The organism is Scytonema sp. PCC 10023 (genome assembly GCF_963920835.1).
Taxonomy (GTDB): Bacteria; Cyanobacteriota; Cyanobacteriia; order Cyanobacteriales; family Nostocaceae; genus Kalymmatonema.
This window is the reverse complement of record NZ_CAWUDP010000043.1, coordinates 1-57,671: the sequence shown is the minus strand read 5'-3', so window position 1 is coordinate 57,671 and position 57,671 is coordinate 1. Positions and strand designations below refer to the sequence as shown.

Below are 57,671 nucleotides of genomic sequence, written 5' to 3'. Positions count from 1 at the left end.
GACCTAATTCCTGCTTCAAAACCGAGAACAGAAAGGGTAATTCCCAACCCCTTCATTCCCCAGCATGGCAGAAAAGACCTAATTCCTGCTTCAAAACCGAGAACAGAAAGGGCAATTCCCAATCCCTTCATTCCCCAGCATGGCAGAGTAGAAGATACACAACGGTTCTTTGGACGAGAAAGGGAAATGCAGCGGGTGTTTGAGGTGCTTAACAGTGGAAGTAGTGTTGCTTTGATAGGAGAAGAAGGTATTGGCAAATCCTCATTACTGTGGGCAATTTGCCAACAAGCGAAAAATCGCCTGCAACCGTTGCCTCAGTCAGTTTTTCTAGATTTGAATTATATAGATAATGAAGAAGACTTTTACAGCGCGTTGTGTCACGAGGTGGGTATCGCGCAAAGCACAGGGTATATCTTAACCCGGAATTTGCGACAGCATAAAAATAAAGTGCTGCTGGCTTTAGACAATGTGGGGAAAATGACTTGGCAGGGATTTACCCGTGGAGTCAGGGATAGGTTGCGCAGTTTAGCTGAGGGAAACAATGCGCCGCTAAAGTTGATTTTAGCTGCGACTGAACCACTCAACTATTTGTTTAATGTTGGTGTTAACAGTTGTGACACCGCTGGTGTTTAGTTGGCTTCTTCAACAACCAGGCGTTCATGTTAATTGCTTAGGTGTGGCGTTAGGCGTGGCGTTAGGGGTGGCGTTTGGCGTGGCGGGCGGCGTGGCGGGCGGCGTGGCGTTAGGGGTGGCGTTTGGCGTGGCGAGCGGCGTGCTGTTTAGCGTGCTGTTTAGCGTGCTGTTTAGCGTGCTGTTAGGCGTGGCGAGCGGCGTGCTGTTAGGCGTGGCGAGCGGCATGGTGCCGGGGGGCGCCGCGCTGTTAGGCGTGGCGTTAGGCGTGCTGTTTGGCGTGCTGTTTGGCGTGCTGTTTGGCGTGCTGTTTGGCGTGCAGTTTGGCGTGCAGTTTGGCGTGCTGTTAGGCGTGGCGTTAGGCGTGGGGATACTCCGTCCGGAAAATTGGCTTTTGGGTTTACCTCTTGTTGTGCGGTTCCCCCACAATAGACAATGGCAAATTCCCCGTGTTACCACACTCCCCCTTTACTCCCTGTCTTCTCGGTTGAAAAATTGGCTGCGTCAAGACTGGGAGACTGGTTTGCACAATGCCAACCAACTGGTGGCTTACACTCTTCAGGGACTTCCCGTGATTCAAGCTGTTAATCTGGTGCTGGCGGAAATCCCTCCAGAGCAAGTTGTCTTTCGTATCGTTCAGCTAGCTGAAGATCCTTTTGATTGGCAACTCGTGCGTTTTTCCTCAGCTTCTTTAAATGAAACGCTCAAGTTAAGGTTTGTCAAAAGTTTCTTCTCTTTCCGGTGGTTCTTTTTCTTGTCTCGTCCTTGGACAGAAGAATTCCAAGCTCGTTTAGAAGAATTCCAAGCTCGTTTGTTCACAGACACTCGCTTAGACACTCCCGCCCGTGCTACTGCGGCTGGTTTTTGGTATCTGCACGAAAAACAACCAGCGAAAGCTGAGGAGGCTTTTGCAGTCGTGCGTTCTCTCCTCTACGGTGAGGAAATGTTCACCCTCGCCCGAACTCTAGCAGCCTTTAACAAAGCAAAGGAACCAGACACGATCGCTGCTGTTGAAATTCCTCCCTTTCCACAAGAACCTCTGCTGCGTCCAGTCACCTGGCAAACTCTCACATCTCTACGTTCTGTCGTTGAAAGTGCCAAGATTATACAGCGTAGTCAGTCTGCTTATCAACGTTCCTTAGCCCTCAACCGCGCTTTAGGGGAACTCACAGAAATTCTAGATAATCCTGATACTCTACCGCAAGCAGAACGCGGGTTAATTGTGGACATTGCCCAGACTTGGAGAAAAGCCTTCGAGGGGATAGCCAAGGAAGTCGGGAAAATTTCCATCACCAAGCTTGTCCTTAACCCTTATGTTGTCGGTCCTCCAGTAGAAGCAGAACTGTTTGTTGGGCGAGAAGATGTGATGAGACAGCTAGAGGAGTTGTGGGTGAGAAGTTCTCAACTCCAGTCTGTCGTTATCTACGGTCACAGGCGGATGGGCAAAACCTCTATTCTGCGGAATGTCGCCAGTTTTGTAGAAGCAGGTGTACAAGTAGCGTATGTCAACCTCTTAGAAGTTGCAGATGCTCCCCAAGGAGTTGTAGAAGTGCTGATGGCGATTTGTGATGCCATTTCTGAAGTGATGCAAATTCCACCTCCAAGCAATGAGGATTTGCTGAGTCTTCCGCAACCAACGTTTAGAAGATACTTGACACAGGTGGAGGGAGAACTAGGGACTAAGGGTTTGATTATTGCCTTAGACGAGTTCGAGAAAATTGAGGAACTGATTTCGGCGGGAAAAATCCCTGTAGATTTTATGGGGTATCTCCGGGGGTTGACGCAGAAAAGCTCTAAAATCGCCTTTGTTCTGGCAGGTTTACACACCTTGGAGGAGATGACAGCAGATTACTTTCAACCTTTCTACGCCAGTGTCATCACAATCAAAGTTGGTTTTATGGAAGCTGGGGCTACTCACCAGATTCTTGCAAATCCAGCTATTGAAGACTTTCCCCTCGACTACACGCCGGATGCTTTAGATAAAATCTACGAACTCACCCACGGACAACCTTATTTAGTACAGCTTGTTGGTTTCCAACTCGTCCGCCATTACAATGACGAGGTTTTTAACACAGGACGCGCCCGAGATCATATCTTTAAAATAGAGGAGGTCGAGGCTGTTGTCAACGACTCTGAGTTTTTCCAGCGGGGACGCTACTATTTTGATGGCGTTTGGGGTCAGGCGGCGCGGGGTGCTGTTGGTCAACAAGCGATACTTAGGGCTTTAGCACCATCACCAGAAGGGCTAACTATTGAAGCGTTATCTCAAAGTACAAATATAGAAATTGTCGCTTTACAAGAAGCGCTCAATACTCTAAAGCGTCATGATGTCGTTGAAGAAATTGAGGGACGCTGGCACATTATTGTAGAACTCTTTCGCCGCTGGGTCTTACAAGAAATAAGCTGAAAGCCCCGCGCTTTTAAGCCGGGGATGAAAGCTATGACGCAGGCATAAGAGCTGCCGTAGTACAATTAATTTGTGCTATCCAGTAGGAATAACCGCAGGCACAAAGAACTGACCTAGTACGGAGAAATCCCGGCATATAAGAAACAACGGTCTTTAAGACGACAGTATGACTACATCACTGCAAGCAATGGCAGGTCAGGGAGTGTTCCACAATTTTTGGCAAGTGCGGACTCGCGAAGCGAAGCGGTTCCTTTTAGGAACTACAAGGCACGAAAATCGAAACAAAAGTAGAGCCACAGGTAGTTTCATCTATCCAAGGGTCGTAGGGTGGATTTGACCCCACCACTCGAAAGAGACAAAACTAAAAAGTGGAAAGACACGGATGGGTGCCTGTCTTGAAACAACAGTTTGAATCTCCGTGTCTTTAGACCGGAGAGAGGTCAAAATTGTAGAATATTTTTTCTCTAAAAGTGATATTTTTCAGGGACAAAATAGACTCGAAGTGTATTATTGATGGCAGAAGATCCATGACATGGACACCTCTAAGAAAACGGATTAATCAGCTGCCACTTGTTCTCGCTGGACCAATTCTCAGACGCGCTGACAAGAATGTCGTAACTGTATGGGTAGCTTTGAAAGAAAGCCGTACTGTTACTCTAGAAATATTTGATACTAACAAAAGAAGACTATTTAGTGGTAGTAGACAAACAACTCAATTTGGTACTTACTTGCACATAGTTGCTGTCACTGCTAAAACTTCATCAAATATACTTTTGCATGGCGAAAATTATCTTTACAATTTGTATTTTGGTCATGGAGAAACCCTGAGTCAGCCTGGTGTATTAACTCCAGAAGGGTCAATGAAAGACATTACATATCCTCAATACGACTTCCCAAGTTTTGCACTGGTGCCAAGGCGTTTAAATGATTTGCGTCTCATTCACGGTTCTTGTCGCAAGACTCACGGTGAAAGTCTTGATGCACTTGTGACAGTGGACAAAATGATTAGGGAAGCATTAGAACAAGACCCGAAAAAACGACCGCATCAACTCTTCCTTACAGGCGACCAAATCTATGTAGATGATGTGGCTGATGCTTTACTTTTCATGTTAATGGATGCCAGTCAGACACTTTTGGGATGGTCGGAAACATTACCAGATGTCAAAAATCCTGAAGAGTTAAATCCTGGAAAACGTAATATTTTAGCAACACAGACCGCTGGGTTGACAGCAAGCTTTACCAAAATTAACACGCTCTGCTGCCTTGCCAAAAGTCATTTATTCACATTAGGTGAATTTTTGGCAATGTATTTATTTGCTTGGAGTGATGTGCTGTGGACTAAACCCGAAGATTTTCCAACATATGAAGATGTTCATCCCGATGCACCACGATTTGGAAAGGATCGAACTTCATTTAAAGAAGAAATTGGCTATTTACAAGATTTTCAGACAACCCTGAAGGATGTCAGGCGTGCTTTGGCAAATATTCCCACGTACATGATATTTGATGACCATGAAATTACAGATGACTGGTTTTTGAATATGGCGTGGTGCGATCGCGTCCTCAATAAACCTCTTGGTAGACGCGTACTGCAAAATGGTTTACTTGCTTATGCTGTGTGCCAAGCTTGGGGAAACACACCAGAACAGTTTGAACACGGAAAACCAGGAGATGCATTGCTGAAAGCGGTTGAGGCGTGGTCAGCTTCCTTAGGTACAAACGCACAGCAGGAACAAGAAATTACCCTACGCGTTGGTTTGCCATGCGTGGCAGATATTAGAAAAAGTCAGCCCAAGCAAGTCACTCATACAGAAGGTTCTCTGAAATGGCACTACACTGTAACTGGTCCAGAATATGAAGTTTTAGTTCTCGATACGCGCACTTGGCGGGAATTTCCAGGCAAGGACTTTGATTTTCCCGCACTTTTAAGCGCTGAAGGTTGCGATGAACAAATATCAAAAGTCGTTCGCCCACAAAATGCACGGGTGACTTTCGTGATAGCGCCCAGTCCAGTCGTTGGCTTACCGTTTTTAGAAGCTTTACAAAACACAGCTAAAAGTGTTGCAGAACAACTGAATGCTGCGGCTTGGGGTTTTGACCCTGAAGCTTGGGGTTTGGAAGAAACAGCATTTGAAAGGCTGTTTGCCAGACTCGCACTACGGGCATTACCTGCAGGGCAAAGTCGTGTCATTATTCTATCTGGTGATGTTCACTACAGTTTTGCAGCTCGCTTGCAATACTCGGCAATATGTCCTTTCCAAAGTTCTCACTATGTAGAGACGTTGCATCCGAGAGTTCTACAATTGGTTGTTGCCCAGTTTACTAGCAGTTCGCTTAAGAATGAAGCCAAGGGGCTAGGTGGGAGTCATTCATTACATACAAAGGGTTTTGTTCCTTTTAGGATTATCAAATATATACCAACAGTAGAGGTTTTAGGGTGGGAAAACAAAGGAGGAAAGGAACTAGAAATAGGTGTTTCTTATACTTTTGTAGACAACACAGTTCAACATCTTCCTTGGAGGCTCAAAGGTAGTCCGGCGAAAGTAAATTTAGTGCAAGAACGCGATTGCTTTAGAGCATTACAAATTACAAAAAAACCTGAATGGTGGTATCGCATTGATTTTTTATCAGGTAAGCCAGAAGAAATTAAGAAACCGCAACGCTACCATTTTGAGCAATCAAATTCTATCAAAGCACCCTTACCAGGGCAAGACCGCAAGCAGCCTTTACAACAATATCTATCAATGGCAAGAAACTATCGTGATTACCTAGGTAAAAACGGAAAAGGCAAAGAAGTTGTGGGATTAAATAACATCGGTGAGATCACTTTTGAGTTTCTTGATGGTAAAGAGATAGCTGTACAAACTCTGTGGTGGCGATTGGAAAGCTGGGAAAAGGGCAAGCTTTTGCAACCTTTCCCGTTAACGAGATGTGAAGTATCGCTAGTATTTGATGACCAAGATTATCCAATGGATGAAGTCCTGAAGGAAATTAAACCGTGAGTCGTGAAATGTTTTGGAAAAATCCAATTTAAGAGTATTTGGAACCTTAGATGCACGCAGACAAATGCAGAAAAATTCTCTGTGTACATCTCTTGTTTATCTGTGATTTCATTTTAAAAAATGAACTTTTGAAAGAGGTCTAATCCAATACCGTTCAGATAAGACCAGAATCCTTATCAGAAACACAATGTAGAACTCTCGGATGGCGCGTCTCTACACACGTGATTTTTTACACATCAACCTTAACTGAACCGTATTGAGGTCTACTCCACATTTTAGATATTTAGGCATCAGTTTGTAACCAATTCTCTAAACTTAACCCTTCTACTCTCTGCAAATCAGAATCATTAGAAACTAAAATTAAACCACGTGTAATTGCTGTAGCAGCTATCAATATATCAGCATCTTGTATTGGTCTGCCTTTTACTTTTAAATCAGCATGAATTTTGCAGGCTTGTTCAATAATTTCTATATCGTCTAAAAATAAAACTTCATATTTTCGCAAGAAAATATTAAAGTCAGCTAGTTGTTTTGTAGCATTTACAGCAACTAAACCTCTTTTTATCTCGTAGTAAGTTATGCAACTAATAAAAACTTATTCTCCTAGACTAGTACAGAGCGGCGTAAATAGGGCAACCATTTAAAATCCCTAAAAAGTTCAATTTCATAGCCGGGGGATTTCGAGTCATTAGTCATTAGTTATTAGTCCTTAGTATATTTTTTACAAAAATGGTGCTTAATTATACTAATGACTATTGACCAATGACTAAGGCGGCAAGGCGGCAATTCCTCCCCGCTCTAGAAGAGACGGGGAAGAATTGCCGTCTTTTGATAAATTTTCATCTGTCCTGCTGAAGCAGCGCTGCAGGAGGAGCCAGCACTGCAGGCGGGTTTCCCGCCGTAGGTGACTGGCGTTGGTTTCCCGACAGCAGGCGACTGCTGTGCCTCCTGTCTCCTTCGGAGACGCTGCGCGAACGGAGGAGCTGAGTGCCAAAGGCACACGCTTCGCGAACGCTAACGCGTAGCGTCTCCGCAGGAGATACCCGAAGGGTGTACGCAGTTCATGAGGGGTACTTATTGCGTTAACTCTAAATAAATATGCTCTAACCGCACTGGCTGACGAGCAATCGAATCGAGAGGAATGCCATCAAAACGAGATATAATTTCCTTTAATTCTAGTTGTTCTGGCACCCAAAAAGCCAAATCGTGACCATAACGTCGAGGCGTGAAACCATGTTCAATTGCCCGGGCGATCGCCTGTTCCTCTTCTGAAGTCTGGACTATCACAATTTCTTTTGCTGCAATGTTTTTTCTGAGTTCTGCTAGACTCCCCTCAGCCAAAATACGACCACTTTTTAAAATACCAATTTTGTGACAAAGACGTTCAGCTTCATCTAATAAATGAGTCGTCAGCAAAATCGTAATTCCCTGATTTTTCAGTTGTCGAATCAACTCCCAAATTTCATATCGCGCTTCAATATCCAAACCTGTAGTCGGTTCATCCAGAATCACTAACTTTGGCTGATGTACCAATGCAACTGCAATATTCAAGCGCCGCTGCATCCCACCGCTGAGAGTTTCTACCGGGCTTTTTGCTCTATCTAACAGATTCACAGCCTCCAAAGTTGCTTTTACTTGTTGACGACGAGTTTTGGCGTCTAATCCGTAGATTTGAGCAAAAAAATTAAGATTTTCCTCACAAGATAAAGTTTTATATAGTAAATTTTCTTGAGGTGCAATTCCAATGAGTTTTTTTGTTTCTTCTGAAACTGGCTGATTAGAGATTGTAATATATCCACTGTCAGCTTTCAGCAAATTACAAATAATATTAATTGTTGTTGTTTTTCCGGCTCCATTTGCACCCAAGAGACCATAAATTTCCCCATGTTCAATGTACATGGTCAAATCTTGAAGAACTTTTCTTTTCCCGTAAGCCTTATTCAAATTTTTGATTCTTAGCATAGGTTCAAGGATAACTAGAGAGTAGGAAGATAGAGAAAACAGTTATCAGTTACAGCCATACTAAATAGTTTATGAACAAATCTCTTAATTTTTTCTGTTGGCGTCCTTGGCGTCTTGGCGGTTCATACAAAAACCATAATGTTCACGTTTTATCTGGAATTGCTGTATTAGTTTCAGTTATCAATTATCACTGTTGACTGCTTAGTGATAACTAGTTACTGGTTACTGTTAATATCGACTTTTCATAGTCTTTTCTCTACCATCAACATCCGTCGATAAGATAACCATCCACCTACAATCATTAGCAGTGAAAATATTGATAAAAATTGAAAGTGAGAGGCGATATCTGATACTGAATCATCTTGAGCAGATACTCCCAAAAGAGCTTAATTCATGTGATAAATTGGATTAAAATTTGCGATATTTAGTAGTGTTTTAGGAAACAATGAAGTAGGCAAGAATACCCCACCGAGAATTAACAAAGGAACCCCAAAAGCTGCTACCAGAGCGTTAACATCTTCTGTACGACGAGCCAATTGTGTACCCAGAATAAATCCTAACCCTACATAAGCAACTATACTCAGAGAAATAATTATCAGTCCTAAGAAAATAGAACCTTTGAAGGTAGCACCCCAAAATCCAGCAACAGTATAAACGAGCAGTGTTTGCCCAAAGCCAATGCAGCTATGAGCAAGAAAAATTCCTAGAAAATAGGATGTACCACTCAGTGGGGAAATAAAAAGGCGTTTGAGCGTTTGCTGTTCTCGTTCTGCGACTACAGTTGCGACACTACCACCCAAACAGCTAAAAAACAGTGCTGCACCTACCAAAGTTGAAGGCGCAGCATTCTCAAAAGCACGATCCATTGACAATTTTGCCCGTTCTGCCAAAATCATTGCGTTGAGAATTAATATTGAGATTGGAAAAATACTCCAAAAAATCAAGCTGCGTCTTCTTCGTAATAATTCAATTAAAATGCGTTGAGTCACAGCCATTGTTTCACGCCAGTACTTCATATCAAAACCGCTGACCAGTGGTAATTTCAAATCTTATATCTCCCTGGTCGTTAATCCCCAAGTCACCCCGAATTAGCCCAAACGGTGACTTGACTCGCAGTCCTAACCCGTAACCAAACCCACTCCCAGGTTTGCCTCGCAGTACACCCGGTTCCCCTAGCACCGTTTTGCCAGATCCAAAATCCGAGCCGAAGTCAGCAAACACAACTCCTCCGACTGACTGAAGAATCGGGAAACGATATTCCACAGAAACCAAGCCATAACTACGTCCACTGGCGACTTTACCACCTCCGTAGCCTCGTACAGAATTCTGTCCACCCAAATCAAACGCTTCTGCTGGTGGAAACTCCCCAATATTTGTACCAGCTTGCAAATTAAAAGCTAACATTTCTGGATTTTCAGTTGACCGACCATTACCTATCCAGGTGACTGGCACATATAAAATATAGTTTGCCCGCAGTCGGTTGCTGGAAATCTTACCCAGTCCAATCGGAATTGCCTGTTCAGTGCTGAGGGTGAGAAGCGATCCTTGAGTTGGATTGTCACGGCGATCGCGCTGATCTTTACTTATAGCGAACGACACCGTAACCAAATCATCTATGCCAGTACCGCTAACTGAGAGAGGGCTTCCTAATCTATCCACTCGTGCAAGATTATAATCGCGATCGCGAAGGCTAATCCTGGTGTAGTTAAGACCAAAAGCTGTATCCCAGTCATTGAAAGATTTTAAAACTGCTACAGAACCGCCAAATCGTCCTTCCCGCGCTGTGCTACCGTTGGAAAGCTTGATATCATCGTTGAAGGTTCGAGATAAATCTCGTTCACGAAAAACTCTGAAGCTGTAGCCTAGGCGGTTTGGTTGTCCACGACGATAAGGACTCGTGAATTGGCTATCAAACTGAACATCTTTACCACTTACCTGAATGCTGGTATCTATCTGTTCATTAAGACCGTTAATATTTGCATCTTCATAACCCACTTGACCATAAAGCCCAACATCACCGTTATCACCACCGCCGAAGCTTAGAGAAGGGAAGTGACGCTCCTTAATGTCGTAGATGATATTAACACCAGTGTCATCTTCTTGTAGGGAAACATTGACTTCATCTAATGAGTTTAATCTCCGCAGTCGTTGCAAGTCTTTTTGAAGTAAATCCTCACGGAATACTTGACCTGGCTTTAGTTTCAGATTGTCGATGATAAAATCTTTCTGAGTCCGTCCCTCAATCGGTTGACCCTTATCATCGACAAACTTGCCTTTATCATTGAGAAAACGGATCTGGATATCTTTGACAACTCTCTGGGCAACCTCATCAGTCTGGACACTTTTCCCTCTGAGTTTTTCTAGTAAAGGAGGGGTTGACGATGGGGTCAAACTATCTGTTTGCAAGACAGTAGATTCAGAGTTTGCCAGCGCTTGCTGATTTTCCTGGAACACCACCAGCCCCACAATGAAAATGACAACTATTTGAATACGCATAACTAAAACTTTGTCATTACCCACATTTTGGTAACAGTCAAATTCTCACATTACGACAGATCGCCAGGGATTTAAATCGCTCTGGGTTTCATATTATTCTCCGGTAGGATGGCAACAAAGCAATGCTGTTGCGTTTACTTCAGCCTAAAAAGTTCAGCAATTGAATTTGAATGTTGGTCTGTGGACCGGCAACTAGAACCGCACAATCGCCAAACTTGGGCGGACCTGTGAGAATTTTGGGGTTTTGAGAAAAGCCAAACTGTTCAGTGGGGATACCCAATAGATTGCGATTGAGGGTGCCGTCGTTGTTGGCATCATGATAGGCGGCGATCGCATAATTTCCTGATTTTAAGTTTTCAAATTTAACTGTCAGCGGAGCATTTTCTAGTTTGACGCAACGGGCAGCCACCGCGCGATCGCTACTGGTAGGAAATCCTCGCCCACCAGAAAACAGGGTCAGGCAAACTTGCCCACGCTGGTTTTTCAAGCCGTTAATGGTGACGGTGAGGCTACTGTTAGACACTGCTTTTGCACTGGGTAACGCTGTCAAATTTATGACAGCGGTTAAAAGTAAAAAGCTCCATAAAGAACGTTGCATCGTCATTGACTCCTATGTAAAACACTACAAACTATTTACGCAATGGTTTTGTTAAAACAGTGAACAGTACCAGCCGCCGTGGACAGTGGACAGTGAACTGTTAATTGTTAATTGTTAATTCTCAACTGACAACTGACAACTGGTAACTGATAACTGATAACTGATAACTGATAACTGATAACTGGTAACTGTTAAAGCCAGCCCAATTCACTCAACACAATCGCAGTCGCAAATGTGACCCATAGGACAACTGGCATAATCAAAAACGCTGCCGTCTTCGAGATAGCCCATAGGCGAGCGACGGTGAACGAGGCGATCGCTATGGTTCCAAGATTTCCCAAAAACCCACCAATCAAGCTGCCGATAGCCAGCGAATAGAACGCCCAAAGCAGGCAGAATATGATGAGGAGCGTGACCAAAGCTCGCGCTCGTGATGCACCCGTTCCACTACGGGAATTCAACAGCCAACGCGCCGTAGCCATGAGTGCGAAAAGACCTTCCCACACTAGTCCCACTACGTAGCCGGGTGGTTCAAAAGACGGCTTTGTTGCATAGTCAGTGGATCGATTCCAGCCCAACCCAAATATCAACCCGTTCATGACTAAAGCCGCACCGACAGCCAGAAGAACATTGAGAACCAGCGACAGAGCGCCAGGTTTGTTCAATGATGCAAACATGTTGAATTCTCTACATTAATTTGATTGCAATACGGTGACATTTGTTGCTCAAAACGTGCTTGTATGTTGCGATATTCAATAGACCTGTTGCAAAAATGCTTGAATTGTCATGTTTACCGAGTGAGAACATCAGTTATTGACGTTCATAAGACCTCGTGGGAAGTATGGAAACGAGCGCGTCTATGCCTGCGGCACGCTGCGCGAACAGACCTGAGAGGAAATACGACTCGTGCGACTTTAGTCGCTTTGTTCCATTACCGCCTTGGGGTTACTTGAATCGGTGTACTTTTGTAATGTACTTTCGATGGGACAATTACCATCTCAACTCGTTCACCCCTTCGGGTTCGCCAGTTCCCTACGGCGGGAAACCCGCCTTCAGGACTGGACTCACCTGTACGCGTAACGGTTTTGCACTCGATGTGCCTTCCCGAAAGGGAGTAATGTTAGCCTCTCCCAAGGGGAGACGCTGAGCCCTGCGGGCACGCTGCGCGAACGCGAACGACAATGTTAACGGTCGGTAACTATACCAAAGACACTGGCTTAACCCAATAAACTTGTTTAATCCCTGGTTTCTAGAGCTTGGAACTGGCTATGCCTAACGGCACGCTGCGCGAACGCATTGTCCTCGGTAGGAACTTGAACACTTACCGTTAACGTAGTACTCAAGGTACGCGCGTCTGGTCAACTATGGTCAAGTCTTAGGCTAGAAGCCCAGTGTCTTTAGACCTGGGTTGTTGACGTAGTTTCCCTCGTCTGGATTTGCCTACCTATCATTCGTTAGGTATATACAGTATAACCAATAAATCCTTTTTGTCTACCTATCATTCGTTAGGTAAAAACTAAAAAAATTATTCTGGTTCTCACGCTCTGCACTCTAGTGGTTTATCGCATTAATTATGATGGTTGTATGATTTTGTAGTAAGGACTTTAGTCCTAGACTCCAAAAGCGCTCTTTGCGCTCAGGTGCATTCCTATCAAAAAAGACTGCGGTTAACCACTAGTCCGTTTCTACTTGAGGTTTTATTCCATCCAGCAAAACGGAAATTATTTCATTCACTATCACTTCACTCTTAGCAGTATCAGGAAAGTTGCTGACGTAGGGAACGCTCTCAATACAAGACAAAAAGAACCCAGCTAGCATTTTCGGACGAGCGTTATCCCGGATCTCCCCTCGCTCTTGCGCCTCGGCAAAGATCTGTCGAATTGGCTCAAAGATACATTGTTGGGCGCAAGCCGACAGTTTTTTGAGATTGTCCTCGCCTAAAGAGGGCATATCAGTGTGGAACATACTCAAGAAATGGACGGGAGGCTGAGAGAGAAACCACCTAGCAGATGCATGAAGTTGCGATCGCAAGTCACCTCCTGCATCGTGAATTGCCTGCTGTAAACCTGTTCGATGGCGCTCAAACATTCGCTCAGTGACAGCCACAAAAAGTTGCTCCTTGCTGGGAAAGTGATAGTACAACGATGCCTGACGAATTCCCACCTCACGAGCAATATCCCTCATGGTCACTGCATTGTAGCCTCGCGTGCGAAATAGCCGTTCTGCCTCATCGAGAATGCGTGAGCGTCCACTATGAGAGACTTCTTTTGGAGAGGGGGGGTTGTCTGGCAATTTCAAACCTACCTAACGTTTAGTAGTCAATAATCAAATATTATATTAAACTGGCAAATAATCTTTTAGTTTGTTGACTCAATTCTTGTAATTTTCTGTTCCTTCGGCTAGAAACTCGTTGGGTACTAAATTTGATGGTGCAGTATTCTCAATAACTGTAGTTGTTGAGAATTTTGCCCATTATGTCAAAATTATTCCGTTGAAAATTCATCCTGATATTGGAAAAATACTCCAAAATATTAGGCTGTATTTGTGTTGCAACAACTCTATTTAAATGCGTTGAGTTATTGTTTTACGCCAGTACTTCATTGTGAGGAGTTAATTGAGTAACGCATGAGTCAAGTATTTAATTCACCAGAATCATATACCATCTCCCGTCGCGCATTACTGAAATTATTTGGTGTGGGTGCTGCGACAGGAGTCTTGGGATACTCTCGGTTTACTAAGCCAAAACCAACAGTTTTTCAACAAGATACCCTAAACTTGCCACGAATATTAAATCAAAATAAAAGTGTTGTGGTTGTTGGTGCTGGACTTGCAGGTTTGGCTTGTGCTTATGAACTGAGTCAGAGAGGGTTTGCAGTCACATTGTTGGAGAAATCTCCCCAGCTTGGTGGCAAAATTGCCAGTTGGCAAATTGAAGTCAAGGGTGACACTTTCAGGATGGAGCATGGCTTTCATGGCTTTTTTCCTCAGTACTATAATTTGAATAATTTAGTTGCAGAACTTGGTATTTCTGAGAATTTCAAGTCATTAAATTCCTACTCTGTTGTTTACCGCAACAATAAGTATAAACCAGAGGTATTTCGTCCCAGTCATTCCGCTTTCCCTTGGAACATTGTGGATTTAGCTATAGCCTCTCCCAACCGCTTTCAATGGGGCATTAATCTGACAAAATTCAAACACTTGCAAGTCTTCCAAGCGATTGGTGGTTTTGAACGGGAAAAGAATTATCGGCGGTTTGATAATATATCAGTTGCTGATTGGGTAGAGGAAGAATTTCCTAGAGGTTTATACGACTTGTATTTTCTGCCTTTTGCCAAATCTAGTTTGAATGCACCAGACACGATGAGTGTTGCCGAACTTATGCAGTTCTTCCACTTTTATTTTTTTGGCAACCCTGAAGGACTCGCTTTTAATGGCACTAAAGACGATATGGGAACTAGTTTGGTGCAACCTATAGCTAAGGCAGTTGAAAGTAAGGGGGGCAAAATTATTACAGGGGTAGCGGTGAGTGAAATTCAAGCTACACAAGGCAAGATTGATTCACTCAGCTATCAAGTTGGTAATAATACAAACAACGTTCCTTTTTGGGTAAAAGAGAATGCTGATGTAGAACTCTCGGATGGCGCGTCTTTACAATATTTTGGGGCTGCTGATGAAGTATTTGCCCTGCCAAATGGTAGCCAAGAAGCAATTTCTCTCACCTGCACTCACCAAGGTTGTACCGTGAAAATGGCAGAAGATGGCAAGTTTCATTGCCCTTGTCATGGAGCGGTTTTCGCGGCTGATGGTAAAGTGTTGAAAGGTCCGGCACAACGGGATTTAGCAAAATATCAAGTCGTACAGCGCCAAGATGATGGTTTGCAATTGGTAGCAGCAAATCTTGATTCACCATCACCAGAGATAATTACAGCAGATTACTATGTCTTCGCTACTGATGTACCAGGTGTACAGCAGCTGTTTCGGCAAATGAATGGTGATGTTGATCAGGTAGTGCGATCGCGATCGCAAGTGGAAAAATTGAGCCTTGCCGATCCATTCGCTGTATGTCGTTTCTGGTTCGACCGCGATTTTGAGTGGGAACACAGTTATTTTACTTCTTTATCTGGCTATCAGCTCACTGACAGCATCACTCTCTATCATCGTATTCAACAACAATTTATTGAGTGGGCAGAACGCACTAGTGGTAGTGTTGTAGAGTTACACGCTTACTGCTACAAAGAAAAACAATTCCCCACTCAAGAAGCATTGTTGACGACTTTTGAGCAGGAACTTTATGAAATTGTTCCTGAGTTAAAGCAAGCAAAGATGCTGCATCGGGAATTGGTGAATCAAAAGAACTTTTCTGGATATCCCCCGAATAGTTACGCCGAACGCCCAGAAACTAGCACCAATATTCCTAACTTGCTTTTTGCAGGCGATTGGGTAAAAATGCCATTTCCCTGCGGCTTAATGGAACGGGCGGTAAGCAGTGGCTTAGTCGCAGCCAATGAAATTTTACATCGGGAGGGTTTGCAAAGGCGATCGCTGTTGTCAGTCAATCCAGAGGGGCTATTGCAGATTTAAAGCGGAACAAAGAAAAAAGCCCAGGTGGCAAACCTGGGCTTGATTACTAGCTATCTGGCATGAATCAGGGATCGTACAAACTTGCAATGAACAATTAGGTTGTGCAAAAACCTAATTTAAGATTTCAAGAATTCAATTTGTGAATGGGTTTGAATGATTCCTACACGTTAGTGTATCAAAACCATAAATTGCACGATATTCAGTTCTTGCTGAAAATATCTTAAGCTTGCGAAAAGTTCCTCAAGGTCAGATTTTACACCGTTGGTAGCTCAAGATTAGGGCGGGCCGGACAGCCCACCCCACAAAAACTGTAAACAAATTATTTTATCCGAACCGTATTGACACTCCCACGGAAAGACGCGCCGATGGGATTCTTGCTTCATAGGGGACTGGAGTTTTACAACTTCCGGGTTGAAGTCTAACCCGAAGCCGCGCATTCACCGACTGCCCGACGGCGATTGATAGCTGTTTCGCGAAACTCTTGCAACGACTCCCAGTTTGTGCAAGATGCGCGGATTTTTACTACCTTTCTTTGCGGATCAGGAGTTGTCCACTTGACCGTTCGGCTGAGCTCACGGCGAAGCCTACTTCGTTTTTTATTGCGCTTTACTGCTATACATCTACAGTCGCACAATTTAGGTGTTGTGTTCCCAGATATTTGGACTGGGACTCGCACTCCCACGAGTTGTTTTTCATACCACCCTTAAAACAGTGAACAGCTACCTACGCAGTGACGCTTTCTCGGGCTGGTGTGGTTGTACTGACACCAACGCTTTCTGTGCACAGGAGTGTGGTGTTTCCCCCGGAGGATGAAACTGATAACTGATAACTGATAACTGATAACTGGTAACTGTTAAAAGACTTGACATACTCCCCGCACTTTTAGGGCGGGGATTCTAGGCTCAAACAACGATTGCAGGCATTGCCCGTCTTACCGAGTCTAACCCAACAGTTGATGCCCCAACTGCACAAATATTCGCGCGCTGCATTCTCGTCCCTGCCATTTACCGACTGACAGGACGGGCAACGCCACTCTCTGATTGACAAATCCAGTTTTTCTAGAACGTGTCCACAATTAGAGCAAGTTTTACTGGATGGATACCACTGGGAGACGAATATGAGTTGTTTACCTTTCTTCTTAGCAACCCATTCCAGAATTTGCAGGAATTCCCCAAAGGCTAGGTCTGAGATTTTTCGTCCCCAAAGACGTTGCATTGCTTTGAGGTTTAAAGTTTCAAAACAAAGTACATCAAACCTATTAGTTAGGTCGTGAGCTAACTTCCACTCACCTGTCACGCCTAGCATTAGAAATATCCTCATACTTGCGTACTAGATTCTTTCTAGCCCGTTCTCGGTTGGACGAGCCTTTCAACTTTTTGGAGTGCTGTTTACTCGCTTTTTTGATGGCGTTGAGAGACTGTTTAAAGAATTGGGGCGATTCAATTAATGAGCCATTTGAGCAAGTGAGAAATGTCTTGAGTCCGAAGTCAAATCCCGCAATTCTACCAGTCCGTACCTGCATTCAGATTCAGGACAATTGTCAACCACGACAACCATAAACAATTCACCCAAAGGCGTGCGTTTAATGGTTAAAGTTTTGACTATTCCCTCGATTTCCCTAGATTTCCAAAATTGATAAACTCGGTTTCCAATTCGTACCCTATTCCCACCAAGAAACTTATATCCTGCTTGTTTGAGGGTGAACGATTTGTATTTCTTAACCTTCTTGAATCCTGGTGGTCTAACTCCTTTTTTGTTGTATTTAAAAAACAATTGGTATGCGTTTTCGATACGTTGACAGATATCCTGTACTGCCTGAGAACCTACTGATTGCCAGAACGGGTTATGCTTCCGCAACTTGGCTATATGAGATTGAAGTTTTGTGCAACAAAGAGTGTTTACCCCACATCTTGTAGTACCGACTCGGAAGGGCAATGCAATGGTTATACATTACCCCTGCGGCATTAATTGACCGCTTGAGGTATCTATTGCGCTTGTGTGAGTACAACTTAAACTTCAATGTTTTCATGCTACTATTATACACAATAATGCTGTACAATAGTATGAAGAAACGATTAGATTTTAGAGTAGAAGAGTACGAACTTAAAATCCTTGAAGACTACTGCTCCGAAGTTGGCAGAACAAAAACTGATGTACTTAGAGAACTCATCAGAAGTCTAAAGACAAAGAGAAAGCCGTCCTAGAAGGACGGGGCTTTAAACCCGAATTTTCGGTAACACTTTGAAATTCTACATAATTTCAGCGTGTTGCTGGTGGGCTTTCAAACTTCCCGCATTCTTTTGTAAGCAGCTAGAGCTGATCTCTATATGCTTTTGGTGTCATTGACGTGAACTTGCGAAACAATGCGATGAAGTGGCTTGGGCTGCGAAAGCCAACATATTCACAAATCTCGGCAATTGACAATTTTTTCTCTGCCAACAGCATCTTTGCTCGCTCGATTCTGGAATTGATCAGATATTGATGAGGAGTAAAACCCGTTGACTGCTTAAACAAGCGGGCAAAGTGATAAGGACTCATTTCCACCACGCTTGCAAGTTCAGCAACTGTTAACTCGTTCTCCAGATTTTCATTAATGTACTCCAGGGTTCTACACAACTTGTACTTGGGTAGACCACCAGCAAAATCTTGAACGCGTTTCTTGGAGGTAGAATGTTGCTGTAGCAAATAACTCGCGAGCGCCGTTGCTAGTGATTCTCCATAAATACGCCCAGACAAGCATCCAGACTCAAGTTCTGTCTTAAGTGCCAAACCAATATGCTGGATTTGCGGACTAACGACTCCCAAGTTGGGTGCAATCTCAATATGATCTGGATAGTCCAACTCTTGTGCAACTTGAGTGATAATCCCAGGTTGAAGGCGTAGCACAAGAAAGTCACTATCCTCCAAACATGCCCCCTTGCAATTTAAGCCAGGAGGAAGAATTGTTATTTCACCGTGTGTAAAGCGCTTGGTAAGAAGACGCCCATCCCACACCACCTCTGTCCGAGCTGGGCCCTTGAAGTGTATGTTAATGACATAATCTGGTAACAATTGTGGAGGCAACTCGTGTGCCGGCATATGCCAGTACTCGACAAGAATGTTGTTCCACCCAGCTTTCTCACTGGAAAGAATCGGTGTAACTCTATTGGGAGCAGCCTCACCGTTAGAACCCTGAATGTCTATAACTGTGTCTTGTGGCATTGATGTCGCAATTGATACCCGTTTAAACCTGATAACTGCACAGATGGTCAATGATATACTCATGACCAAATAGCCTGACACCCCTCACTTATGCCGCCTAGTCATAATCATATTAACACTTTATAATACTTTATAATATGCTATTTATATAGCCATTAGCTCAACAAACTTGTATGCTGTCTTAGCAGTGTTCGTAACTCACCCTGTAGCTCATCTCACTAGAACTTGAGTCGCTGCTACACATTAGAGATTTTTTCATGACTTCAATACACTGTCATAATTGAAAAACTCCTTTGAGCAAAAAACCAGGTTTTTCTTTACACTTGTAATAGCTAAGTAAATAATAAGTTGCTACCAAAGAAAGAGGAGGAATTCCTTCCTACAGAAGTGGCACAGCCCTGCAATTCATGGGTTAAGTTGAATTAGAAATTATCAAAAGGGAAAAAAGATGAATAAGACGTTGGTAACAACTCTGATGTTTGCATTTTTACTATTGTTTATCATCTCTCCCTTTGCTACTCTTGCAAGTTTGATGCTCCTGTTGTTAGGTGCAGCTTTTTTCTTTCTAATAGGGAATATCTTCCAGGCAATTATCGGTAGCAGTGATACGGACTCTAATTCTTCAGGTTAAGTAGAATAAATTTCTTGTAAAAATCTGGTTTAGGGCTATACAGATAAATTAACGGACGCTTGTACGCCAGTCGCCTCAAGTTGGGAAAGCCCTATGGCTGAGCTTAATTCCCTCCTTTTTAAGCAGGGTTAGGCAGAAGCAAGTCTTATCACCAATCGTATTGGCTTATGCGGAGCCGTGATGCACCCTACTTCATCATATTTTGTCTGTTAAATTTTCTGAGAAACTCTATCAATAAGTTATGTCAATAACTACAAATCGAGTTTTCCGAACCAGAAAAAGTAGTATTAGCCGTAGATTTTATAGTCATAATATCTATTTCGGTAATCATCAATAATGAAGTGACAAAAACCGAATTTACACCGTTTATAGTTCTTAATAACATAAGAATCAAAGCAAAGATTAAAACCTGCAATTAATTGGCAGTACAAATACTACTTATTAGAGGTAGAATCATGACATTAGTTCGTTTGAACCCCTGGCAAGAATTTAACGCAATGCAACGTCAATTCAACCGCTTGTTTGATGAAGCTTTTGTACCAGCCAAGGAGTTTAACAGAAGCTTTATTAGAGTTCCTGCTGCTGAATTGCAAGAAACATCCGATGCGATTCATCTCAAGCTGGAAATTCCAGGAATCGAAGCTAAAGACCTGGATGTGAAAGTCACAGAAAATGCTGTTTCCGTCAGTGGCGATCGCAAGTCAGAAACTAAGACTGAAGACAAAGGTGTGACCAAGAGCGAATTCTACTACGGCAAATTCCAACGTGTCATTCCACTTCCTGCTCGCATTCAAAATACTAATGTCACCGCCGAATATAAGGACGGTATTCTCAATTTGACATTGCCAAAAACTGAAGCTGAGAAGAACAAAGTTGTCAAAGTTAACTTAGACCAATCTGCTGCGTAATTAGGGTAATACAGCCAGAGACTTTAACAGTTACCAGTTATCAGTTATCAGTTATCAGTTATCAGTTTCATCCGCGCATGTTTAAGTCCCCCACCAAGAGCGTGGAAAGCGTTGGTGGCGGGTTTAAATCCCCCACCATAGCAGGCGTTACTGTTCACTGTTCACTGTTCACTGTTTTAATCTCTGGCTATTAGCTTGGCATTTGTAAGTAGATTTAACTCATATCATGTCCGCTTAATTACTTATAATTCCTGCTTTACCTCACCCCAACCCTCTCCTTCTAAAGGAGAGGGTGCCGAAGGCGGGTGAGGTTGTTCGTTTTTTATAAGTGTTTATCCGGACACGATACCAAAGCGCGGTTGCAAGTGAGCGACCGCGCTTTTTTATTAATACCAGTAGTAAGGAAAAGCTGTTCAAGCAGACTACTCAAGTAAAGGTAGAAATTTCCTAATTAGCCCAATAGTGACTCCGGGAAGTTCCAGTTGGGGTGTAAAGCCTACATCGTCGAGATGATAAAAGATGCGAATTGCTTGAGGGTTCATTTGGGCAAGACGGCGTCCTACTTCTGGTCCTGTGAATTCTGACTTTTGTCCCCAAATGATAGCAGTGGGGACGGTCAATTGAGTGATATATAGGGATAAATCAAAGGATAAATCTCCACGTACGAAAGCAAGAGCAGCGTACTCAGCATTAAACTGTTGGGCAGATTGCAAATATGCCTCGACAATTTCAGGATAAACTCGTTCTGCACGAGAAAATTGGCGTTGTTCCAGGTAGCCACGAATGCCAAAACCGCTAGCAACTCCAGTCATGTAAAGCAACCGATCCACACCTGGAATGTTGACAATTTGAGCAGAGAAGCTGCGGCTGTAGTCTTGTCCAAATTCAGCAAGACCTGCTGGTGTTATCAAAATTAAAGACTTGAACAAATCGGGGCGAAGAATCGCAGCGCGAATGGTGAAAGCAGCAGTGAGTCCAGAGGCGATCGCATTAATCGAACCATTGCCAGTCTTCTCTATAAACTCGATAATGCTCCTAATGTAGTCATCGATATGATAACTTCGAGCCGGATGGTCAGAGCGTCCCCATCCAACCAAATCTGGCGCTATGATTCGATAGTCTGTAGCAAATGCTGGATAAACTTTAGACCACTCGTAGGCAGAAGAACCGCCACCAAACGCGTGTAGGAAAAGTAATGTCCTATCGCTTGATTGGTCAACATCTGTGTCAGACCACGGTTTCCCAACAGCAGTGTAGTATACCATTCTTCCTAGCGCGGTCATCACGTATTTCTCACCAAACCCAGGAGGCAAAAACATAGGAATACCTCATATGCTGCATTATTATTTCAATCGTGGAGACCATAACCAGAAATTTGCATCACTCTAAAGGTCAATTTAGTAGTAGTTCATGGGGGTAATTAAAGTTTTCAAATCATCTGTGTGTATCTGCGAGTCTTATCGACGACAATTAATCTGTTACCCCGCAGCTGCTCAAGAAAGGGTCAGCACCCCTGCCTAAAGCCTAGGGGCTTCTAGCCTCAAGTCTGGTGGATTAGCTGACCCGACTAAGTACCTCGTGTACTACGTTATTGGCAAGTGTTCAAGTTCTCACTCCGGGATGCGAAGCCAGTCTCGGACTCTGAAACCGGACGATTAAACAAGTTTAGAGGGTTAAGCCAGTGTCGTCTGGAAAGTACCGACCAATAACATTGTCTAGGCTAACTTAACCGCGAAAGCGAGGCTCATTTGAGCAAAACCATTATGCGTACAGGGTGAAAGATATCAGTTCATAATTGCCTGAACGAAAGTAGATTGCAATACTACACGGTATTGAGTAACCCCAAGGCGGTAATGGAAAGGCTAATAAGACATAACCGTGGTCTAAAGACACACGGTTTCCACACTCCCGCGAAGTTTTAGATGAATATGTTTTCTGAAGAAGTCTTCGTCTTTGCTGCATCTTTTGCCCAACAGCGGCTGTGGTTCCTCGACCAGTTGATACCGGGCAATGCTCTTTATAATGTGCCAACAGTCATTCGTTTGACAGGGAGGCTCAACTTAGCTGCATTAGAACAAACGTTTAACGAAATCGTGCGTCGCCACGAAGTTTTACGCACCACATTTAAAGTGCTGGAGGGGCAACCCGTGCAGGCAATTCCTGCGGAAAGCTGCGAAGCCGCGCCCTCCTTAACCATACCCCTTTCTCTATTAGACCTGCGGCAGTTACCGGTAGACGAACGGGAGGCGCAAGCAAAGTCCATCGTTACCGCAGAGGTAGAACGTCCTTTCGATTTGTCCTCTGGACCATTGCTGCGAGTCATGCTGCTACAGCGATCGCAGACAGAACATATTCTCGTCCTGAATATGCACCATATTATCTGTGACGATTGGTCTATTGGCGTAGTGATTCGGGAACTGGGAACGCTGTACACAGCTTTTGCACAAAACCAGGCTTCCCCTCTACCGGAACTGCCTCTCCAGTACGCCGACTTTGCCCAATGGCAGCGCGAGTGGTTACAAGGAGAAGTGCTACAAACCCAGTTAGCTTATTGGCAGCAGCAATTAAACGGTATTTCTATGCTGCATCTACCTACAGACAGACCGAGACCAAGTATACAAAGCTATCAAGGAGCAACACAATTTCTAGAGTTACCGAAAAAATTATGTGATGCACTTGTGACGCTTTCCCAGCAAGAAGGCGTCACCTTATTTATGACGCTGCTGGCAGCATTTCAGACGTTACTTTACCGATACACGCACCAGGAAGATATTGCGGTGGGTTCGCCAATTGCTAACCGTAATCGTAGTGAAATTGAAGTGCTAATTGGTTTTTTTGTCAATAGTTTGGTGCTACGTAGTAACTTATCTGGAAACCCAACTTTTCGAGAGCTGCTAGTCAGAGTACGGGAGGTAACACTAGGAGCATATAGTCACCAAGATTTGCCTTTTGAAAAGCTCGTTGAGGAACTGCATCCAGAGCGAAATTTGAGCCACCATCCGTTATTTCAAGTGGTGTTTGGTTTCGAGAATGCACCAATGTCAGCGCTAGAATTGCCTGGTTTAGTGCCTAGCTTTATAAATATTGATTTTAAAACAACACGCTTTGATTTGGAGTTGCACCTATGGAAGTGTTCTGAGGATTTCCGGAGCCTATGGGGCGCAAACTGGGAGCATTCCGAGGGTATTAGAGGCGTAATGGTATACAACACCGATTTATTTGATAAAGCTACCATTAGCCGAATGCTGAAACATTTTAAAACATTGTTAGAAGGTATTGTTTCTCATCCAGAACAACGCATAGCAAATCTACCGCTATTAAGCGAAGGTGAGCTACATCAGGTATTAGTGGAATGGAATAACACCCATTCCGATTATCCACAAGATAAGTGTATCCATCAATTGTTTGAAAATCAGGTAAAGCAGAACCCTGATGCTATAGCAGTCATATATGAAGATGTAGAGACGTTGCATCCGAGAGTTCTACATATGACCTATAGAGACTTGAATATTCGCAGCAATCAACTAGCGCACCACTTACAAAAATTGGGTGTAGGTGCTGACGTTTTAGTAGGCATTTGTCTAGAGCCTTCACCAGAAATGATAGTTGGGTTGCTCGGCATCCTGAAAGCAGGGGGAGCTTATGTACCTCTAGATTCTAGCTATCCGCAAGAACGCTTGAACTTCATGCTGGAAGATGCACAAGTTCCAGTCTTGCTAACTCAAGAAAAGTTACTCAAGCATTTTGAAGCTTTCTCAAACCGAATTGTTTACATAGATAAAGACAGGGAAATTATTGCCCAACAAAGCGAAGAAAACCCAACTAGCAGGTTGACCAGTGATAACTTAGCGTATGTCATTTACACTTCTGGTTCTACAGGAAAGCCTAAAGGAGTTGCTGTAACTCACAAAGCTGTGAATCGGTTGGTATGCAACACGAACTATGTAAAATTGGAAAGAACTGATAAAATTGCCCAAGCCTCAAACACTTCCTTTGATGCTGCCACTTTCGAGATTTGGGGAGCGCTCCTTAATGGTGCTCAACTTATTGGAATTTGCAAAGATGTCATAATTTCGCCTCACGAATTTGCATTACAATTACGACAAAAAGGCATCAGCGTTTTGTTTTTGACGACTGCCTTATTCCAACAGATTGCCAGAGACGTTCCGCAAGCTTTTGCTTCGTTACGAGGCTTGCTATTTGGTGGTGAAACTGTTGATATAAGATGGGTGAAAAAGGTTTTTAAACATGGTTCCCCAAAGCAATTGATTCATGTTTATGGACCTACAGAAAATACAACTTTTTCTTCTTATTACTGTGTGGAAGAATTACCAGAATCAGCTACATCTATTCCCATTGGTCGCCCCATTACGAACACACAGATTTATCTGCTGGATGCTGATTTACAGCCTCTACCCATTGGCATTGTCGGCGAGTTGTACATCGGTGGTGATGGACTAGCGCGAGAATATCTCAACCACCCTGAGTTAACTGCTGAACGCTTCATTCCCAATCCTTTTACTAGTAAACCAGAAGCGCGTCTTTATAAAACTGGTGACTTAGGGCGCTATTTACCAGATGGCAATATTGAATTTTTGGGTCGTATCGATAATCAAGTAAAGATTCGCGGCTTCCGCATTGAGTTAGGAGAAATTGAAGCGGTGCTGACTCAACATCCAGCAGTGGAAGAAACAATAGTCATTGCTACAGAAGATATACCAGGTGACAAGAATTTAGTAGCTTATATTGTTCCCAACCAAGAACAGATACAGACGCAAGAGGCACAAAGCCTTGTGTCCCTACTGCGCGAATTCCTTAAAGAGAAATTACCAGAATACATGGTGCCAAGAGCTTATGTAGTCATAGAATCCCTACCGCTAACACCCAATGGCAAGGTGGATCGCCGTGCCTTACCTGCACCTGATACGCTCATTTTTGATAAACAAAATTATCTAGCGCCAAGGACACACGTTGAAGAGGCGCTGGTGGAAATTTGGGCTAAGGTTTTGGGAAAAGAACAAGTAGGTATCAACGATAATTTCTTTGAATTGGGTGGTCATTCTTTACTCGCAACTCAACTGGTTTCTCGAATACGCGACGCCTTTCAAATAGATGTGACTGTACGTAACTTGTTTGAAGCGCCCACTGTGGTACAGCTTGCTAGGTACGTTGAAACGGTGTGTTGGGCAGCGAAAGCTTTGGATACGACCGGAACTACGGGTCAGGAGCGAGAAGACGTGGAATTTTAAAAAATGGCGTTGCTGATCGAAGGGATGAATTGGTTGCTGGAACCATTGATATTCCGTTCTCAATTAAGCAAAATCATCCCATAATTCAGCAACGCCTAAGCGAAATTTGAAAGAACAGGCTAGCAGCACAGAAGACTATAACGCTAATTCCAAAAATGTTTGTAACACTAATTTCCCTGTAACCCATGTTACTACCAAGCTAAAAGCAACGGAACGGGGTTAGGTGTGGGAGTTTTGGAACGCGAAGCTCCAAGAATGCATAAGTTAATTTTGCTTACATCTATCAAAACATAGTAGGAGGGTGAGAACCCCTGTTCGCGTAGCGTCCCGAAGGGAAGATGTAGTTTGACGCACGGAGGAAAACTACATCTGTGTTTTAAACCAGGGGATGAAACCCGACGATGGCGGGATTTATCCCTTTGTTTCTCTTTCAAAATATTGCCTTACCGCTTCTCTAATTAAGTCATTCATCGACCTCTCTTTTTGTTTGCTTAGTCTTACCAATTCTTCATACTCTTATGAGCGAAAATCTTGCGCTAAATCTACTCATGACAGCATTAATATGTTATATTGATGTCATGGTAGCACAGGATGAAAAACTCCAAAAAACAAACGTGATGCCATACCTACCCTCACAATTGAAGATATGGGGTTGTGTTGAAAAGTCTTTTTAGAGCCATCGACACGTAAAATCTTCATGGTTGGAAGGAAGGAAAGTGCCGCACAGCCTGAAAAGGTCGAGGCGGGTAGGGCTGTCTTACCCTCGTCAACGTGTTTTTGCAAAAAAAAAACATGAGACAACGTTACTCCGTGTGGCTTTTAGCCCAGGTCGTAACAACAGTCTAGAATCCACGTTTTTCAAAGCGTGGAGAGTTCAATAAAAAGATAACCTACCCCGAACAAAGGAGAAAATCATGACTAGCGAATTCCTAGTCGGTGCTTGGACGTACCGCAGCTTCTTGAACATCCCTGACCCAGTCGATGACTTCAACAAACTTCGATTAGGTCAAGGCGAGATGGTATTCGAGGCGGCATCCGAGCCGGGAACGATTCGTGGTCAACTTGCCTTCCGAAGCGCCCCGCCGGAGAAAGATGACCCACGACTCTCACTCCAAGGCTCGATTCAGACGGGCAACCCGTTCTCCCTCCGATTTCAAGGAACTGGCGTGCCGGGAACATCAGCACAGGGGTGGGTGTACGATTACGTCGGTTACTTCGTCCCAAAGTGGCTGGACGGAGAGGGTCAACAGCCCGCTCTGGTGGGAACGGTAATCCGAACCGTTCCCCATGACGAAAGTCCGAGCGGAGTTGTAGGCTCCTTCATTGCTGTTCAACGTGACTTCCCAGAGCCGCGAACCGTCATCCCTCTCCCGGATACAGTTCGAGATATGCTCGCGTCCAAACACCATCGACTTCACCACACCGTCTGGCATAGTGTGCGCGGATTGTGGCTTAATACAAACTCTGAGGTCATGAACGAGGAGAAAAAAAAGGCGATTCGGGAACTCGGATGGCAACCTGGCGGCAAAGAAGAACGACCGGCGGTCGATTCGACGGGTGCCCCGATCATTCGCAATGGCTCGGGTGAGGACTTTCTCTTCATGCACCGGGGTATGATCCAAGAAGTTAATGCAAAGATGAAGGAGTCTGGACAGCAGCCAATCTCTGGATGGGTGACTATTCCTGCCCCTGGACCTGTGGTAGTCGAACCAGACTATGAGGACACATCAAAATCCATTCCGACACCAGGCAATCCAGACGGATTTACTGTTCCACCAGCATGGTTCGATCCGACTGATGAAATTACCAACCGCCGGATAGCCTTGTTAAAGACGGACGGTCACTACTGGTCACGGATGCGCTGGTGGGATAGGGAGTTTAAGAACGAGCAGTACCTAAGTACGCTGACACTTGGAGAACTTGGTGCGCTCATTGAGTTCTCCGTTCACAACGATATGCATATGCGCTGGGCATCAGTACCCCGTCATCCCAAAACTGGCGAACCACTTCCATCTGGGCGTGCTGACCGCGACATCCGTGACTTTTGGGACGACCCAAAGTACGACTTTTTGGGCGAGTTCTACTCGTCTCACGTCAACCCAGTGTTCTGGCGATTGCATGGCTGGGTGGATGACCGAATAAATGACTGGTTTAGAGCACATGAAGCCGCTCACCCAGGTGAGGTTGTAAAGGCTACTGTCCAAGGAGTCGATTGGTTCAAAAAAGGTAAGTGGGTACACACAGATTCGCCTTGGGCAGGTCCCGAACACGACCACGAGCATGGTGGACACAGTGGACATGATGGGGGACATCAGTATGATGTGGAGAAGATGAAGAAAGTTGTGGAGATCTTGTTTGGCCGGTCTCCAGATGACACAAGTGAGAATGCCTTTACTCTGGAGGCACTGCGGGAGATTGCCGTGGGACAACCCCGAACTACTCGATTTACATGGTTCTGATCTCTACCCCTATTAAGCGCTGTGCCAATTAAGTTTTATGCGTTCAGGATAGCTGCGATGGCGTAGCCGCCCGCCCTGTCGGGCTTCGCATCTTTATCTGTTCGCCAGACACGGCGCTCGTTATTCTTAATGGGTTGGGATACCCAAAAACCATCACTAAATCGTTGGTAGAACGTACCAATGAGACTCATGCCAACCCACACACGGTATACGTTGCCGAATGCGTCTGTGGTCGCATCAATCTCGTAATCCTCAATTCAAGTTTTAGCTTGTGCGGTCAAACGAGTTTTAGGCTCACTGTGAAGTGAGCCTTGCTGACTAATGGCTGTTTGCGTCATAATTAAATAAACTTGAAACTGGTTGACGGTAGGCGTTGCGGTTCTTCTTGGCGGGAGAGGCAACGTCTTTCGTTTACTATCTTATATTACACTATTGCCAACCGTCAACCAGTTATCGTAAAATGACTATATTGGTACAGAAATGGACATGAAAAAGTTACGAGAAAGGCAAAAACTCAGAACAGTTGACGTTGCAAGCTCTATTGGAATAGGTGAGTCAACAGTAAGGAACTGGGAAAAAGGACGTACTATTCCAAAACTCAGAATCGACCAATTTAATAAGCTTCTACAGCTATATCAGTGCAGCTTTGAGGAATTGACAGAAGCTGTTGAAAACATAAATAAAGCTTCGGTCGCCGACGGAGGAGCTTAAGGCGAATTAGCTATACCTTACGCCACAGTGCTTACAGTATCGAAAGGTTTGTTATATGCCAAAAAAGAAAAAACAATTGGTAAAACAGCAACGACAGAAGCGTAAAGAGGTTATCTCCAAATTAAGTCCATCTGAGCGAGAGGAAAAAGCGCAAGAACTTTTGACCAAAATAAAAAAGTCAAAAGAAGAAATGGAGGAAGCGCAAAACAAGCTTAATGAATTGATTGGTAATTTGGTAGTTGCAAATTTCTCAAAAACTTTACCCGCTTTGAGTTCCACTATTGATGTATTAAGAGAAAAGCATTAAATACTAATGTATATGACGAGCCTGTTGGAAGGTAATGGTAAGGCGTGGGAGAAGGCGCAACAGGAACTTGCAGAATACATGGAAGCGCAATCAGAAGATACTGCACCGACCTTGAAAGTAGGGGACAAAGTGACTGTGGCGGGTCAGGTCGGAACGATTGCGGATTTTGAACGTCGCAGCGCGGCAGTCCCCACCCTCAGCAATTATGCGGGGTGGGGAAGAATAGCGCGGCGATGTAGCGAAGCGGAATCGCCAATTAATCTTTTGGTCTAGGTAATCGCTTAATGTAGTCTCGCAATACTTGCGCCATGCTAATATCTTTTTGATTTGCGTAAGCTTCAAGCTTTCTGTAATCTTCCTCTGTAAGTCTGATTTCCAGTCTTTTATCTCTTGCCATGTTACGTACAAATAACGTACAATTATAAACTAGCGTACAGAGGTCGATTACGCATGGCTACCAAACGAGTTACTTTTAGGCTTTACCCAAATAAAGCTCAAACCAATAAAATGCACTATTGGCGACGGCTTCACAAAGATTTGTACAATGCTTGTGTCGAACATCGCAGAACTTCATACAAAAGGTTCAATAAATCTATAGATTATTTTGACCAGCAAAATTGCCTACCCGAATTTAAGGAATACTGGGAGGAGTACAAAGAACTTGGTAGCCATGCTTTGCAAGATACTGTAAAACGTGTAGATTTTGCGTTCAAGCGGTTCTTTAAACTCAAATCTGGGTATCCAAAATTTAAATCAAGTCGTCATTACAAAGGATGGGCATATCCTTGTGCGTCGGGCTGGAAAGCTTGCACCGATGGTAAAAACGGTTATCTGAAAATAACCAACCTTGGTAATATCAAGATGCGTGGGCAAGCTAGAGATTGGGGTAAGCCTAAAACTTGCACAATTATGTTTAAGCAGGGGTTATGGTATGCTTCAATCACTGTTGATTGTGTTCCAACCCGTCCCCAAACTGATACAGGCGCTGTTGGTTTAGATTTTGGAACTCACCATGCAATTGCTGATTCTAACGGCAATGTAATTGAGAATCCCAGATTTGTTAGAGTTGCTCAAAGCAAAATCAATCAAATAGCTAAAACCAGTCGTAGAAAAAGACCTCCAACAAAAGGAGTTAAAGCTTCGCGACGCTGGAAGAAAGCGAATAAAGCGGTAGCAAAAATACAATCTAAGGTTGCGCGTCAAAGGCAAGACTGGCAACATAAAGTCTCTACACAAATAGTTAGCTGTAATAGCTTGGTAGCGACTGAGAAGTTAAATCTTAAAGGGATGACTCGCAAATCGTCATGTAAGAGGAAACGTCAAAAAGCAGGACTGAATCGTTCGTTGCTTGACGTTGGGATTGGCAACCTCAAAGACTTGATTAAGTATAAAGTTACCGAGGCTGGGGGGTTTTACATTGAGGTTCCTACGGTCAAAGTTAAGCCCTCTCAGACTTGCCCTAATTGTGGTCATCAAAAGAAGAAAATGCTAGCAGAAAGAACACATCATTGCGAAAAGTGCGGCTACCAATGCGATAGAGATGTAGCAGCAGCAATGGTAATGCTCAACTATGCAAGGGGGCAGGAACTGTCCTCTACAGATGCTGATGGGTCAACCTCTACTTGGTGCGGAAGCTTCAAGCAAGTTGCGATAGCGGAAGCGTCAGAAACCGCGACCTCAGCCGAAGGCGGGTCGCGTGTAGTTCATTTGCTTGCAAATCCCCAAGACGGTACAGAACAGATTCAACGACGTGCTGCTATCGAGGACAAGGAGAAAGCAGAAAAGCAATTGGCAAGCCTTTGCTTATAGAGGTGGCGGCGCTCAGTGGCGCAAGTGGTTGATAAGGATATTCGCAACAGCCAAACCAATTGGATATCAATTATTGCTTTCTCCCAGTTTTTGGTTTCCTTAACTAGATCTGCAATACTGCTGGTAAAGTCTCGTTTAAATCCTAAACAGACATTTATCCGGAATCCTATTTTGTACATTTGTAGTTTTGTGGAGATCCAATTTTGTAATTGTTATCATCCCTAGCATCTATGCATATCAGTATCGCAGACGACCTCAAGAAACGATTCCATGCGGCTTGTGCTCTACGGGGGTTGAAGATGAGCCAAGTCGTAGCAGAGCTAATCGAGCAATGGTTAAAAGCTAACGATGCTTCCTCATCTGCTGAATCAAATTCCTTTTAGTACACACTTAGTTGTTTGTCTTAACCAGCTTATGTCTACATGGATCACAGATTGGGTGCTACCACTGCTACAGACGGTCATCAGTAATGTTGCGCTTGCTTATCTAGTTAATCAGTTGCAACCAAGCGCCAATAATAACCAAACTTTTTTACTGATGGCAGTATGTATTGTTGCAATTATTATAATCAACTTTTGGCAATCCAAATCTCAGCAGTCTCAGCAGAATTCTGCACCAGCAAACCAAAATGGGATTGTTGGCTTTTTACCTCTGCTAGGAGGTGTTACCCTTTATTCAATAAGCAACTATCTACCTACTGATATTAGGCAAACAGTTTCTTATATATCCCTGTTTCTGTTTACTGTGGGAACTGTACTACCAGCAGGAATACTTTTACCAAGAAAGTGGCGTCGGCGGCTAATATGGATTATTCCTGGTGCTGGACTGTTCATAACCCTTTATTTTCTTATCAAATCTCAATGGATAGCAGGATTACTGTGGTCTCTGCTGACAGCAATTCTGGTGATACTGGCATTTTTAAGCTCATTTATTTACGGAGTTATAAATCGAGTTTTAGAAAAAATTAAGCAATGGCTGAAACAGATGGAACCGCTTGTTGCTGACATCATTATCAGTAAATTTGGGGAATCAACCTCACAATTTCAAGCCAAATATTATAAAAACTTAGTTTATACTTATCGTACATATCGGACGCAGGGACTAAAAACTCCAGGGGCATTCACACCAGATTTGGAGAAAGTGTTTGTACCACTGCGAATGGCATTAAAAAGTCCAGTTCAAATGTCTTCAGCATTAATCCAAAAAGAAACTACTGGTGATTTAAAAATCTGGGATTTTTTGGCAGAAATTCGTACTACACATACTTATAGGCGCATGGTCATTATTGCCCCTCCAGGGTATGGAAAAACTACACTGTTAGAGCATTTGACACTGGCTTATGCTCAAAATACTCAGCAACAGCAGCATCCTCAAGCGCCAAAACTCATCCCAGTACTATTGTATTTACGGAAGATTCGTAACCAAATTACCAGTCCTCAATCCCCTAATTTGGCACAATTGGTTATAGAAGTTGTTAAAACTGAATCCCAAGAATCTAGCACAAAACTTGACCCATCTCAGCAATGGTTTGAGGACAGGCTCAAGAGTGGTAAATGTTTGGTGATGCTAGATGGGTTGGACGAGGTAGCGGATATAAATCAGCGCCAACGTGTTAGCCAGTGGGTGGACGCGCAGATGAGGGCGTATCCCGAAACAACTTTTCTACTGACTTCTCGACCTTACGGTTATCAAGAGGCTCAACTACAACAGCAGCCATTTTGCCTTGAGGTACAACCTTTTAATCTCAAGCAGATGGAGGAGTTTATAAACAACTGGTATCTGCAAAATGAAGTTATGCGCCAAGCCAGAAAAGAAGATGCAGGCGTACGCGCAGATGCTAAACGAAAGGCTTTTGACTTGATTGAGCGCATCAAGAATAATCCAGCACTAGCAGCAATGGCTCTTAACCCCTTGCTCCTAACGATGATTGCTACAGTTCATGATAACCGAGGTGCACTCCCAGGAGCGCGGGTAGAATTATATGCAGAAATTTGTGAAGTTTTACTGGCAAGACGACAGCAGGTTAAGGGCATTGATTATCCAATTCCACTAAACGCAGCACAAAAGCAATCTGTGCTGCAAGTACTAGCATTGCAGTTAATGCAAAACAAAACCCGTGAATTTACTCCAGATATTGGAGAACAGATAATCCAACAACAATTATCGGCTGTATCAGGCAATAAAGTAGAGACAAATGCTTTTTTCAAGCACATCGAACAGGTCAGCGGGTTGTTATTAGAAAAACAGCAAGGCGTTTACGAATTTGCTCATAAGAGTTTTCAGGAATACTTAGCAGCAGTTGAGGTTCAGGAAACGAACAATGAGCAAATTTTGAGAGATAACATCAATGATTCTTGGTGGGATGAAACTATTCGCTTATATGCCGCTAAGAATGATACCAGTAATCTGATTGAAGCTGCTTTACGCAATCCCACTATCGTGTCTCTCAGCATTGCTTATGATTGCTTGCAAGAAGGTAGAAGTGTAACACCACAAGTCAGACAACAGTTAGAAGAAGTTCTAGAAGCAAATTTGGAATCTTCTAATCCACAATTTTTCCAAATAGCAGCAGAAGTAAAACTCATAAGACAACTGAGTCAGTTAGTACGGATTGATGAAAAGTTAGAAATTGATAACAGCTACATTACCTGTGCTCAATATCAGCTATTTCTTGACTATACTGGTGAAGCTCTTCAACCTCAACATTGGCAAAACAATAGATTTCCTGTTGGACATGCCAAAAAACCGATTACTGGAGTAAGTTGGGAAAACGCAAATCGATTCTGCGTATGGCTAAAATCATGGAGTGAAAAGCAAGGGCTTAGTACTCCGATTGGTGAATTGGCGACCCATTACAGATTACTGACAGAAGAAGAAAGAAACCAGCATTCTATCAATGATGATAAACTCTTTGCAGACAGTGGAATTCGCTTGCTTAGGTTTAAAATACCTTCTAGATACAATCAACTTGCTCATGACCTGTTGAGCGGTGAGTGGCAAAAAGCTGACGAAGAAACATATCAGGTAATGCTCAAAGTTGCTGGTAGAAAAAGTCAAGGTTATTTAGACGAAGAAGACATAGAAAACTTCCCCTGTGATGACCTCCGCATCATCGACAATCTCTGGGTATATGCCAGCAAGGGACACTTTGGTTTTAGTGTTCAGAAGAAGATTTATCAAGAACTGGGGGGTACAAAAAGATATAATGAGAAAATATGGAATACCTTTGGTGATAGAGTAGGTTGGCGTAAAGGAGGAAGCTGGGTGGATTTGGGGAGTATAACGTTTTCGATAAGTGCTGGTAAGGGACATCTCCCGCTAACGTTTTTCGTTTTTGTGAGAAGGGACATCTCCCGGGAGGGAGGGGGTGGGGTTAATATCGCTACGCGCCATCTCTTCTCTCGCGCAGAGACTTGTAGACTGTAACATATCCTGAGTTCAGCCTTTATAAAGATTTTTTAACTAAAGCACTTTCTACGAAAACATAAGCATTTCACCGATTTCGATACCTGGCACCAATCAGTTATCAGTTATCAGTTATCAGTTACCAGTTATCAGTTATCAGTTACCAGTTATCAGTTACCAGTTTTTTGGTCACTGTTTACTGTTCACTGTTTACTGTTTACTGGTCACTGTTCACTGTTTACTGTTTACTGGTCACTGCTTACTGTTCACTGTTCACTGGTCACTGTTCACTGTTCACTGTTCACTGTTCACTGTTAAAACAACTGTGCAGCTATTTTAGGGTCATAACAATTAGCCATCACAAATTTTTCTGCAACTTCTTGGACTTCTGTTGTTAATGGTTCCCACTCAGCCCAAGGTAATCGCAATTGTCCCGGTGATGTCTTTTTCTTCTTACTCTTAATGAGGTTGAGCCGAGATAAGGACGAAAGCGGAAATAGGCACTGAAAATGCTTGTTTTTCGTTGTCTATAATGGCGTTCTGTACAAGAAATTAGCTTTCTTATCAAACCTAAACAGCACAGGGATTTTCAGCCTTAATTTCCGAATCTGCAAACATCTCGGCTCAACCTCTAGTTCCCGTGAAAAGGACTAGTTTTTGATTGGATATAATCCCAGGAACTTGTAAACCGGTGTGAAATGGTATAAGCTGCGTAAAACTTTTTTCAGATCGTTTGCGATACTATTGTGCATAGTTTTTAAAGAAAACGATAGCTGCATAAGCTGCATAGAAATAGTGTTTACATAAATCTAGATATGCAGAAAATATAATTCCAGATTATTGCTGACAAGTTTAAAATTGAATAAAAATTTTGTATTGACTGTGCAAATAGCACAAAACGCGCTGATGGGAGCATTCCAATTTGCAAAACGCCCACAGGCTTGCGCCCTTCAATTCTCAGTCATTTTCAACCCAAGGAATGATTTGTAGGGGATTGTGAATGTGTTAAAACGTCTTGGTCAATTGACAACGAGCAACTAACAACTGTTGCGAAGGGGTGTAATTTTGAACACAATTGAGTTTCTATCTTATCTTCGCAGCTTAGATATTCAAGTATTTGTTGAGGGCGATCGCTTGCGCTGTAACGCCCCTGAAGGAACCCTCACACCAGAATTGCGTGCAGAAATTCAACAGCGCAAAGCAGCAATTATTGAATTTTTAAGAGCAGCTAATTATACTAATAACTACACTTCTACACCCTTCGTACCTATTTCGCGAAACAGGAATCTCCCCCTCTCCTTTGCTCAACAGCGGCTGTGGTTTCTTGACCAATTAGTACCCAACAATCCTTTCTATAACGTTCCAGCAGCATTTCGTCTCACAGGTTCGCTTCATTTGGCAGCGCTGGAACAAACTTTTAACGAAATTGTGCGGCGTCACGAAGCTTTACGTACCACTTTTGCCATAGTGGAAGGGCAACCAGTTCAGGTGATTGCACCTATTTTAAATGTATCCTTAGCAGTCAGAGATTTGCAGCAACTGCCACAAGTCGTAGTAGCACCGACTCCTCGGGATCAACGTGAAAAAGAAGCGCGACGACTCATGACTCAGGAAGCTCAACGACCTTTCAATTTATCAGCTGATCCGTTGCTGCGAGTCACGCTACTGCGGTTGGATGAAGCAGAACATATCTTGGTGCTGAATATGCACCATATTGTCTCTGATGGGTGGTCTATCGGGGTGTTGATTCAGGAAATAGCAGCGCTTTACACAGCTTTTGCTTGTAGATATGTTGCATCCCTTGGTTCTACGCTTCTGCCAGAACTACCCATTCAATATGCAGACTTTGCATACTGGCAGCGTCAATGGCTGCAAGGGGAAGTGTTGGCAAAGCAACTTGGTTACTGGCAAAAGCAGTTGGAAGGCGTTTCGATGCTAAATCTGCCAACGGACAGACCAAGACCAGCACTTCCAACTTACCGGGGTGCAAGGCAATTTCTGCAATTACCAAAAAGTCTGAGCGAAGCGCTAGAAACTCTCTCGCAGCAGGAAGGGGTGACTTTGTTCATGACAATGCTTGCAGCATTTCAGATTTTACTTTATCGCTACACCCAGCAAGAAGATATTGCTGTGGGTTCACCAATTGCCAACCGCAACCGTAGTGAAATAGAAGGGTTAATCGGTTTTTTTGTCAATAGCTTGGTACTGCGTACCGATTTATCAGGGAACCCAACTTTTCGCTCAGTGTTGAGTCGAGTGCGAGACGTAGCTTTAGAAGCTTATGCTCACCAAGATTTGCCTTTTGAAAAGTTGGTGGAAGAACTGCATCCAGAACGCAACTTGAATCAAAATCCCCTGTTTCAGGTAGTGTTTGCGCTCCAAAATGCCCCAATGTCAGCGCTAGAGTTACCTGGGTTAACTCTTAGTCCCTTGCCATTTGATAGTGAAACAACGCGGTTTGATTTGGAGTTTCACCTGTGGGAGCGAACACCTCAAAATGGGTTATGGGTAAATAGCTCAGAAGGCATCAGCGGTTTTGTTATTTACAGCACCGATTTATTTGATGACAGCACCATTACCCGGATGCTGGGACATTTCCAAACGCTGCTAGAAAGTATTGTCGCTCATCCAGAACAACGAATTGCAGATTTACCCTTTTTAAGCGAAGCTGAGCGACATCAGTTGCTAGTGGAATGGAACAATACCCGCGTAGATTATCCTCAAGATAGATGCATTCATCAGCTATTTGAAGCTCAGGTAGAGCAAAATCCTAATGCATTGGCGCTGGTATTTGAAGAGAAAAAAATCACCTATCAGGAATTAAATAAACGCAGCAACCAACTGGCACATTATTTACAAAAACTGGGCGTTGGTGAGGAGGTTTTGGTAGGACTTTGTGTAGAGCGCTCTTTTGATATGGTCATCGGGATGTTGGGGATTCTAAAAGCGGGTGCAGCGTATGTGCCTTTAGATCCCACTTATCCTTCTGAGCGTTTAAGCTTTATGCTTGAAGATGCTCAAGTTGCAGTTATATTAACTCAGCAACGATGGGTAAACCGTCTTGAAACGCAGAATTCACCTTTGATTTGTTTGGATAAAGATTGGGAAGCGATCGCTCAAGAAAGCGAAGATAATTTTACTACCAACATTACAGCAAACAACCTCGCTTATGTCATCTACACTTCTGGCTCAACTGGAAAACCTAAAGGAGTTGAAATTGAACATCGGGCATTATTAAATCTTATCTTTTGGCATCAAAAAACGTTTGCAGTTTCACCGCTTGATCGAGTCACACAAATTGCCGGAGTTGCCTTTGACGCTTGTAGCTGGGAAATTTTGCCTTATCTGAGTGCTGGAGCAAGTATTTATTTCCCAGATGAGGAAACTAGGCTTTCTCCTGAAAAATTGCAAAATTGGATAGTATCAAAAGGAATAACAATTAGCTTTGTCCCAACACCTTTAGCAGAAAAACTTTTATTATTAAATTGGTCGAATCAAGCAGCTTTGCGAATATTACTCACAGGTGGCGACAAACTACATCAATATCCTTTAGCTGAGTCTCATTTTCAAGTTATAAATAATTACGGACCAACAGAGAATACTGTTGTGACAACTTCCGGTCAGGTTTTTGTTAGCAACCAAGCCCAGATAACACCTGCAATTGGTCGTCCCATTGCCAACACACAGCTTTATATACTAGATAAACATTTGCACCCTGTACCCATCGGCGTTCTAGGAGAACTGTACATTGCTGGTGATGGACTGGCGCGAGGCTATTTAAACTCTGCTGATTTAACTGCTAAAAAATTCATTCCTAATCCTTTTAGCAATCAGCCAAAAGCACGTCTTTATAAAACAGGTGATTTAGTTCGCTATCGACAAGATGGTAACATCGAATTTTTAAGTCGCCTCGACGAACAGGTGAAAATTCGGGGCTACCGCATTGAGTTAGGAGAAATTGAAGCGGTGCTGAGTCAGCATCCAGCAGTGCTGCAAACGGTAGTCATGACTCGTGAAAATGAAGGGGAAAAGCGGTTAGCCGCTTATGTGGCGCTCAATGCTGAAGACAACAGTCAACAAGAACAAATCCAACAGACGCCATTGCAGGATGAACAGGTTTTGGAATGGCAAATGCTGTATAACGAAACTTATAATACACCTGCTGCTGATTGCGATCCAACATTCAATATTGTCGGCTGGAATAGCAGTTATACAAATCAGCCAATCCCAGCAGAACAGATGCGCGAGTGGGTGAATAACCAAGTTGATCAAATTCTGGCTTTACAACCCAGCCGAGTGCTAGAGATTGGTTGTGGTACAGGTTTATTGCTGTTTAGAATTGCGCCTCACTGCACTAAATATTCTGGGACAGACTTTTCCCCAGCTTCACTTAACTACATTCAAAAGCAGTTGGCAAATGTAGAGACGCGCCATGGCGCGTCTTTACAACAGGTAACGCTGTTTGAAAAGATGGCTGCTGATTTTCAGGGAGTAGAAGCACAAGCTTTTGATGCAGTGGTTCTCAACTCAGTTGTACAATATTTTCCTAGTATTAATTATCTTATTCGTGTATTAGAAGGTGCTGTTCAGGCTACTGATCCTGGTGGCTTTATCTTCATAGGAGATGTCCGAAGTTTACCGCTGTTGCAAGCTTTCCATGCATCGGTACAACTATATCAAGCTGAACCCTCTCTTACCCGCCACGAGTTGCAGCAACAGGTACAAATGCAAATTTTCCAAGAAACAGAGTTAGTTATTAACCCGGCTTTTTTCACGGCATTAAAGCAGCGGCTTCCCCAAATTAGTCATGTACAAATTCAACTCATGCAGGGTCACTATCACAATGAATTAACTCAGTTTCGTTATAATGTTATTCTTCATATTGGCGGTGAAACTGTTAGTCATCCTGAGAATAATTCAGTGCTGGATTGGTCTGAAAAGAATCTTACAGTATCAACAATACGACAGATATTAGTCGATAAAAAACCAGAAATGTTAGGCATTACTCATGTGCCTAATGCCCGAGTTATGGCAGCAGTTAAAACAGCAGAATGGCTCTCAGGCGCTGAAGATTTTAAAACTGTCGGTCAGATGCGTGAAGCTTTGCAAAAACTCCAAAATTTAGGAGTTGATCCAGAAGATTTTTATGGACTGGCTAATCAACTATCCTACAACGTTGATATTAGCTGGTCAGGTTCGGATAGTGAAGGACGCTACGACGTGGTTCTTGTTAAGCAAGATGCATCAACCCAAAGAAGTATTTTTCCAGATAGCACTAACTCGCGTCCGTGGCAATCTTACGCCAATAATCCCCTACAAGCCAAAGCAGCGCGTAAGTTAGTGCCACAATTGCAGACTTATTTAGCAGAAAAGCTGCCTGAGTACATGGTGCCTTCAGCTTTTGTGGTGCTGGAGTCACTACCTTTGACGCCTAATGGCAAAGTGGATCGCCGCGCCTTAAGAGCATTCGATCCAATTCAGCCACAATTGCCAGGAGGTTATGTTGCGCCTCAGACTGCTGTTGAACAAGTGCTGGTGAGAATTTGGGCTGAGGTTTTGGGAGTTAAGCGTGTGGGTATTCATGATAATTTCTTTACCTTGGGAGGTCATTCCTTACTGGCAACTCAGCTTGTCTCTAGAGTGCGTGACGCTTTTAAAGTGGAGTTGCCTTTGCGTAGCGTATTTGAAGCACCGACAATTGCAGAACTATCTAAGGTGGTTGAAAGTTTGAAAGGTAGTAATGTTGAAAGTAAAGCTCCAGCTTTAGTGCCGCTTTCTCGTGAAAGTCGGCGGATGAGGTTATCATCGTTGAATAAAGAAAGCAAATAGGGAGTTAAGCCGATATTGTGTAAAATAGTACTATATTCTGTTTATTTCTTCTTCCGTTTAGGCTTATTAACCCACCAATTTGCCACTACACCAAAGAATACGGTAGTCAAAAAGCTCCAAAATAGAGATGAGACCAAGGGATGAACTGGATAATTGGGATTAATAACGAAGGGTTTGTCGATATGTTCTGTGACAACACCAGAGACTATTGCGCCACCTCCAAAGGCTGTACCTAATACTTGAAAGGTTTGTTCCAAAGAGCGATCGCGTTTGGTTTGTTCTATCTCGATTATTCCGCGCACGGTGTTGGTTAAGTCTTCTATAATTCTTAAACTAGCGCTGAGGCTGGCACAGTCTTGTTGTATCTGAACTTTGTATTTATTTTTAACAGTTTTAGTAAAATTTTCTAGGCATCTTAAATTAGTATCACCTAATGTACTGTCATTTTGCTGTTTTTCTTTGGCTTTATTTTCAATATCTTTTATAAAGCTTTGATAGTTTTGTAAATTATTGTCTATTGCTAAACGAAGCATTTCTAAATAACTCAGCTTGCTAACATAATCAGATAGTATTGCTATGCTTTGACTCAAAATTTTTTGCAAATCTTGTAATTCTTGTGGGGATATTTTTTGATTCGCAAAGCCGTAATTAACCTTGTTGACTCGATTAATATTCTCTGAAACAGCCTTAAATATTGCTTTGATTTCCGTGGTAAGTTGGCGACTATATGCGTATTCCCAAATAATTTTATTCCGCATATTAAATAATCGTAGCCAATCACCATAAAATTCTGCGGCTACTTCCATATTCCACATATTGGTATAGAGGATAATCAAAACATGAATATTTTCCTCCTCGACATTTTGCCATTTTTGCGGTGGTTTCCAGACTTCAAAAACTGTAGCACCAAGGAATTTTCCTGATTCTAGATTTTGGCATTCAATACCTTCTAAAATCTTGTATGTTTCTTTAGCGATCGCTTCCGGGTCGGGTTTAGTTCCTGGAGCCAGCGAACCGGATACCATCCAAGTTTTTCCGACACTACCATTTTTTATAGCTGCTTGTTGTTTGAGATTTTTGAAAACATCTATTGGTTGAGGATTATTTCTATCGTCAACTGAACAATCGAAAATAAGCCCATAAGTATCGTATAAACGAACTGGATAGTAATACCCTTCTAACTTGTAAGTATCGCTGGTGTTTGTAAAATAATAGTGATTATCATGAATATTAAATTGTTGTTTTGCAGGCGCTTTGATTAATTCTTCGAGTAATTTAATATACTCTGGGTTTTCCCCCTTTTCTTCTTCGTCTAAATCTACCCTGATTTTATCTGGTAGGTTTTGCCAAAAATATTTGTGATTTTCTCTAATTTGCTCATCACTATCACCCAAACCATTTCTGAATTGGTAAAGAAATAAATCTAAGGTAGGGTATACAAGTTCTTTCATGAAGTCATTATTTATTAATCAGCATTTAAGAATTTTTCTGATTCTGGCATTGTGTTTTTTTTGGAGTCGGAGGATTGACATTTGTTGGCTTTAAATCTTGAGGTTTTGGTTTATCTTCACTAACGGAAAAGCCTCGTGTTTGTTCGTTAGGTTGGTTTTGACTCATGATTATTTACTGTTTTTATTTGTTGATTGGGTGGATGGAGAAGATTGGGAATTTGAATTGCTGGATGGTGGGGTAGGGGGATTAGTATTTCTCGAACCGACTTCTTCTGGCTTAGGGTTATCGTTTTTAACAGAAAAGCCTTTACTACGTTCTTGTTCGCTTTCTTGTGTTTTCAAGTTTCGCCTTTGAGCATCATATAGTTGTTTGAGTGGTTGGCATTTTTCGACTAAGCTATTAACCTGCTTAATTCTATCTTCTGTGGCTTGCTCGTTCAAAGCGTTACACAATACATTTATTTCCTGTTGTAGTTCTGGTGGCAGTGTTGATACATCGAACTGCTGAACTGCACTTAGGAAAGCTTCTTTACGGATATTATATGCTGCTTGCATAGCTGTATGAGTTTAAGAGTGAATTTTGCCTGTAATAATGAAACTTGCCCAATAATAAGGATGGGCATAGGGAGGTATGGTTGTATTTATTTTAACGGGGTCATCTTCGATGATAGCGGCTTCGTCTAGTAAATCTTCCGCACAAATAAAATCTTTTTCTGCTATTTCTTCAGCACGTTGCTTGTACCAATTTACCAGTTCGCTATATGTTACATTACGTAACCACATTTGGGTACGTTTGAGTGCAACTGCTGGAGCTGTATTCCAATCTGGTTGGCGGTAAAATTCAATCATGAATAGGGCACTAGACATAGATTCTACACTCCACAGGGTACTAACAACATTCGTAACACCTTTACTGATAAAACCACTGACTAAACCCACGTATTCTGTAGTAATTGTTTGGCTACCAGTAATCGCCGTTTCGCAAGCGGAGAGGCTGACCATCTGGCAGTTACTCAGAGGTAGCTGGAGAATGTCTTCTAGAGTTAGCCTTTGTGTATTGCTCAAGGCAAGAGCAGATTTTTTGGGATTGTAGAAATTATAGGTTCCATGTCCGGTAAAGTGAAAAAATTTATACTCAAAGGCAAGAGCTTTTTCGACATTTTCTTTTGTCGCGTCGCTACCAGCTAAACGGTGAGGATTGGCAAACATTTGACTAATTGTTGCTGACTCAATTTCTGCATGGCGAAGCTCTTCAAATTTCTTTTCTTGGATAATATCTGCGCTGTCTGGTGCTTCTACACTTAATAACTGTTTGCTGGTATCGATATTTTCTGACTCATTGACTTGATCGCGGAGAGAAAGCCCGATCTTGGCACTCGGTAAGTAGGTAATAGTAAATTGTTCTGGAAATAGAGTATGTAGAGGAAAGCGATGTAAATCCTGGTGAGGAATTAAAATGAGATTTTGGATTGTTGACGTTGGACTGTCGGGAGCGTTGGCGTTAGCCACTCCCTCCGGAAGTATCGCATTTACAATTGCATTGATGTCAAGAATTTTACCCAACTCTTCCAGTTCTTCCGGCAAGCGATCGCGCCATGTTGCTTGTCCTGCTTCTTGATTGTCCTTACCCTCGCGATAGTTGGCATATTGTTTGTTCCAGTTTTGTACCCAAGCTGCAAACTCGCGGTTTCGTTTTACTGTTATTGGCAATTGTTCATCTGATGCTTGGTTTTCCTCTAGCGAATTTGCTGATATTTGAGGGGAAAGAACGATGGGTGATGGTGCATTATGTTTGAGAAGAAAAGTATTGAGCGCATTCGGACTGATATGCCAGTAAATAATAGCAGTTGTAGGATTAAGTAATTTTTGTATTTCCAAATAGTTAGGGGAAGAAATCTCATCACCCAAAGAGTACAAAAGCCAGCTTAAACAGGCATTTTTACCTTGTTCTGCGACTTCCAAGGCTGCACACCAATTTCCAGATTGTACGGCTAAGTCAACTGTTAATTGCTGGAAGCCAACAAATCGTAAGGCTAATTGTTGCTTTCTGCCAGGACTTGGGGTATCTTTGAGCAGATTTTGTAAGATATCTGTAGCGCGTCGTTGGAGTTCCTCAGCCTCAGAAGTGTGTCCCAAAGCTGATAAGCAGCGAATCAAATCTCGCAGAAGTTCTAAATGTGCTTCGGGAAACTGTGTCAAGGTTTTTAAGGCGTTTTGATAGCTTTTAAAAGCCCTACGCCAGTGTGGATAGGGATTATCGTCTCTACATCCCCATAAATAATGGGCATTTCCTATAGCCTGATGTAGCTTACCCCAGCCTTCTAGATGGGTTTCTTGAGGACAATGTTTTAAACCTTCTTCATAGCTCGCAAATTGACCTTGCCTACCACCCTCATTTAAATCTTGATTTTTAAATGTGATGGCAAGGTCGGGGTAGGAAGTGATTACGGGTAAAATAAATAAACCAGTTGGATTTTTCCCTGTTTCAACGATGTTTGCAACTGCTAGTCCTCTATTAATCCAAGTGTTGTAATCATCAGGTTTTAATTCTAGGGCTTTGTCATAGGATGCAACAGCTTCCTCACGCTGTCCTAAATTAACCAGCGCAACACCCCGGTTGTACCAAGCGGTATAGTAATCGGGTTTAAATTTGAGTACTTGGTCATATGACGCGATCGCATCCTCACACTGTCCCAAATTATCCAGCGCACTACCCCGGTTGTTCCAAGCTGTATAGTAATCAGGTTTAAATTTGAGTGCTTGGTCATAAGATGCGATCGCATCCTCGTACCGTCCCAAATAACCCAGCGCAACACCCCGGTGGTACCAAGCTGTATAGTAATCGGGTTTAAATTTAAGCGCTTGGTCATAAGATGCGATCGCATCCTCGTACCATCCTAAATCACACAGCGCACTACCCCGACTATTCCACGCTCGATGGTCATCAGGTTTCAATTTGATTACTTCCTCAAAAGATGCGATCGCTTCAGAAAATTGTCCCCATTTATTCAGCGCAATACCTCGATTGTACCAAGCTTCGTGAAAATCTGGTTTAAGTTTCAAAGCCTCATTGTTGGATGCTATGGCTTCTTCATACCTTCCTAATTTATCGCACAAGATAATTCCCCTGTTGTACCAAGCTTCGTGAAAGTTGGGGTTAATTTCGATTGCTTTGTCGTAAGATGCAACTGCTTCTTCGTAACGTTCCAAATTACCCAGTGCTATCCCTAGACTTAACCAAACTTCCTCGTAATCAGATTTAATTTCGATTACTTTATTGTAAGATGCAACTGCCTCTTCATAACCTTCCAAAGCAGCTAGCGTAACACCTCGGTGGTACCAAGCTTCGTGGTCATCGGGTTTAATTTTGACTGCTTGATCGTAAGATGCGAACGCTTGCTCATATTTTTGTAAGTCTTGTAGATATAAGCCACGAATATACCAAGATTCAAAATAATCATTTTTCAGATCAATGGCTTTTTCAAAAGATTGAATTGCTTCTTCATATTTATACAAAAAACCTAGTGTAAAGCCTCGCCAATACCAAGCAGCCTCATAATTTGGATTTAGTTCTAATACTTTTTCAAATGATACAAGTGCATCATCATATTTTTTTAGTTTAAGCAATGTGAATCCTCGACCATGCCAGTATAGATAATCTTCCGACTGAAGTTCTATAGCTTTATCAAAACATTCAATTGCATCTTCATATTTGTGAAAATAAAAACACAACCAAATTCCTCGCCAATACCAAAAATTATGCCAATTAGGATTAACTTTTAATGCTCGCTCGTATGACTGTAAAGCTTCTTCGTATCGTCCTAACTTTTCTAATGCATTAGCTTTGTTTCTCCAAGCCAATTCATGATTAGGATTTATTTCTATAGATTTATCAAGGTAGGAAATTGCCTCTTCAAACCTTTCTAAACTAGCTAATGCAGTACCTCGCTCATACCAAGCTTCAGGTTGAGCGGGCTTAATTTTGAGTGCTTCGTCGAAAGATGCGATCGCTTCTTCAAACTTTCCCAAGTTAGCCAGGTCAATACCTTGGTTAAACCACTGCCAAAACGCCTTAGTCATAATGCTACCAACCATACCCGTGTTATTGCTTAAACATTAACAATTTCAAATGGGTGACAATGGCATTGATTCGCATTTGTTTGCGATTTTTTACATTGCGCGGATGGGGAATCATTGAGCCGTTACTTCCAGTATCACAGCTAAGAAATAATGAGTTAGTCAAATGAGAAGCGCTGTATAAGCATAAAATTAAGTTTTTATGTATGCAACACTCATTATGACGACAAGCGACAATACGATTAAACTTGACCAGTTTTTGAAGTTTGTGGGTATAGCCCCAACAGGTGGGCAAGCCAAGCTAATGATTCAAGAAGGTGAGGTAAAAGTCAATGGTACAATTGAAACCCGACGAGGACGGAAATTAGTATCGGGCGATAAAGTGACGGTGGGAGGACAAACTTTTGAGGTTGCTTTTTCATAGTGGTAGGGCAAGCTGTGCAGGCGATCCAAAGTACACTGCCCCTTTAGCGATCGCCATCTACTCTAAATCTAACTCCTGAGAATTTGCTCCAATCCAAGCTGCTATAGAATCTTGCTCCTCTATCCCTGCTGCCAAATTGGTTATCTTGATAACTGCTTCTGCTTCTTGTGCAATCAACTCGTACCCATTTAAACGTAAAAAAACGTCGATGACAACAAGAGGAATTCGCTTATTGCCATCGATGAAAGCATGATTCTTTGCTAAACCATAAGCGTAAGCTGCTGCTAAATCAAACAAAGTCGCACTATCGCTGTAAGTAAATAAATGCTTAGCTCTAGCTAAACTAGCGCTAAGTAGTCCAGAATCTCTTATGGCAGTAGCTCCTCCATGCTCTGCAATTAACTCTTCGTGCATGGCTATGACTGCTGATTCGCTCACCCAGCGGGGCTCCTTCATTTAGCCAATTCTCGAAGAGCGTTTCGGTAGTTCTTGCGAGTTTTCTCAAAAGCCTCCATTGCTGCTTCAAACTCAGGATCGTATGGAGTCATCCGAACTCCATCAGGAGTTTCTGTGAGAAAAATATTGTCCCCTTCTTGAATATTTAACTTTTGCAGTAACTCTTTAGGAAATACTGCTCCTAAAGAGTTACCAATCTTTCTAATCTTCAAATTGTAATGCATACTACCTCTAAACCTGATATTAGGTGTGCGATCGCCCGTATGCGCAAAGCGCAGGCTACGCCTTGGCGTAGCGTGTCCGTAAGGACTTAGAGCAGACGCCTAAAGGCGTATCGCTAACTAACCTAAATAAATTATAGTTATAACAATTGTAATAACTAAGTAACAAGAAAATTTTAACACACTTAGAAAACCCGAATCACCAGCTTATGAGCCAGTATTTTTCTGAGAACTCCTCCCCAGCTGCTGAAGAAACAGAAGTTTTCATCTTCCCTACATCATTTGCACAAGCTAGGTTGTGGTTTCTCAACCAGTTGGCATCGGGCAATCCCTTCTACAATGTGTCAACAGCACTTCGCCTGACAGGTTCCCTCAACTTAACCGCCTTAGAGCAGACATTCAACGAAATTGTACGCCGCCACGAAACCTTACGCACCACTTTTGTGTTGATGCAAGGGCAACCAATGCAGGCAATAGCCCCCACCTTAACCATACCCCTTCCCTTAATAGACCTACGTCATCTTTCAGCAACAGAATGCGAGACACAAGCGCGACAACTTGTAACCACAGAGGCTCAATGTCCTTTCAACCTAACCACTGATCCATTACTGCGAGTGACGCTGCTACAACTGGATCAAGCAGAATATCTGCTGTTGATCAATCTACATCACATTGTTGCCGATGGCTGGTCGATTGGAGTGCTGATTCGAGAACTGGGGGCATTATACACAGCTTTTGCTTGTAGAGACGTTGCATGCAACGTCTCTACACCCTTACCAGAACTACCCATCCAATATGCAGATTTCGCTCAATGGCAGCGCGAGTGGCTTGTGGGAGAAGTACTCCAAACCCAATTAGCTTACTGGCAAAAGCAATTGGACGGCATTTCAGTGCTAAATCTCCCCACTGACCGACCAAGACCACCCGTGCCAACATACAGAGGAGCAAGACAATTTCTAGAACTCCCGCAATCTTTAAGTCAAGCGCTAGTTGCCCTCAGCCGTCAAGAAGGCGTTACATTGTTCATGACTCTGCTAGCAGCCTTCCAAACGTTGCTTTATCGCTACACGCAACAAGAAGACATTGTAGTCGGTTCAGCGATCGCCAATCGCAACCGCAGCGAGATAGAAGGGTTAATTGGTTTTTTTGTCAATAGCTTAGTCCTGCGAACTGATTTATCTGGCAACCCGACGTTTCGGGAACTGTTGAATCGAGTACGAGAAGTCACTTTGGGAGCCTATGCTCATCAGGATTTGCCTTTTGAAAAACTGGTGGAACAACTCCATCCGCAGCGAGATTTAAGCCGTCATCCGCTGTTCCAAGTCGTGTTTAGCCTGCAAAACACTCCGATTGAAGCGCTAGAGTTACCTGGGCTAACGCTGTCGTTGTTCGAGTTCGACAGCAAAACCGCTAAGCTTGATTTGGAGTTCCACCTGTGGCAGGATTTGGAAAGTCTCAAAGGACAAGTGATCTACAGCACCGATTTATTCGATGACACCACCATCACCCGGATGCTGGGACATTTCCAAACGCTGCTAGAAAGCATTGTCACGGATTCACAACAGCGCGTTTCAGATTTACCTTTGCTGAGTGCAACTGAACGGCAGCAGTTATTGATTGATTGGAATAATACTAGGAGAGACTACCCACACAAGTGTTTTCATCAGTTGTTTGAAGCACGAACAGAACAAACTCCTGATGCGATCGCGCTTAGCGCATGCTCCGCAAACGCACTCGTCTTTGAAAACCAACACTTAACCTACCACGAGCTAAATATCCGAGCTAACCAACTTGCACATCACCTGCAACAACTGGGAGTCGTCCCAGACACTTTAGTTGGCATTTGCCTAGAGCGTTCTTTTGAGATGATCATTGGAGTGTTGGGCATCCTTAAAGCAGGTGGAGCATACTTGCCTTTAGATCCCACATATCCTCAAGCGCGTCTTAACTTCATGCTGGAAGACGCCAAAGTATCAATTTTACTAACTCATTCTTCACTATCCTCCTTGTTTCGTAGGGGCACGGCACAGAACAGCCCCTACACTCAGGAATCCAACAAAGGTTCGGGGGATCCACAACATGAATTGAGTGTTATTTGCATAGATCAAGATTGGCAGACTATTACACAACAAAGCCAAGAAAACCCAAAGAGCTGCGTAACATCTGACAATTTAGCTTATATCATCTACACCTCTGGCTCAACAGGAAAACCTAAAGGTGTTTTAATCGAACACCGAGGACTATCCAACTTAATACAAGCGCAGATTGAAACTTTCAACTTACAACCGAACCACCGGATTCTGCAATTCGCATCATTAAGTTTCGATGCCTCAATTTTTGAGATTGTCATGACATTGGGAACAGGAGCGACTCTTTATTTAGCAAACAAAGAATCCCTTCTACCCGGACAACCTTTGATCCAACTCTTGCGCGAAAAAGCTATTACTCATGTCGCCCTTCCCCCTGCTGTTTTAGCAGTCCTACCAAAAGCAGAACTTCCCGCACTGCAAACTATTATCTGTGCTGGTGAACCCTGTTCCGAAGATATTGTCAAACGTTGGGCATCTGGTCGCCGATTTTTTAATGCTTACGGACCCACTGAAGCAACTGTTTGGTCAACTGTTGCAGAAATTAGCGCTACTGGTGAAAAACCACCCATTGGTCGCCCTATCGCTAACACTCAAATCTATATATTAGATAAGCATTTACAACCTTTACCAATAGGAATTCCTGGCGAAGTATATATCAGTGGTGAAGGACTGGCGCGTGGTTACCTCAAGCGTCCTGAATTAACAGAAAGTCGCTTTATACAAGAAGCCGAGTTTCTGCCAAAAACGCGACTTTACAAGACAGGTGATTTAGCTCGTTATCGAAGCGACGGCAATATTGAATTTATCGCTCGCATCGATAATCAGATAAAGATTCGCGGTTTCCGCATCGAATTGGAAGAGATTGAAACGGTGCTGAGACAACATCAAAGTGTGCAAGAAACGGTGGTTATTGCTCAAGATAACGTATCTGGTGAGAAGCACTTGGTGGCTTATATTGTTCTTCATCAAACACAAGCAGTAACAACGATTGAACTAGGTAACTTTTTAAAAGGAAAATTACCAGAATACATGGTACCAAGAGCCTTTGTAGTGGTTAATTCTCTGCCACTAACACCTAATGGCAAACTAGATATCCATGCCTTACCTACACCCTATAGTTTAAATAGCCGCTCATTAGATAAAGCGTTTGTCGCTCCTCGTAACTCAACCGAGTTAACACTTGCAAAAATCTGGGCTGAAATTCTTAACCTTGAATCTGTTGGTATTCACGACAACTTCTTCGACTTAGGAGGAAATTCTCTGGTAGCTGTACGGCTTGTAGAGCAAATTCACAAGCAATTTAAATGTGAATTACCATTATCTTCTTTATTTTTAAATTCAACAATTGAAAGTTTAGCAAAATTTATATCTTCAGAAAAGGATTCTCTGCCTTGGTCTCCCTTGGTTGCCATTCAGCCTAGTGGTTCAAATCCTCCTTTATTCTGTGTCCATCCCATTTTTGGTGTTGTTTTCCCTTATTACGAGTTAGCTCATCAATTAGGTAAAAATCAACCATTTTACGGGCTACAGCCTATGGGAATTGACGGAGAAAGTTCGCCACTGACTCGTATCGAAGATATGGCTGCTTACTACATTGAAGCATTGCGTACAGTGCAGCCAAGAGGTCCTTATTTTTTAGGAGGTTGGTCTTTTGGAGGTTTGGTTGCTTTTGAAATGGCTCAGCAACTGCAATCAAGCGGGCATGAAGTGGCTCTACTTGCTTTGCTTGACACTGCAGCACCAGTTTCGGGTAATCAACCTTCTGTTGGCGATAGTTTGAGGTTTCTTTTCACTACAGCGGCGCGATATATATGGTCATTTTTCCTGGATTATTTTTATCTCATGACCGCTTCTAACAAGAATCAAGTTGACAGTTTTACTTCTCGTTTTCCTATTTTTAATCCTATTTTTAATAACTTTGTTCGACGCATTGAAACCAATCTATTCTCGCACTTTATACCTCAGGAATCGAAATCACGGATTTTGCGCGAGTTAACAATTCGCCCAATGCTTCGTGTTTTCCATGCCAATACCCAAGCAACTCTCAACTATGTTCCAAAAGTCTATCCGCACCGAATAACTCTTTTTAGAACAAGCGTTCAGTCAAGCATTGCTGAGCAAGATCTAACTATTGGCTGGGGTGATCTCACTCTTAAAGGAGTGGAAATTCACAATATTCCTGGCAATCACCTAACTATGCTGAGAAAACCCCATATCCAGATTCTTGCTGAACAGCTTAGAGCTTGTATTGAAAAAACCCAGACTTTATAAAAGCAGCCGTCTCGTTATTTGTCTTTTACTCCCTTCCCTGTCTAAGATTACCTATAATAATTAATTCTTCTCTCGTCTGTCCTCTCTTGCCTCGTGCGGTTAAAAAATAGATATTCTTCTGGCGGTTCGGGAGTAGTTATTTGTCTTTTAGTAGTTATTTGTCTTTTAAGAGTATAACCCAACGAACTTCTGAATCGTCGGGTAGCCGCTGCTTTGATCTAGACGCCAAGAATTCTCCATTGGTTGGTGAAAAAAGTGTAATATTTCATACTGATTTCATACTATAAGAGCATTAAAAACAAAATTTAACCTAATAGGTATAGATTTTTTGACACATTTGATACATCTTATCATTCAAGAGAAAGATGAATAATTTTTGAATATTTTTAATATAAAAAAGGAAGAAGCAATGCAGGAGATAAATAGATGGCACTTGTAAAGCTTGGTGACTTCTACCCTGACTATCGTGAAGAACACTCCGATCTCGATGACATCAAGAACTTTGATGTTTATGCTCAAGGAGATAATAAAGTCGGCTCGGTTTACGATATCTTAGTCGATCAGCAGACAGGTAAATTCCGCTATTTCATCGTAGACACAGGCTTTTGGGTTTTTGGCAAGAAAGTTTTACTACCTGTTGGTCTTGGCAACATTGATTATGGTGCAAGACGGATTTATGTGAATGATCTGACCAAAGAGCAAGTCGAAAGCCTGCCTAATTACGATAATTTGGAAAAGGTTGATTTTGACTACGAAGAGCAGGTACGGGGTGCATACCGTCCAATAGCTGCTAGTTCTGTGGCTAGTGCTACTGCAGGTACTGCTGATGCTACTGCTGCTATTTCTGACCTAACTCAACCTACTTACGATCGCAATACTTACAACTACGATCAAGAACCGTCGTTATATAACCTTAATGACAGCAATGACAGCGAGGGGCAAACCTTGAAGCTGTATGAAGAGCGGTTGATTGCTGACAAACAGCGCCGTAAGACTGGAGAAGTGGCGATCGGCAAACACGTGGAAACGGAAACAGCTCGTGTTGCAGTACCTGTGGAAAAAGAGCGCGTGGTGATTGAACGTACAACTCCCACAAATGCTACACCCGTAAATCCAGGCGAAGCCAACTTCCGTGAAGGTGAAGTTGCTCGTGTGGAGCTTTACGAAGAAACGCCCGATATCCGCAAAGAGGCTGTTGTGCGCGAAGAAGTCCGAGTCAAGAAGGTTGTAGAACACGAGACAGCTGAAGCGACTGATACAATTCGACGTGAAGAGCTAGACGTGGATGCCCAAGGTCGTCCAATAGTGGATAAGCAAGGCTAGCATTTTAACAGTTATCAGTTATCAGTTATCAGTTATCAGTAAAGAATGAGGTGTTTATCCTTGGGGGAAACACCATACCAATTGGTGGTAGGCGTTGGTGGTGAGCCACTGCGGTCTTGGGGTTTCCCCAAGTAGAGCAAGTGGCGTTCGCGAAGCGTCTCCGAAGGAGATACCCGGAGGGCAACTTTAAATCCCCCACCATACGCGCCCGATAACTGTTCACTGCGGCTGGTACTGGTTTAATGGCTCACAGGCAAATCAAGTATGTAGCTCTAGCTGTGAGCCTTTAATATTTGCCTATACTAAACTACAAAATAAGTAAAGTTATTTCATACTTGACTCATTCGTTTAGCAGACGTTAGAAAAATTGAAAGCGTTTTATAGTAAATCGTTTGTAAAAACAAAAGCGATTTACACGTTAAAATGCCAAATTTTTCTATTTTGACCATTGTTGGACTGGTAATTGCAATAATTGGTGTAATTGCTTGGGTGGGTGGTAGCTTAAGAGTTGCAAATCTCGAAATAAATCTTGAAACACCAAAGGGGCGTGTTGTCTTCATTTTTTCTGTGTTACATATTTTGGTGGGTTTGCTAATTATCGTTATTAGTGTGGTAACTTGAGGCTTCATGCCATCAAAGGCAAGCCTTTGAGAGCACTTTCTCCCGTTGGGACTCATTGAACCTGTCGCTAACGATACTGCCTGGATTACTAAAATTTAATATTTACAAATTGCTTTGGATATGGTAAGGGAAAAACCTTAGATGAAGGCAGAGATTCAAGCTTACTGATAGTAGTTGGCTGTTGGGTTGCACTTGAGGCAGAACCTTCAAGGCTGAGAGATTGCACTAAACTCAGTGGTAACGGTTCCTGACTGAGGGCATTGATGTAATCTGCACTTAAGTAGCGACTGTAACTCTGCTCATTGGCGACGTACGTCTGGAAGTAGGGAAGACTCAAAGCTCTGATATATCGCTGCGCTAAGGCAGGACTTGGACCAATCACCTGTTCGGGAACTGGTACGGCATCATTTGGTGATGCCCCAATTACCGAGAAGTGGGTTCCGCCATTAATTAATACTAAATATTTGTTTGGGGTTGTTAACCAGGTAAACGGTTGAATTTGTTCTGGAAAAGCCGGAGCAACGGTATCAACACTACCAGCCACCATCATCACTGGGATTTTAATTTGGCTGAGGCTGGCTTGCCCTAAAATACTACTATCAACAGGGTTAATGGCAATAACTGCCTTGACCCGTGGATCTGATAGGTTATATTTAGATTGCGGTAAATCGGTAGCTAAGCACTGAAGCAACAGCGAAACATTGAGTACATCTGGTGAAGGTGGGCAGTTTTTTTGAAGTTGCTTAAAATCAATTGCTGCTCCTGCTAATGCCAAAGCTGTGTAACCACCAAAAGATTGACCCACCACGCCAACCTGTTCCAAATTCAAGCGCCCCCTGTAAGTCGGGTCGGATTGAGATAGGCTACTGAGTTGATCCAACAAATACTTTATGTCCAAAGGTCGGTCAATAAATTCTCTGGGACTTGTGACTTCTGCCGCCCTACCTCCCAAGAGTGCTTGCAATTGTTGGGCGTTGCTACCTGGATGCTCTGGAACGGCGACGACAAAGCCATAAGAAGCGAGGTATTCAGCAAGGTAAGCAAAACTGTTGCGATCAGAGCCAAGTCCGTGGGAGATCACAATGAGTGGACGAACGCTGCTGGATACATTTGGTAGGTAGATGTCAGCAGGAAAAATGCGTTCGCGAGAGGAATCGTTGAGTATGATAGTTCGCTTTTGCCAACTAAAGTTTCCTGATCGTGGCAGGTCGGTCACTGAAATATTATTTAATGTGACAGCCGTGCCTGCATTCAATGAGGACTGCTTATTGATCAGTGCGATCGCCTGTTGAGTTTGATTCACCAGCCTCTGGAACGATCCTGCAATCTCCAAGCTGCGCGCTAAATCTATCGAAATTGCTCTTGAGGGAAACTTGCGTAGCACGTTTAATAACGTTAACCCTTGTGGGTCTGCTGCTGCAAGAATGAGCGATGCTCGAATTGCATAAAACCCATTAATGCCAGACCCCTGCTGTACAACTTCTCCCAAATTTTCTAACAATCTCTTGCCAATTGGCGTGTAAAGAAATTGCGAAACCGCTACAGCATTTAGGGGAATGGGAGTCAGCAAAAATTGCCGTAGCAGGTTGAGTTGATCCTTGCCTGCATACTGAACATATGCAGCCAAATCATCGTCTATTTTGCCTGTTCTGGCATAAGTTTCCAGGGAATTAATGGCAATAGAGCGAGCCACAAGACCATAAGAGATGGTCAACCGTTCTGCACCCAAGCTAGGACGAGCAGCTAGGGTAGGAATGAACCCAATACTGAGAACCCCCACCGCTAAGTGTAACAAAATTGACTGCTTGCTGACAACACGAGCGTGAGGACGCAACCGAACAACTCCAGGGATAGTAGGCGACATCGGTGGGCAATTCATGAATATCACTGAGCGCTTATTTAGCAATTTTACCAATAACCACCGATGTGATTCTATTCGCCTTGACACTGGTATGGTTGATTATCCTTGTGCAACGATGATAGAAGAATGAGCAAGAGGAATTTGGAAAAAGGCGATTGCGCGGAGCGCAGTGCGCTCCGCGCAATCGCTCTTAAAGCTGTTGATCTCACAAGCATTGCATTGCTCCTGCTTATGACTGCATAAACTTCTAACTTCTGGCAATCTACAAGGAGAAATTGAATGAACAATAACCGCTGGACATTAACAGGAAGAAAAGCCTTGATTACGGGAGGAACTAAGGGGATTGGATTGGCGATCGCCCAAGAATTCCTGTCCCTGGGTGCTGAGATTATGATTGTTGCCCGAAATGCAGAAGCAGTGAAGCAGCAGCTTGAAAACTGGCAATTGCAAGGATGGAAAGCTTATGGAATTGCCGCAGACGTTGCCACACCTAAAGGTCGTCAGGCAATCATTGAACAAGTCAATCAAACTTTAGGAGAATTAGATATTCTTGTCAACAATGTTGGCACCAACATTCGCAAAAAGGCGCTGGAATACACAGAACAAGAGTATGAGTCTATATTTCAAACCAATTTAACTTCTATATTTGAAATGTGCCGATTGGCTTACCCTTTGCTGAAAGCTGGAAACAACAGTAGCATCGTTAATATAGGTTCTGTTGCTGGGTTAAGCGCAGTTCGCACAGGCGCACCTTATGGGATGACAAAAGCCGCGCTTGTACAACTGACCCGTTCTTTGGCTGTAGAATGGGCAGGAAATCAAATTCGGGTAAACACTGTTGCTCCCTGGTTTATTCTCACCCCTTTAACTGAACCTTTGTTGAGCAATTCCGATGTATTGAACTCTGTCGTGTCGCGCACGCCGATGGGGCGAGTTGGTACACCAGAAGAAGTCGCAGGTTTAGTGGCATTTTTGTGTATGCCAACAGCTACTTACATTACTGGACAGTGTATTGCAGTTGATGGTGGCTTTTTAGCCTTTGGTTTCTAGAAAGTATTAGACCATGCCTTTGTAAAATTTAACGGCGTTGCTGAATTGAGGTATGAAATTTTCTTCCCTTAATTTTCAAAACCCTTATCTTTGCGCCTTAAAACTTTTTTCTCCCTTCTGCTGTAAGCATTGCTGCCCTCTGCCTTGCCCGTAGGGCTTGGTCAATCCGGCTGGAGACATAGATTGAAAGAACTAACGACGCATGATTATCGTTCACAAGGCGATTTTGAAACCAGTTTCTTACAAAATGCTACCAATGGTACATTTATAATGCAAATTTTTACCATAATGTATACAAAGTCTAACTTTTACAGCAAAACCCCGTAAATTCTACATAAAAACAAAATTCAAAACTTTTGAATTGTTGATGTAAATGAGCGCTCATGTCAGCGTTCTGTGTTTGCTTGGGATAATTTGCTGACAAAGTTTACTAGAATCTATTGATGACTTATGTACTCCTGCTTCACTTAATATGACAGTCAATTTGCACATTTGAAATGCTCCTATTTCAGTAACTGTGCCGCAGTACTCAAACTTAAAAAGCTAAAAAATCTAGCTCATAAACTTTTCTATAGTCTAATAATTGAAATTTTTTATGTAAAGAGCAAATATCAAGCAAAAATCTTATTATCAAACTTAAACGCTTTCACAAATTGCTTGATACACTTATAAAAGAGATTAAGAAATGTAACAAAGCTTAGAACTACATATCCTGGTAACACAGTATCAGTATTCCAATGAACGTGAGGTTTGTCGTGTGCATCTTTAACCAATGGTGACCGTGTTATTGACCAATCGCAATTTGATGGGCGCTAATTTACCCAGACTTTTCCTCGCTTTGCATACAGATGATTGTTGAGCAGTATTCTTGTTGCTGCTAAATGACTCTTGCCCAAAGATATACTGCTCGGCTACCAGTTTTTCTGGACTGAATTCTCAAATTTTGCATTTTGAGTAGCTTTTGCCGAACCCCTGAAAGCTACACAAATTTTTTGTGACTAACAACGCCGAAAAACTCTTTATTTGTATGCACTAGGACTAACTCATCTACACAAATTCAAGAGTGTCGAGAAAAACCCGCTCGCTCTTGTACAAATATTCTCACTTTACTGATGCTTGCTGATAACGAGACAGGAGAGTTGATGGACAACAATTTATTTTCAGTACCCACTTTCAGTGAAACGACTTTAGTTGACCTGTTACGCAAAAGAGCGCTACAGCAACCAAGGCAAGTGGCATATACCTTTTTGATAGATGGGGAAACCCAAGAAGTTAGCTTAACTTATCAAGAATTAGACCAAAAAGCGCGATCGCTTGCTGCTTTTTTACAGAGCATGAAAGCTACTGGAGAAAGAGCGCTGCTTTTATACCCGCCAGGACTAGAATTCATTGTGGCTTTTTTCGGGTGTCTGTACGCAGGGGTTACCGCTGTTCCCGTATATCCACCACGCCGCAATCAGCGCATGACAAGGTTGCAAGCGATTGTGAAAGATGCCCAAGCTAGTTTCGCCCTCACAACAACATCTGTTCTTACCAATATTGAACACAGCTTAAAACAAGAACCAGAACTAGCAGCTTTGCATTATATATAGCAACCGCCAAGGCGGTTAGGACGTAAACTAAAGGTATTATCGTAACCTG

Annotated in this window: 37 protein-coding genes and 3 pseudogenes (1 of these 40 running past the window's edge); 22 read left to right on the top strand and 18 right to left on the bottom strand. The window is 42.9% G+C overall.

Features of this window, described 5'->3' with window-relative positions; translation table 11 throughout:
- The 4 genes from ACM0OZ_RS24585 to ACM0OZ_RS24570 form a co-directional block, all read left to right on the top strand.
- A protein-coding gene (locus ACM0OZ_RS24585) for a CHAT domain-containing protein (protein WP_414585447.1) crosses the window boundary here: on the top strand, nt 1–633 show its 3' portion. It extends 570 nt beyond the left edge of the window; only the last 633 of its 1,203 coding nucleotides appear in the window; its start codon lies beyond the left edge, outside the window; the stop codon is at nt 631–633.
- Nucleotides 596–3,037, top strand: coding sequence for an AAA family ATPase (locus ACM0OZ_RS24580; protein WP_414585446.1), 2,442 nt, complete (start codon nt 596–598; stop codon nt 3,035–3,037). Before ACM0OZ_RS24585 ends, ACM0OZ_RS24580 begins: the two co-directional genes overlap by 38 nt.
- A 166-nt stretch (nt 3,038–3,203) precedes the next feature.
- Entirely contained in the window at nt 3,204–3,374 is a 171-nt protein-coding gene (locus ACM0OZ_RS24575) for a hypothetical protein (RefSeq protein WP_414585445.1), read from the top strand.
- A gap of 190 nt (nt 3,375–3,564) precedes the next feature.
- Nucleotides 3,565–6,039: a hypothetical protein gene (locus ACM0OZ_RS24570; protein WP_414585444.1), complete on the top strand. Its 2,475-nt coding sequence runs from the start codon at nt 3,565–3,567 to the stop codon at nt 6,037–6,039.
- A gap of 283 nt (nt 6,040–6,322) precedes the next feature.
- On the opposite strand, the pseudogene ACM0OZ_RS24565 reads toward ACM0OZ_RS24570, so the two are convergent.
- The 7 genes and pseudogenes from ACM0OZ_RS24565 to ACM0OZ_RS24535 all read right to left on the bottom strand — a co-directional run.
- A pseudogene (locus tag ACM0OZ_RS24565) lies at nt 6,323–6,634 on the bottom strand (PIN domain-containing protein); the annotation flags it as partial.
- A gap of 479 nt (nt 6,635–7,113) precedes the next feature.
- The gene (locus ACM0OZ_RS24560; protein WP_414585443.1) at nt 7,114–8,001 is read right to left on the bottom strand and encodes an ABC transporter ATP-binding protein; all 888 of its coding nucleotides are present in this window, start codon (nt 7,999–8,001) and stop codon (nt 7,114–7,116) included.
- Between the two features lie 242 nt (nt 8,002–8,243).
- Nucleotides 8,244–9,017: pseudogene (locus tag ACM0OZ_RS24555) on the bottom strand (ABC transporter permease).
- A 1-nt stretch (nt 9,018) separates the two neighbouring features.
- On the bottom strand, nt 9,019–10,497 hold the full coding sequence (locus ACM0OZ_RS24550; protein WP_414585442.1) for a BamA/TamA family outer membrane protein: 1,479 nt from the start codon (nt 10,495–10,497) through the stop codon (nt 9,019–9,021).
- Nucleotides 10,498–10,636: 139 nt separating this feature from the next.
- Nucleotides 10,637–11,095, bottom strand: coding sequence for a DUF2141 domain-containing protein (locus ACM0OZ_RS24545; RefSeq protein ID WP_414585441.1), 459 nt, complete (start codon nt 11,093–11,095; stop codon nt 10,637–10,639).
- 191 nt (nt 11,096–11,286) lie between these two features.
- Complete coding sequence (locus ACM0OZ_RS24540; protein WP_414585439.1) at nt 11,287–11,772, bottom strand: tryptophan-rich sensory protein; 486 nt, start codon at nt 11,770–11,772, stop codon at nt 11,287–11,289.
- A gap of 997 nt (nt 11,773–12,769) precedes the next feature.
- The gene (locus ACM0OZ_RS24535; protein WP_414585438.1) at nt 12,770–13,387 is read right to left on the bottom strand and encodes a TetR/AcrR family transcriptional regulator; all 618 of its coding nucleotides are present in this window, start codon (nt 13,385–13,387) and stop codon (nt 12,770–12,772) included.
- A 333-nt stretch (nt 13,388–13,720) separates the two neighbouring features.
- Between ACM0OZ_RS24535 and ACM0OZ_RS24530 the strand changes: the two genes are divergently transcribed.
- The gene (locus tag ACM0OZ_RS24530) at nt 13,721–15,676 is read left to right on the top strand and encodes an FAD-dependent oxidoreductase (RefSeq protein WP_414585437.1); all 1,956 of its coding nucleotides are present in this window, start codon (nt 13,721–13,723) and stop codon (nt 15,674–15,676) included.
- A 902-nt stretch (nt 15,677–16,578) separates the two neighbouring features.
- On the opposite strand, the pseudogene ACM0OZ_RS24525 reads toward ACM0OZ_RS24530, so the two are convergent.
- Both ACM0OZ_RS24525 and ACM0OZ_RS24520 read right to left on the bottom strand, forming a co-directional pair.
- Nucleotides 16,579–17,705: pseudogene (locus ACM0OZ_RS24525) on the bottom strand (RNA-guided endonuclease InsQ/TnpB family protein).
- 281 nt (nt 17,706–17,986) lie between these two features.
- Nucleotides 17,987–18,940, bottom strand: coding sequence for a helix-turn-helix domain-containing protein (locus ACM0OZ_RS24520; protein ID WP_414585436.1), 954 nt, complete (start codon nt 18,938–18,940; stop codon nt 17,987–17,989).
- Between the two features lie 385 nt (nt 18,941–19,325).
- Between ACM0OZ_RS24520 and ACM0OZ_RS24515 the strand changes: the two genes are divergently transcribed.
- Nucleotides 19,326–19,508 (top strand): hypothetical protein, encoded by a 183-nt coding sequence (locus ACM0OZ_RS24515; RefSeq protein WP_414585435.1) that lies wholly within the window; start codon nt 19,326–19,328, stop codon nt 19,506–19,508.
- 455 nt (nt 19,509–19,963) lie between these two features.
- A complete protein-coding gene (locus ACM0OZ_RS24510) occupies nt 19,964–20,416 on the top strand; it encodes an Hsp20/alpha crystallin family protein (RefSeq protein WP_414585434.1) in 453 nt (150 codons plus the stop codon).
- 422 nt (nt 20,417–20,838) lie between these two features.
- On the opposite strand, the gene ACM0OZ_RS24505 is transcribed toward ACM0OZ_RS24510, so the two are convergent.
- Complete coding sequence (locus ACM0OZ_RS24505; protein WP_414585433.1) at nt 20,839–21,735, bottom strand: alpha/beta fold hydrolase; 897 nt, start codon at nt 21,733–21,735, stop codon at nt 20,839–20,841.
- Nucleotides 21,736–22,344: 609 nt separating this feature from the next.
- Here ACM0OZ_RS24505 and ACM0OZ_RS24500 point away from each other — a divergent pair.
- Nucleotides 22,345–25,665 (top strand): non-ribosomal peptide synthetase, encoded by a 3,321-nt coding sequence (locus ACM0OZ_RS24500; RefSeq protein WP_414585478.1) that lies wholly within the window; start codon nt 22,345–22,347, stop codon nt 25,663–25,665.
- A 411-nt stretch (nt 25,666–26,076) separates the two neighbouring features.
- Here the strand turns inward: ACM0OZ_RS24500 and ACM0OZ_RS24495 are convergent, their stop codons facing one another.
- Entirely contained in the window at nt 26,077–26,169 is a 93-nt protein-coding gene (locus ACM0OZ_RS24495) for a ribbon-helix-helix protein, CopG family (protein ID WP_414585432.1), read from the bottom strand.
- 410 nt (nt 26,170–26,579) lie between these two features.
- Between ACM0OZ_RS24495 and ACM0OZ_RS24490 the strand changes: the two genes are divergently transcribed.
- From ACM0OZ_RS24490 to ACM0OZ_RS24455, 8 genes are all read left to right on the top strand, one after another.
- A complete protein-coding gene (locus ACM0OZ_RS24490; RefSeq protein WP_414585431.1) occupies nt 26,580–28,124 on the top strand; it encodes a hypothetical protein in 1,545 nt (514 codons plus the stop codon).
- Nucleotides 28,125–28,610: 486 nt separating this feature from the next.
- Entirely contained in the window at nt 28,611–28,835 is a 225-nt protein-coding gene (locus ACM0OZ_RS24485) for a helix-turn-helix transcriptional regulator (RefSeq protein WP_414585430.1), read from the top strand.
- Between the two features lie 55 nt (nt 28,836–28,890).
- Nucleotides 28,891–29,142, top strand: a complete 252-nt coding sequence (locus ACM0OZ_RS24480; protein ID WP_414585428.1) for a hypothetical protein — start codon at nt 28,891–28,893, stop codon at nt 29,140–29,142.
- Between the two features lie 12 nt (nt 29,143–29,154).
- Nucleotides 29,155–29,415: a hypothetical protein gene (locus ACM0OZ_RS24475; RefSeq protein ID WP_414585426.1), complete on the top strand. Its 261-nt coding sequence runs from the start codon at nt 29,155–29,157 to the stop codon at nt 29,413–29,415.
- Between the two features lie 177 nt (nt 29,416–29,592).
- Nucleotides 29,593–30,951, top strand: a complete 1,359-nt coding sequence (locus ACM0OZ_RS24470; RefSeq protein WP_414585424.1) for an RNA-guided endonuclease InsQ/TnpB family protein — start codon at nt 29,593–29,595, stop codon at nt 30,949–30,951.
- Nucleotides 30,952–31,181: 230 nt separating this feature from the next.
- Nucleotides 31,182–31,334, top strand: a complete 153-nt coding sequence (locus ACM0OZ_RS24465) for a plasmid partition protein ParG (RefSeq protein WP_414585423.1) — start codon at nt 31,182–31,184, stop codon at nt 31,332–31,334.
- 31 nt (nt 31,335–31,365) lie between these two features.
- Nucleotides 31,366–34,377 (top strand): GUN4 domain-containing protein, encoded by a 3,012-nt coding sequence (locus ACM0OZ_RS24460; RefSeq protein WP_414585421.1) that lies wholly within the window; start codon nt 31,366–31,368, stop codon nt 34,375–34,377.
- Between the two features lie 1,044 nt (nt 34,378–35,421).
- Nucleotides 35,422–40,185 carry an amino acid adenylation domain-containing protein gene (locus tag ACM0OZ_RS24455; RefSeq protein ID WP_414585420.1) on the top strand — a complete coding sequence of 1,588 codons (4,764 nt, stop codon included), beginning with the start codon at nt 35,422–35,424 and terminating at the stop codon, nt 40,183–40,185.
- 41 nt (nt 40,186–40,226) lie between these two features.
- Here the strand turns inward: ACM0OZ_RS24455 and ACM0OZ_RS24450 are convergent, their stop codons facing one another.
- The 4 genes from ACM0OZ_RS24450 to ACM0OZ_RS24435 are packed head-to-tail and all read right to left on the bottom strand — an operon-like array spanning nt 40,227 to nt 45,716.
- The gene (locus ACM0OZ_RS24450) at nt 40,227–41,636 is read right to left on the bottom strand and encodes a hypothetical protein (RefSeq protein WP_414585419.1); all 1,410 of its coding nucleotides are present in this window, start codon (nt 41,634–41,636) and stop codon (nt 40,227–40,229) included.
- Between the two features lie 25 nt (nt 41,637–41,661).
- The gene (locus ACM0OZ_RS24445) at nt 41,662–41,802 is read right to left on the bottom strand and encodes a hypothetical protein (RefSeq protein WP_414585418.1); all 141 of its coding nucleotides are present in this window, start codon (nt 41,800–41,802) and stop codon (nt 41,662–41,664) included.
- A 2-nt stretch (nt 41,803–41,804) separates the two neighbouring features.
- Nucleotides 41,805–42,191, bottom strand: coding sequence for a hypothetical protein (locus ACM0OZ_RS24440; protein ID WP_414585417.1), 387 nt, complete (start codon nt 42,189–42,191; stop codon nt 41,805–41,807).
- A 12-nt stretch (nt 42,192–42,203) separates the two neighbouring features.
- Complete coding sequence (locus tag ACM0OZ_RS24435; RefSeq protein ID WP_414585415.1) at nt 42,204–45,716, bottom strand: tetratricopeptide repeat protein; 3,513 nt, start codon at nt 45,714–45,716, stop codon at nt 42,204–42,206.
- A gap of 217 nt (nt 45,717–45,933) precedes the next feature.
- On the opposite strand from ACM0OZ_RS24435, the gene ACM0OZ_RS24430 reads away from it, so the two are divergent.
- Nucleotides 45,934–46,137 (top strand): RNA-binding S4 domain-containing protein, encoded by a 204-nt coding sequence (locus ACM0OZ_RS24430; protein WP_414585414.1) that lies wholly within the window; start codon nt 45,934–45,936, stop codon nt 46,135–46,137.
- Nucleotides 46,138–46,194: 57 nt separating this feature from the next.
- On the opposite strand, the gene ACM0OZ_RS24425 is transcribed toward ACM0OZ_RS24430, so the two are convergent.
- Both ACM0OZ_RS24425 and ACM0OZ_RS24420 read right to left on the bottom strand, forming a co-directional pair.
- On the bottom strand, nt 46,195–46,593 hold the full coding sequence (locus ACM0OZ_RS24425; RefSeq protein WP_414585413.1) for a type II toxin-antitoxin system death-on-curing family toxin: 399 nt from the start codon (nt 46,591–46,593) through the stop codon (nt 46,195–46,197).
- Nucleotides 46,590–46,817, bottom strand: a complete 228-nt coding sequence (locus tag ACM0OZ_RS24420) for an AbrB/MazE/SpoVT family DNA-binding domain-containing protein (protein ID WP_414585412.1) — start codon at nt 46,815–46,817, stop codon at nt 46,590–46,592. The genes ACM0OZ_RS24425 and ACM0OZ_RS24420 overlap by 4 nt, the downstream gene beginning before the upstream one ends.
- A 206-nt stretch (nt 46,818–47,023) precedes the next feature.
- On the opposite strand from ACM0OZ_RS24420, the gene ACM0OZ_RS24415 reads away from it, so the two are divergent.
- The 3 genes from ACM0OZ_RS24415 to ACM0OZ_RS24405 all read left to right on the top strand — a co-directional run bounded on the left by ACM0OZ_RS24415 (nt 47,024) and on the right by ACM0OZ_RS24405 (nt 53,119).
- Complete coding sequence (locus ACM0OZ_RS24415; RefSeq protein ID WP_414585411.1) at nt 47,024–51,175, top strand: non-ribosomal peptide synthetase; 4,152 nt, start codon at nt 47,024–47,026, stop codon at nt 51,173–51,175.
- Nucleotides 51,176–51,601: 426 nt separating this feature from the next.
- A complete protein-coding gene (locus tag ACM0OZ_RS24410; protein WP_414585410.1) occupies nt 51,602–52,498 on the top strand; it encodes a DUF2382 domain-containing protein in 897 nt (298 codons plus the stop codon).
- A gap of 423 nt (nt 52,499–52,921) precedes the next feature.
- Nucleotides 52,922–53,119, top strand: a complete 198-nt coding sequence (locus ACM0OZ_RS24405) for a hypothetical protein (protein ID WP_073631619.1) — start codon at nt 52,922–52,924, stop codon at nt 53,117–53,119.
- A gap of 88 nt (nt 53,120–53,207) precedes the next feature.
- On the opposite strand, the gene ACM0OZ_RS24400 is transcribed toward ACM0OZ_RS24405, so the two are convergent.
- A complete protein-coding gene (locus ACM0OZ_RS24400; protein ID WP_414585409.1) occupies nt 53,208–54,998 on the bottom strand; it encodes an alpha/beta hydrolase in 1,791 nt (596 codons plus the stop codon).
- 261 nt (nt 54,999–55,259) lie between these two features.
- On the opposite strand from ACM0OZ_RS24400, the gene ACM0OZ_RS24395 reads away from it, so the two are divergent.
- Nucleotides 55,260–56,030: an SDR family oxidoreductase gene (locus ACM0OZ_RS24395; RefSeq protein WP_414585408.1), complete on the top strand. Its 771-nt coding sequence runs from the start codon at nt 55,260–55,262 to the stop codon at nt 56,028–56,030.
- A gap of 1,112 nt (nt 56,031–57,142) precedes the next feature.
- Nucleotides 57,143–57,622: an AMP-binding protein gene (locus tag ACM0OZ_RS24390; protein ID WP_414585407.1), complete on the top strand. Its 480-nt coding sequence runs from the start codon at nt 57,143–57,145 to the stop codon at nt 57,620–57,622.
- Nucleotides 57,623–57,671: the final 49 nt, after the last annotated feature.

What these genes read in the sequence shown, in the direction of transcription:
- ACM0OZ_RS24580 (WP_414585446.1), top strand. Translation starts at nt 596, where the DNA reads ATGTTGGTGTTAACAGTTGTGACACCGCTGGTGTTTAGTTGGCTTCTT.
- ACM0OZ_RS24575 (WP_414585445.1), top strand. Translation starts at nt 3,204, where the DNA reads ATGACTACATCACTGCAAGCAATGGCAGGTCAGGGAGTGTTCCACAAT.
- ACM0OZ_RS24570 (WP_414585444.1), top strand. Translation starts at nt 3,565, where the DNA reads ATGACATGGACACCTCTAAGAAAACGGATTAATCAGCTGCCACTTGTT.
- ACM0OZ_RS24560 (WP_414585443.1), bottom strand. Translation starts at nt 8,001, where the DNA reads ATGCTAAGAATCAAAAATTTGAATAAGGCTTACGGGAAAAGAAAAGTT.
- ACM0OZ_RS24550 (WP_414585442.1), bottom strand. Translation starts at nt 10,497, where the DNA reads ATGCGTATTCAAATAGTTGTCATTTTCATTGTGGGGCTGGTGGTGTTC.
- ACM0OZ_RS24545 (WP_414585441.1), bottom strand. Translation starts at nt 11,095, where the DNA reads ATGCAACGTTCTTTATGGAGCTTTTTACTTTTAACCGCTGTCATAAAT.
- ACM0OZ_RS24540 (WP_414585439.1), bottom strand. Translation starts at nt 11,772, where the DNA reads ATGTTTGCATCATTGAACAAACCTGGCGCTCTGTCGCTGGTTCTCAAT.
- ACM0OZ_RS24530 (WP_414585437.1), top strand. Translation starts at nt 13,721, where the DNA reads ATGAGTCAAGTATTTAATTCACCAGAATCATATACCATCTCCCGTCGC.
- ACM0OZ_RS24520 (WP_414585436.1), bottom strand. Translation starts at nt 18,940, where the DNA reads ATGAGTATATCATTGACCATCTGTGCAGTTATCAGGTTTAAACGGGTA.
- ACM0OZ_RS24515 (WP_414585435.1), top strand. Translation starts at nt 19,326, where the DNA reads ATGAATAAGACGTTGGTAACAACTCTGATGTTTGCATTTTTACTATTG.
- ACM0OZ_RS24510 (WP_414585434.1), top strand. Translation starts at nt 19,964, where the DNA reads ATGACATTAGTTCGTTTGAACCCCTGGCAAGAATTTAACGCAATGCAA.
- ACM0OZ_RS24505 (WP_414585433.1), bottom strand. Translation starts at nt 21,735, where the DNA reads ATGTTTTTGCCTCCTGGGTTTGGTGAGAAATACGTGATGACCGCGCTA.
- ACM0OZ_RS24500 (WP_414585478.1), top strand. Translation starts at nt 22,345, where the DNA reads ATGTTTTCTGAAGAAGTCTTCGTCTTTGCTGCATCTTTTGCCCAACAG.
- ACM0OZ_RS24490 (WP_414585431.1), top strand. Translation starts at nt 26,580, where the DNA reads ATGACTAGCGAATTCCTAGTCGGTGCTTGGACGTACCGCAGCTTCTTG.
- ACM0OZ_RS24485 (WP_414585430.1), top strand. Translation starts at nt 28,611, where the DNA reads ATGAAAAAGTTACGAGAAAGGCAAAAACTCAGAACAGTTGACGTTGCA.
- ACM0OZ_RS24480 (WP_414585428.1), top strand. Translation starts at nt 28,891, where the DNA reads ATGCCAAAAAAGAAAAAACAATTGGTAAAACAGCAACGACAGAAGCGT.
- ACM0OZ_RS24475 (WP_414585426.1), top strand. Translation starts at nt 29,155, where the DNA reads ATGACGAGCCTGTTGGAAGGTAATGGTAAGGCGTGGGAGAAGGCGCAA.
- ACM0OZ_RS24470 (WP_414585424.1), top strand. Translation starts at nt 29,593, where the DNA reads ATGGCTACCAAACGAGTTACTTTTAGGCTTTACCCAAATAAAGCTCAA.
- ACM0OZ_RS24465 (WP_414585423.1), top strand. Translation starts at nt 31,182, where the DNA reads ATGCATATCAGTATCGCAGACGACCTCAAGAAACGATTCCATGCGGCT.
- ACM0OZ_RS24460 (WP_414585421.1), top strand. Translation starts at nt 31,366, where the DNA reads ATGTCTACATGGATCACAGATTGGGTGCTACCACTGCTACAGACGGTC.
- ACM0OZ_RS24450 (WP_414585419.1), bottom strand. Translation starts at nt 41,636, where the DNA reads ATGAAAGAACTTGTATACCCTACCTTAGATTTATTTCTTTACCAATTC.
- ACM0OZ_RS24445 (WP_414585418.1), bottom strand. Translation starts at nt 41,802, where the DNA reads ATGAGTCAAAACCAACCTAACGAACAAACACGAGGCTTTTCCGTTAGT.
- ACM0OZ_RS24440 (WP_414585417.1), bottom strand. Translation starts at nt 42,191, where the DNA reads ATGCAAGCAGCATATAATATCCGTAAAGAAGCTTTCCTAAGTGCAGTT.
- ACM0OZ_RS24435 (WP_414585415.1), bottom strand. Translation starts at nt 45,716, where the DNA reads ATGACTAAGGCGTTTTGGCAGTGGTTTAACCAAGGTATTGACCTGGCT.
- ACM0OZ_RS24430 (WP_414585414.1), top strand. Translation starts at nt 45,934, where the DNA reads ATGACGACAAGCGACAATACGATTAAACTTGACCAGTTTTTGAAGTTT.
- ACM0OZ_RS24425 (WP_414585413.1), bottom strand. Translation starts at nt 46,593, where the DNA reads ATGAAGGAGCCCCGCTGGGTGAGCGAATCAGCAGTCATAGCCATGCAC.
- ACM0OZ_RS24420 (WP_414585412.1), bottom strand. Translation starts at nt 46,817, where the DNA reads ATGCATTACAATTTGAAGATTAGAAAGATTGGTAACTCTTTAGGAGCA.
- ACM0OZ_RS24415 (WP_414585411.1), top strand. Translation starts at nt 47,024, where the DNA reads ATGAGCCAGTATTTTTCTGAGAACTCCTCCCCAGCTGCTGAAGAAACA.
- ACM0OZ_RS24410 (WP_414585410.1), top strand. Translation starts at nt 51,602, where the DNA reads ATGGCACTTGTAAAGCTTGGTGACTTCTACCCTGACTATCGTGAAGAA.
- ACM0OZ_RS24405 (WP_073631619.1), top strand. Translation starts at nt 52,922, where the DNA reads ATGCCAAATTTTTCTATTTTGACCATTGTTGGACTGGTAATTGCAATA.
- ACM0OZ_RS24400 (WP_414585409.1), bottom strand. Translation starts at nt 54,998, where the DNA reads ATGAATTGCCCACCGATGTCGCCTACTATCCCTGGAGTTGTTCGGTTG.
- ACM0OZ_RS24395 (WP_414585408.1), top strand. Translation starts at nt 55,260, where the DNA reads ATGAACAATAACCGCTGGACATTAACAGGAAGAAAAGCCTTGATTACG.
- ACM0OZ_RS24390 (WP_414585407.1), top strand. Translation starts at nt 57,143, where the DNA reads ATGCTTGCTGATAACGAGACAGGAGAGTTGATGGACAACAATTTATTT.